Annotated in this window: 58 protein-coding genes and 1 pseudogene (1 of these 59 running past the window's edge); 49 read left to right on the forward strand and 10 right to left on the reverse strand. The window is 37.7% G+C overall.

From position 1 onward, the window contains the following. Window positions 1-2,568: Cna B-type domain-containing protein (locus ACQKNR_RS11795; protein ID WP_427318007.1), on the forward strand; the 2,568-nt coding region annotated here is incomplete at its 5' end. Window positions 2,569-2,760: 192 nt separating this feature from the next. On the opposite strand, the pseudogene ACQKNR_RS11800 reads toward ACQKNR_RS11795, so the two are convergent. From ACQKNR_RS11800 to map, 3 genes and pseudogenes are all read right to left on the reverse strand, one after another. Then, a pseudogene (locus ACQKNR_RS11800) lies at window positions 2,761-2,933 on the reverse strand (M24 family metallopeptidase); the annotation flags it as partial. Between the two features lie 312 nt (window positions 2,934-3,245). Continuing rightward, on the reverse strand, window positions 3,246-4,643 hold the full coding sequence (locus tag ACQKNR_RS11805) for a M28 family metallopeptidase (protein WP_427318009.1): 1,398 nt from the start codon (window positions 4,641-4,643) through the stop codon (window positions 3,246-3,248). A gap of 552 nt (window positions 4,644-5,195) precedes the next feature. Continuing rightward, window positions 5,196-5,990 carry a type I methionyl aminopeptidase gene (gene map / locus ACQKNR_RS11810; RefSeq protein WP_427318011.1) on the reverse strand — a complete coding sequence of 265 codons (795 nt, stop codon included), beginning with the start codon at window positions 5,988-5,990 and terminating at the stop codon, window positions 5,196-5,198. 157 nt (window positions 5,991-6,147) lie between these two features. Between map and ACQKNR_RS11815 the strand changes: the two genes are divergently transcribed. The 4 genes from ACQKNR_RS11815 to ACQKNR_RS11830 are packed head-to-tail and all read left to right on the forward strand — an operon-like array spanning window position 6,148 to window position 9,511. Further along, complete coding sequence (locus tag ACQKNR_RS11815; RefSeq protein WP_193412671.1) at window positions 6,148-7,050, forward strand: ABC transporter ATP-binding protein; 903 nt, start codon at window positions 6,148-6,150, stop codon at window positions 7,048-7,050. Further along, complete coding sequence (locus tag ACQKNR_RS11820) at window positions 7,047-7,781, forward strand: ABC transporter permease (RefSeq protein ID WP_427318013.1); 735 nt, start codon at window positions 7,047-7,049, stop codon at window positions 7,779-7,781. The genes ACQKNR_RS11815 and ACQKNR_RS11820 overlap by 4 nt, the downstream gene beginning before the upstream one ends. Beyond that, window positions 7,782-8,912 (forward strand): sensor histidine kinase, encoded by a 1,131-nt coding sequence (locus ACQKNR_RS11825; protein WP_427318015.1) that lies wholly within the window; start codon window positions 7,782-7,784, stop codon window positions 8,910-8,912. Further along, on the forward strand, window positions 8,909-9,511 hold the full coding sequence (locus tag ACQKNR_RS11830) for a response regulator transcription factor (protein WP_427318017.1): 603 nt from the start codon (window positions 8,909-8,911) through the stop codon (window positions 9,509-9,511). The genes ACQKNR_RS11825 and ACQKNR_RS11830 overlap by 4 nt, the downstream gene beginning before the upstream one ends. A gap of 38 nt (window positions 9,512-9,549) precedes the next feature. On the opposite strand, the gene ACQKNR_RS11835 is transcribed toward ACQKNR_RS11830, so the two are convergent. Beyond that, the gene (locus ACQKNR_RS11835; protein ID WP_427318018.1) at window positions 9,550-11,301 is read right to left on the reverse strand and encodes a M4 family metallopeptidase; all 1,752 of its coding nucleotides are present in this window, start codon (window positions 11,299-11,301) and stop codon (window positions 9,550-9,552) included. Between the two features lie 168 nt (window positions 11,302-11,469). Here ACQKNR_RS11835 and ACQKNR_RS11840 point away from each other — a divergent pair, with 168 nt between their 5' ends. Both ACQKNR_RS11840 and ACQKNR_RS11845 read left to right on the forward strand, forming a co-directional pair. Beyond that, window positions 11,470-12,333: a helix-turn-helix domain-containing protein gene (locus tag ACQKNR_RS11840; RefSeq protein WP_427318020.1), complete on the forward strand. Its 864-nt coding sequence runs from the start codon at window positions 11,470-11,472 to the stop codon at window positions 12,331-12,333. Between the two features lie 83 nt (window positions 12,334-12,416). After that, window positions 12,417-12,554, forward strand: coding sequence for a quorum-sensing peptide PapR (locus ACQKNR_RS11845; protein ID WP_427318022.1), 138 nt, complete (start codon window positions 12,417-12,419; stop codon window positions 12,552-12,554). A 16-nt stretch (window positions 12,555-12,570) separates the two neighbouring features. Here the strand turns inward: ACQKNR_RS11845 and ACQKNR_RS11850 are convergent, their stop codons facing one another. The 3 genes from ACQKNR_RS11850 to cls form a co-directional block, all read right to left on the reverse strand. Next, complete coding sequence (locus tag ACQKNR_RS11850; protein ID WP_427318024.1) at window positions 12,571-15,249, reverse strand: DUF4084 domain-containing protein; 2,679 nt, start codon at window positions 15,247-15,249, stop codon at window positions 12,571-12,573. Between the two features lie 124 nt (window positions 15,250-15,373). Next, complete coding sequence (uvsE, locus tag ACQKNR_RS11855; protein WP_427318026.1) at window positions 15,374-16,327, reverse strand: UV DNA damage repair endonuclease UvsE; 954 nt, start codon at window positions 16,325-16,327, stop codon at window positions 15,374-15,376. Window positions 16,328-16,359: 32 nt separating this feature from the next. Further along, complete coding sequence (cls, locus tag ACQKNR_RS11860) at window positions 16,360-17,553, reverse strand: cardiolipin synthase (protein WP_427318028.1); 1,194 nt, start codon at window positions 17,551-17,553, stop codon at window positions 16,360-16,362. A gap of 450 nt (window positions 17,554-18,003) precedes the next feature. Between cls and ACQKNR_RS11865 the strand changes: the two genes are divergently transcribed. The 8 genes from ACQKNR_RS11865 to pyrG all read left to right on the forward strand — a co-directional run bounded on the left by ACQKNR_RS11865 (window position 18,004) and on the right by pyrG (window position 27,935). After that, window positions 18,004-20,115, forward strand: coding sequence for a heterodisulfide reductase-related iron-sulfur binding cluster (locus ACQKNR_RS11865; protein WP_427318030.1), 2,112 nt, complete (start codon window positions 18,004-18,006; stop codon window positions 20,113-20,115). Window positions 20,116-20,153: 38 nt separating this feature from the next. After that, window positions 20,154-21,410, forward strand: a complete 1,257-nt coding sequence (locus ACQKNR_RS11870) for an acetyl-CoA C-acetyltransferase (RefSeq protein WP_427318431.1) — start codon at window positions 20,154-20,156, stop codon at window positions 21,408-21,410. A gap of 56 nt (window positions 21,411-21,466) precedes the next feature. Further along, window positions 21,467-22,318 (forward strand): 3-hydroxybutyryl-CoA dehydrogenase, encoded by an 852-nt coding sequence (locus ACQKNR_RS11875; RefSeq protein WP_098662943.1) that lies wholly within the window; start codon window positions 21,467-21,469, stop codon window positions 22,316-22,318. A gap of 72 nt (window positions 22,319-22,390) precedes the next feature. Further along, window positions 22,391-23,521, forward strand: coding sequence for an acyl-CoA dehydrogenase (locus tag ACQKNR_RS11880; RefSeq protein ID WP_427318032.1), 1,131 nt, complete (start codon window positions 22,391-22,393; stop codon window positions 23,519-23,521). A gap of 21 nt (window positions 23,522-23,542) precedes the next feature. Then, the gene (gene acdA / locus ACQKNR_RS11885) at window positions 23,543-24,682 is read left to right on the forward strand and encodes an acyl-CoA dehydrogenase AcdA (RefSeq protein ID WP_193412683.1); all 1,140 of its coding nucleotides are present in this window, start codon (window positions 23,543-23,545) and stop codon (window positions 24,680-24,682) included. Window positions 24,683-24,748: 66 nt separating this feature from the next. Further along, window positions 24,749-25,378: a TetR/AcrR family transcriptional regulator gene (locus ACQKNR_RS11890; protein ID WP_000238599.1), complete on the forward strand. Its 630-nt coding sequence runs from the start codon at window positions 24,749-24,751 to the stop codon at window positions 25,376-25,378. 155 nt (window positions 25,379-25,533) lie between these two features. Then, window positions 25,534-26,070, forward strand: a complete 537-nt coding sequence (rpoE, locus tag ACQKNR_RS11895; protein WP_427318035.1) for a DNA-directed RNA polymerase subunit delta — start codon at window positions 25,534-25,536, stop codon at window positions 26,068-26,070. A 257-nt stretch (window positions 26,071-26,327) separates the two neighbouring features. Next, window positions 26,328-27,935 (forward strand): CTP synthase, encoded by a 1,608-nt coding sequence (gene pyrG, locus ACQKNR_RS11900; RefSeq protein WP_427318037.1) that lies wholly within the window; start codon window positions 26,328-26,330, stop codon window positions 27,933-27,935. A gap of 30 nt (window positions 27,936-27,965) precedes the next feature. Here pyrG and ACQKNR_RS11905 read toward each other — a convergent pair whose 3' ends face one another. Further along, window positions 27,966-28,490, reverse strand: a complete 525-nt coding sequence (locus ACQKNR_RS11905) for a DUF2529 domain-containing protein (RefSeq protein WP_427318039.1) — start codon at window positions 28,488-28,490, stop codon at window positions 27,966-27,968. Between the two features lie 201 nt (window positions 28,491-28,691). Here ACQKNR_RS11905 and spo0F point away from each other — a divergent pair, with 201 nt between their 5' ends. The 15 genes from spo0F (at window position 28,692) to ACQKNR_RS11980 (ending at window position 41,850) form a co-directional block, all read left to right on the forward strand. Next, window positions 28,692-29,060 carry a sporulation initiation phosphotransferase Spo0F gene (gene spo0F, locus ACQKNR_RS11910; protein WP_000398594.1) on the forward strand — a complete coding sequence of 123 codons (369 nt, stop codon included), beginning with the start codon at window positions 28,692-28,694 and terminating at the stop codon, window positions 29,058-29,060. Window positions 29,061-29,270: 210 nt separating this feature from the next. Then, window positions 29,271-30,128 carry a class II fructose-bisphosphate aldolase gene (locus ACQKNR_RS11915; protein ID WP_001131850.1) on the forward strand — a complete coding sequence of 286 codons (858 nt, stop codon included), beginning with the start codon at window positions 29,271-29,273 and terminating at the stop codon, window positions 30,126-30,128. A 334-nt stretch (window positions 30,129-30,462) separates the two neighbouring features. Beyond that, entirely contained in the window at window positions 30,463-31,752 is a 1,290-nt protein-coding gene (gene murA / locus ACQKNR_RS11920) for a UDP-N-acetylglucosamine 1-carboxyvinyltransferase (protein WP_427318041.1), read from the forward strand. 116 nt (window positions 31,753-31,868) lie between these two features. Further along, window positions 31,869-32,834: a class II fructose-bisphosphatase gene (gene glpX / locus ACQKNR_RS11925; RefSeq protein WP_427318042.1), complete on the forward strand. Its 966-nt coding sequence runs from the start codon at window positions 31,869-31,871 to the stop codon at window positions 32,832-32,834. A 364-nt stretch (window positions 32,835-33,198) separates the two neighbouring features. After that, window positions 33,199-34,470 carry a transcription termination factor Rho gene (gene rho / locus ACQKNR_RS11930; protein WP_001053899.1) on the forward strand — a complete coding sequence of 424 codons (1,272 nt, stop codon included), beginning with the start codon at window positions 33,199-33,201 and terminating at the stop codon, window positions 34,468-34,470. A 401-nt stretch (window positions 34,471-34,871) separates the two neighbouring features. After that, on the forward strand, window positions 34,872-35,117 hold the full coding sequence (locus ACQKNR_RS11935; RefSeq protein WP_000643437.1) for a type B 50S ribosomal protein L31: 246 nt from the start codon (window positions 34,872-34,874) through the stop codon (window positions 35,115-35,117). 108 nt (window positions 35,118-35,225) lie between these two features. Continuing rightward, on the forward strand, window positions 35,226-35,813 hold the full coding sequence (locus ACQKNR_RS11940; RefSeq protein ID WP_193412691.1) for a thymidine kinase: 588 nt from the start codon (window positions 35,226-35,228) through the stop codon (window positions 35,811-35,813). A 349-nt stretch (window positions 35,814-36,162) separates the two neighbouring features. After that, complete coding sequence (gene prfA / locus ACQKNR_RS11945; RefSeq protein WP_427318432.1) at window positions 36,163-37,230, forward strand: peptide chain release factor 1; 1,068 nt, start codon at window positions 36,163-36,165, stop codon at window positions 37,228-37,230. Next, entirely contained in the window at window positions 37,230-38,081 is an 852-nt protein-coding gene (gene prmC, locus ACQKNR_RS11950; protein WP_427318045.1) for a peptide chain release factor N(5)-glutamine methyltransferase, read from the forward strand. Before prfA ends, prmC begins: the two co-directional genes overlap by 1 nt. Before the next feature lie 112 nt (window positions 38,082-38,193). Then, window positions 38,194-39,057, forward strand: a complete 864-nt coding sequence (gene spoIIR, locus ACQKNR_RS11955) for a stage II sporulation protein R (protein ID WP_427318047.1) — start codon at window positions 38,194-38,196, stop codon at window positions 39,055-39,057. A 49-nt stretch (window positions 39,058-39,106) separates the two neighbouring features. Further along, on the forward strand, window positions 39,107-39,565 hold the full coding sequence (locus tag ACQKNR_RS11960) for a mechanosensitive ion channel protein (protein ID WP_427318049.1): 459 nt from the start codon (window positions 39,107-39,109) through the stop codon (window positions 39,563-39,565). 108 nt (window positions 39,566-39,673) lie between these two features. After that, window positions 39,674-40,717 (forward strand): L-threonylcarbamoyladenylate synthase, encoded by a 1,044-nt coding sequence (locus tag ACQKNR_RS11965; RefSeq protein WP_427318051.1) that lies wholly within the window; start codon window positions 39,674-39,676, stop codon window positions 40,715-40,717. 74 nt (window positions 40,718-40,791) lie between these two features. Next, window positions 40,792-41,340: a manganese efflux pump MntP family protein gene (locus ACQKNR_RS11970; protein WP_427318053.1), complete on the forward strand. Its 549-nt coding sequence runs from the start codon at window positions 40,792-40,794 to the stop codon at window positions 41,338-41,340. 19 nt (window positions 41,341-41,359) lie between these two features. Then, window positions 41,360-41,491: a hypothetical protein gene (locus ACQKNR_RS11975; protein WP_427318055.1), complete on the forward strand. Its 132-nt coding sequence runs from the start codon at window positions 41,360-41,362 to the stop codon at window positions 41,489-41,491. Window positions 41,492-41,571: 80 nt separating this feature from the next. Next, window positions 41,572-41,850: a DUF3935 domain-containing protein gene (locus ACQKNR_RS11980; RefSeq protein WP_193412697.1), complete on the forward strand. Its 279-nt coding sequence runs from the start codon at window positions 41,572-41,574 to the stop codon at window positions 41,848-41,850. Window positions 41,851-42,124: 274 nt separating this feature from the next. Here the strand turns inward: ACQKNR_RS11980 and ACQKNR_RS11985 are convergent, their stop codons facing one another. Together ACQKNR_RS11985 and ACQKNR_RS11990 are read right to left on the reverse strand one after the other, a co-directional pair. After that, the gene (locus ACQKNR_RS11985; RefSeq protein WP_427318057.1) at window positions 42,125-42,736 is read right to left on the reverse strand and encodes a flavin reductase family protein; all 612 of its coding nucleotides are present in this window, start codon (window positions 42,734-42,736) and stop codon (window positions 42,125-42,127) included. Between the two features lie 158 nt (window positions 42,737-42,894). Beyond that, a complete protein-coding gene (locus ACQKNR_RS11990; protein WP_427318059.1) occupies window positions 42,895-43,281 on the reverse strand; it encodes a DoxX family protein in 387 nt (128 codons plus the stop codon). A 387-nt stretch (window positions 43,282-43,668) separates the two neighbouring features. Between ACQKNR_RS11990 and ACQKNR_RS11995 the strand changes: the two genes are divergently transcribed. The 19 genes from ACQKNR_RS11995 to ACQKNR_RS12085 form a co-directional block, all read left to right on the forward strand. Further along, window positions 43,669-44,166: a PTS sugar transporter subunit IIA gene (locus ACQKNR_RS11995; protein WP_000473664.1), complete on the forward strand. Its 498-nt coding sequence runs from the start codon at window positions 43,669-43,671 to the stop codon at window positions 44,164-44,166. Window positions 44,167-44,397: 231 nt separating this feature from the next. Beyond that, window positions 44,398-44,838: a low molecular weight protein arginine phosphatase gene (locus ACQKNR_RS12000; RefSeq protein WP_193412700.1), complete on the forward strand. Its 441-nt coding sequence runs from the start codon at window positions 44,398-44,400 to the stop codon at window positions 44,836-44,838. Window positions 44,839-44,935: 97 nt separating this feature from the next. After that, entirely contained in the window at window positions 44,936-45,379 is a 444-nt protein-coding gene (rpiB, locus tag ACQKNR_RS12005; protein WP_427318062.1) for a ribose 5-phosphate isomerase B, read from the forward strand. Window positions 45,380-45,427: 48 nt separating this feature from the next. Next, window positions 45,428-46,018, forward strand: coding sequence for a TIGR01440 family protein (locus tag ACQKNR_RS12010; RefSeq protein WP_427318064.1), 591 nt, complete (start codon window positions 45,428-45,430; stop codon window positions 46,016-46,018). A gap of 252 nt (window positions 46,019-46,270) precedes the next feature. Continuing rightward, the gene (gene glyA / locus ACQKNR_RS12015) at window positions 46,271-47,512 is read left to right on the forward strand and encodes a serine hydroxymethyltransferase (RefSeq protein WP_427318066.1); all 1,242 of its coding nucleotides are present in this window, start codon (window positions 46,271-46,273) and stop codon (window positions 47,510-47,512) included. Window positions 47,513-47,785: 273 nt separating this feature from the next. Beyond that, the gene (upp, locus tag ACQKNR_RS12020) at window positions 47,786-48,415 is read left to right on the forward strand and encodes a uracil phosphoribosyltransferase (RefSeq protein ID WP_000517536.1); all 630 of its coding nucleotides are present in this window, start codon (window positions 47,786-47,788) and stop codon (window positions 48,413-48,415) included. 371 nt (window positions 48,416-48,786) lie between these two features. Then, complete coding sequence (locus ACQKNR_RS12025; RefSeq protein WP_000232962.1) at window positions 48,787-48,900, forward strand: DUF4024 domain-containing protein; 114 nt, start codon at window positions 48,787-48,789, stop codon at window positions 48,898-48,900. A 26-nt stretch (window positions 48,901-48,926) separates the two neighbouring features. Continuing rightward, on the forward strand, window positions 48,927-49,151 hold the full coding sequence (locus ACQKNR_RS12030) for an AtpZ/AtpI family protein (RefSeq protein WP_001171223.1): 225 nt from the start codon (window positions 48,927-48,929) through the stop codon (window positions 49,149-49,151). Next, complete coding sequence (locus ACQKNR_RS12035) at window positions 49,151-49,543, forward strand: ATP synthase subunit I (protein WP_000567600.1); 393 nt, start codon at window positions 49,151-49,153, stop codon at window positions 49,541-49,543. Before ACQKNR_RS12030 ends, ACQKNR_RS12035 begins: the two co-directional genes overlap by 1 nt. Window positions 49,544-49,550: 7 nt before the next feature. After that, on the forward strand, window positions 49,551-50,270 hold the full coding sequence (gene atpB / locus ACQKNR_RS12040; protein WP_000399871.1) for a F0F1 ATP synthase subunit A: 720 nt from the start codon (window positions 49,551-49,553) through the stop codon (window positions 50,268-50,270). Between the two features lie 56 nt (window positions 50,271-50,326). Further along, complete coding sequence (atpE, locus tag ACQKNR_RS12045) at window positions 50,327-50,545, forward strand: F0F1 ATP synthase subunit C (protein WP_000052064.1); 219 nt, start codon at window positions 50,327-50,329, stop codon at window positions 50,543-50,545. A 129-nt stretch (window positions 50,546-50,674) separates the two neighbouring features. Beyond that, window positions 50,675-51,181 (forward strand): F0F1 ATP synthase subunit B, encoded by a 507-nt coding sequence (gene atpF, locus ACQKNR_RS12050; RefSeq protein ID WP_193412704.1) that lies wholly within the window; start codon window positions 50,675-50,677, stop codon window positions 51,179-51,181. Then, on the forward strand, window positions 51,178-51,720 hold the full coding sequence (gene atpH / locus ACQKNR_RS12055; protein ID WP_427318069.1) for a F0F1 ATP synthase subunit delta: 543 nt from the start codon (window positions 51,178-51,180) through the stop codon (window positions 51,718-51,720). The genes atpF and atpH overlap by 4 nt, the downstream gene beginning before the upstream one ends. 11 nt (window positions 51,721-51,731) lie before the next feature. Continuing rightward, the gene (gene atpA / locus ACQKNR_RS12060) at window positions 51,732-53,240 is read left to right on the forward strand and encodes a F0F1 ATP synthase subunit alpha (RefSeq protein WP_427318071.1); all 1,509 of its coding nucleotides are present in this window, start codon (window positions 51,732-51,734) and stop codon (window positions 53,238-53,240) included. Window positions 53,241-53,453: 213 nt separating this feature from the next. Beyond that, window positions 53,454-54,314, forward strand: a complete 861-nt coding sequence (atpG, locus tag ACQKNR_RS12065) for a F0F1 ATP synthase subunit gamma (protein WP_000157696.1) — start codon at window positions 53,454-53,456, stop codon at window positions 54,312-54,314. Between the two features lie 116 nt (window positions 54,315-54,430). Continuing rightward, on the forward strand, window positions 54,431-55,837 hold the full coding sequence (gene atpD / locus ACQKNR_RS12070; protein ID WP_006925737.1) for a F0F1 ATP synthase subunit beta: 1,407 nt from the start codon (window positions 54,431-54,433) through the stop codon (window positions 55,835-55,837). A 20-nt stretch (window positions 55,838-55,857) separates the two neighbouring features. Next, the gene (gene atpC, locus ACQKNR_RS12075) at window positions 55,858-56,259 is read left to right on the forward strand and encodes a F0F1 ATP synthase subunit epsilon (protein WP_048528049.1); all 402 of its coding nucleotides are present in this window, start codon (window positions 55,858-55,860) and stop codon (window positions 56,257-56,259) included. A gap of 137 nt (window positions 56,260-56,396) precedes the next feature. Beyond that, entirely contained in the window at window positions 56,397-57,182 is a 786-nt protein-coding gene (locus ACQKNR_RS12080; RefSeq protein WP_427318073.1) for a DUF975 family protein, read from the forward strand. A 49-nt stretch (window positions 57,183-57,231) separates the two neighbouring features. Next, window positions 57,232-57,671, forward strand: the 5' portion of a protein-coding gene (locus ACQKNR_RS12085; protein WP_427318075.1) for a DUF975 family protein. It continues 214 nt past the right edge of the window; only the first 440 of its 654 coding nucleotides appear in the window; its start codon is at window positions 57,232-57,234; its stop codon lies beyond the right edge, outside the window.

Here is a 57,671-nt window from a genome sequence, read left to right on the forward strand (position 1 = left end):
GCGGCAACAAACTGGAAATATGCATTTGCAGATGTAGAAGCATATGACGCAAATGGAGTAGCGTACAAGTATGAAGTGAAGGAACAGCCAGTAGCGGGATACCAATCTGACGTACACGGTTATGACATCACAAATACAAAAGTAGGCGAAACAAAAGTAGAAGGAACAAAGATTTGGAACGATAACAATGCAACAGATCGTCCAAGCACAATCAAAGTAGACTTACTACAAAACGGTAAAGTAGTAGATACAAAAGAAGTAACGGCAGAAACAAATTGGAAGTACACGTTTGAAAAACTCCAAGCATACGATGCAGAAGGTAAGGCATACAAGTATGAAGTGAAGGAACAAGCGGTAGCTGGATATGAATCCAAAGTAAATGGTACTGACATCACGAATACAAAAGTGGGCGAAACGAAAGTAGAAGGAACAAAGACGTGGAACGATAACAACGCAACAAATCGTCCAAGCACAATTAAAGTAGACTTACTACAAAACGGTAAAGTAGTAGATACAAAAGAAGTAACAGCGGCAACGAACTGGAAGTACGCGTTTGAAAAACTCCAAGCATACGATGCAAACGGAGTAGCGTACAAGTATGAAGTGAAAGAACAGTCAGTAGCTGGATATGAATCCAAAGTAAATGGTTATGACATCACAAATACAAAAGTAGGCAAAACAAAAGTAGAAGGAACGAAGACATGGAAAGACGATAACGCGAAAGATCGTCCGGAAATGATTAAAGTAGACCTTTTACAAAATGGTACAGTGATTGCGATGCAAGAAGCAAGCAAAGCAACAGGCTGGAAATATGAATTCAAAGATTTAGCAGCGTATGATGAAAATGGAGTAGCGTACAAGTATGAAGTGAAGGAACAACCGGTAGCTGGATATGAATCTAAAGTAAGTGGTACTGACATCACAAATACAAAAGTAGGCGAAACAAAAGTAGAAGGAACGAAAACATGGAAAGACGATAACGCAACAGATCGTCCGGAAATGATCAAAGTAGATCTTTTACAAAATGGTAAAGTAGTAGACACGAAAGAAGTAACAGCGGAAACAAACTGGAAGTACACGTTTGAAAAGCTCCAAGCATACGATGCAGAAGGTAAGGCATACAAGTATGAAGTGAAGGAACAGCCAGTAGTTGGATATGAATCCAAAGTAAGTGGTACTGACATCACAAATACAAAAGTAGGCGAAACAAAAGTAGAAGGAACGAAGACATGGAAAGACGAAAATGCGAAAGATCGTCCGGAAATGATCAAAATAGATCTTTTACAAAACGGTAAAGTAGTAGATACAAAAGAAGTAACAGCGGAAACAAACTGGAAGTACACGTTTGAAAAGCTCCAAGTTTACGATGCAGAAGGTAAGGCATACAAGTATGAAGTGAAGGAACAGCCAGTACCAGGATATGAATCCAAAGTAAAAGGTACTGACATCACAAATACAAAAGTAGGCAAAACAAAAGTAGAAGGAACGAAAACATGGAAAGACGATAACGCGAAAGATCGTCCGGAAATGATTAAAGTAGACCTTCTACAAAATGGTACAGTGATTGCGACGCAAGAAGTAAGCAAAGCAACAGACTGGAAATACGAATTCAAAGATTTAGCAGCATACGATGCAAACGGAGTAGCATACAAGTATGAAGTGAAAGAAAAGCCAGTACCAGGATATGAATCCAAAGTAAAAGGTACTGACATCACAAATACAAAAGTAGGCAAAACAAAAGTAGAAGGAACGAAAACATGGAAAGACGATAACGCGAAAGATCGTCCGGAAATGATTAAAGTAGACCTTCTACAAAATGGTACAGTGATTGCGACGCAAGAAGTAAGCAAAGCAACAGACTGGAAATATGAATTCAAAGATTTAGCAGCATACGATGCAAACGGAGTAGCATACAAGTATGAAGTGAAAGAACAGCCAGTACCAGGATATGAATCCAAAGTAAAAGGTACTGACATCACAAATACAAAAGTAGGCAAAACAAAAGTAGAAGGAACGAAAACATGGAAAGACGATAACGCGAAAGATCGTCCGGAAATGATCAAAGTAGACCTTCTACAAAATGGTACAGTGATTGCGACGCAAGAAGTAAGCAAAGCAACAGACTGGAAATACGAATTCAAAGATTTAGCAGCATACGATGCAAACGGAGTAGCATACAAGTATGAAGTGAAAGAACAACCGGTAGCTGGATATAAATCCGAAGTAAAAGGTTATGACATCACAAATACAAAAATCAAGGACGAACCAAATGTAGATCCGAAAGATCCAAAAGATCCAAGCACAGATCCGAAAGATCCAAGCACAGATCCGAAAGATCCAAGTACAGATCCAAAAGATCCAAGTACAGATCCAAAAGATCCAAGCACAGGTCCAAACACAAATGCAGACAAAAATAGCGATTCAAAAGTTCCACCTACTACAGAAAATGATAAGCCAACATTACTTCCTAACACAGGAGGAACATCAGCAGAAATGAGTTCAATTCTTGGAGGTATGGTATTGTTCCTTTTAGGTGGAATCCTACTCGCTCGTCAGCGAATAAAATAATAAAAAAGCTTTAGATTATTGATTACACTGTAATCTGAGTAGCTGACAAATTAAAAAATTACTATTGATATTGCTCCCTTTAGGTAAGTATTCAAAAACACTTCACGATAAAGTGAAGGGAAGAATGCAGCCTGAAGGGTTTTTTTTATAGAACAAAGAGAACAATTTCAGGGTGGACTCAATTAGCGGCCCAATAATATGATTTGCTTTCATAGAGATAAGCGGCTCTAAAGCGATAACAAAACCGTTTTTAAGAAGCCTATTATTCATTGGACCATAAGCTTAGAGCGTGGTATCTCATGTAATTTAAGGTCAATGCCATGTTCCATTAAGTTTTGGATGAATGCATAGCCATTTTTATGGCTAATTTAGAAATAGTATTTTGTAAGGCTTTGTTCTTGGGTAGCTGCTACAACGTTTATTTTAGGAATAAAGGCATTAGTGCCTGAACACAACTGCAGGAATAATTTTTTCATAATTGAAAAACCTACTTATTAGATGTAATCAATATTATTACAATTTTTATTTTACATAATAATGCTATGTAATAAATGTGTTTTTATTTATATATTACGATTTTAATTATACACCATAATACCATGTAATAAATATGCTTTTATGCATATTTATTTTTTCTCAATAAACAGCCACCGATTAATCGGTGGCTTGAAATAGTATTAAGCGGCTTTTTGTCCTGTTTTCACGGTAGATTGAAGGCTATTATAGACGCCTGTACCAATGACCTCTAATGCCATTTTCATACGTTCTAACGAAATATTTTCTAATACGTTATCTTGAGGTGTGTGATATACCTTTTCAATATGATAGATTAATGGATCCCAACTATCGACGCCCATCCAAATAAATAGTGCAGAAGGAATACCAACTTCAGCAAATGGTACGTGATCACTAGAGCCAAATCTTCCTTGAAGAACGAGATCATTATTTAATTGTTTACCTGCTTGTAATGCTGCATCTGTTACAAAGTTCGTGGAACCGTCAGGAGTCATGGCGTATAAATTCTTTGCTTTATCATAATTTGTTGCAACCATATCAGCGTTGAAGACACCTAAAATGCGATCACGTTCTTTTTGTGATAAGTTTTCTACGTAATATTCAGAACCGAGTAAACCAGTTTCTTCAGAACCAAAAGCGATAAAGCGGACTTCTTTATCAGTTTCTACATTTTGAAAAGCACGAGCTAGTTCTAATATTAATCCTGTACCAGAAGCGTTATCATTCGCTCCAGGTGCTCCAACGACACTATCATAGTGTGAACTTACAACGACAGCTTTTTCATTACCTGTACTATTTTTTGGTTTCTTTTTAGCAATAACATTTAGAGATGTTAAATTAGATTCATGTCTTGCTTTTAGGGAAAGAATTGTTGTCCCTTTTTTTGCGATTTCTTCTTTAAATGCATTTCCTTGAGCATAAGCAAGACCAAAGACAGGGACAGACTGTTTTTTAGTTAAGCGAGGATTGAATGTTTGTCCGTAGTTTCCACGACCTCCAATTAAACTGTATAAAAGAACACCTTTTGCTCCTTTGCTAACAGCATTTTCAACTTGCTTATTATAATCTGCTGCTGTTGCACCTCTTTCGAATAAAACAATTTTTCCGTTTACCTCATTTGGAATATCATCCAATTTTGTTCCACCTTGAACAAAGATAAGAGGAGCTGTAACAGCTTCTGTAGAAATTAGTGCATTGGGAGCAGCGCCAGCTTGCCAATTACGTTTTGTGGATAATGGTGATTCAATAAATCCAACGTATTGATCCGGTACTTGAAAGGGCTGATATTCTACTTCATATCCCATTGATTTAAGTTGCATACCAACGTAGCGAGAGGCCCACTCTTCTGATTTTGTACCGCCTGGGCGGGGACCAATTGTTTCGGATAAGAAACGGATATGCTCGATGGCGCGGCTTGCATCCACTTGTTTTGTGATAGGTGGGATCTGTGTAATTTCTGACGTGGAATTAGCTTTTGCTTGTCCGATTGGAGCTAAGCTAACGGCGAGTGATACAGCAAGCAAGGAGCTTACTATTTTTTGTTTCAGCGATTTTCTCATTTTTTCCTCTCCCATTCTTCTATTCTCTCTGACTGACAAAAGAAGACGGATAACGACTTTATTTTACTTTTAAATATCTGAAATTTCAATTTAATGATATTGAGAAATAAAATGAAACCTTTACTGCCCGCAAATAAGGACAAAAACACCATATGCATATTTGCATATTTTTAGTATATGTATATATGCTATCATTCTAAATGAAGGGTTGCTTTCTATTCTGAAGGCTCCTACATTGCATGAATCTAGTGTACCCAAACTTTAGATTATGTAGGGAAAAGGGATCTGTTACAGGGTTTCCTTTCTCATGTTTGAATCATGTGATGGTAACTATGTTTCCGCATTTCATAATTATCATCAGTGATATATGTAAGGCATCCATATGAAAATACGAGGCTGTTCAAAGGTTTTCCATACTTTTGGACAGCCTCACCCCGTTAAAAAGGTGATACTTTGATGCATCACCTTTTTATTTATATAAGCTTTTACATACCTAAAAATAATAAAAAACAGCCGCTTAGTAGAAGGAATCCACAAAACGGCTGTTTTTTATTATATTTCTGTTAAGATAATCGGTTCACCGCGTGTTACAACGATTGTATGTTCACATTGTGCAACAAGGCTTTTGTCTGGTGTAACGAATGTCCAGCCATCGTCACCGCGCTCAATAATATGATCAGCTTTCATAGAGATAAATGGCTCTACAGCGATAACAAGACCGTCTTTTAGAAGCGCACTATCCATTGGGTCATAATAGCTTAAAATGTGGTTTGGTGCTTCATGTAAGCTAAGACCAATACCGTGGCCAGTTAAGTTTTGAATAACATTGTATCCACTTTTATGTGCAAAGTTTGAAACAGCACGACCAATTTGATTTTGTTTTGAACCAGCTTTTACTTTTTTCATTGCTGCCCAAAATGCATCAACAGCTGCTTGGCAAAGCTTTTCTTTTTCTTCGTCTTCTCCAAGTACAAATGAAATACCTGTATCTGCATAATAACCATCAAGTGCAGCAGATACGTCGACGTTTACTAAGTCACCTTCTTTTAATACACGATCTCCTGGAATACCGTGAGCAACTTCTTCGTTTACACTAATGCAAGTTACACCTGGAAAATCATATTCTTTTTCAGGTGCAGAAATAGCACCATGCTCATCTAATACTTTTTTACCGATCAAATCAAGCTCTTTCGTTGTCATACCTGGCTTCGCTTGTTTTTTCATTTCTTCACGTGCAAGCGCAACGATGCGGCCGATTTTTCGTAAGCCTTCTAAATCTTGTTCATTACGAATAATCATGAAAACCACTGTCCTTCCTCGAATATATATCTTATCCGATTGTATCATGTTTATTTTCGTCCTGCTACTCGCTTGCGGTATGTGGGTTGATTCCTCTCACAAAGAATACATGACAATTGTCATATCGATGTCATGACGCATCATACTGTTTCCTAACTTTTCCAAGGAATACAATGTAAATATAAGAAACAGCGGGGGTGGAGAGATGGAAAAGATTATTGAAGTAAATGGTGTTTCTAAAACATTTAAACATAAAAACGCAGTAAATAACGTTTCATTTCACGTGAATAAAGGAGAAATAGTAGCATTGCTTGGACCGAATGGTGCAGGGAAGACAACGACGATTTCGATGATGCTCGGATTAAAGGATCCGACAGAAGGAAGCGTTTCTATATTTGGAAAGAGTCCAAAGCATAGAGATGTTCGTAACAGTCTCGGTGCGATGCTACAAGAAGTAAGTGTCATTGATAGCATTACAGTGGAAGAGGCAATTGAGTTATTCCGTAGTTATTATACGAATCCGGTAGCGAAAGAAACGTTACTGCAGTTATCAAATTTAGAATCAGAGCGAAAGCAAAGATGTGAAAAATTATCAGGTGGGCAAAAAAGAAGGTTAAATTTTGCGCTCGCACTTGCGGGAAATCCTGATTTGCTATTTTTAGATGAGCCGACAGTTGGGATGGATATTACGTCTCGAAGAACGTTTTGGGAAACGATTAGAAAATTAGCAGGTGAAGGGAAAACGATTATTTTAACGACACACTATTTAGAAGAAGCGGATGCGTTGGCGAATCGTATTTTATTGTTTGCGAATGGAAAGATTATCGCAAATGGTACACCGGACGAAATGAAAGCGACGATTTCGCGAAAAACAATCACGTTTTATTCGAAGGAAAGCATTCCTACAAGATTACTAAAGGAATTACCAAATGTAACAGAAGTACAGTCAAACGAAGGGCGCTTTACTTTAACAACTGAGGATACGGATGCAACTTTAAAAGCAATTTATCAAAAGAACTTACCTGTAACAGACGTTTCAGTTGAACGTGGAAGTCTAGATGAAGCATTTGAACAATTTGTCGCAAATCAGAAGGGGGAAATCGCATGAAAGCATTATGGATGCAATGCAAAATAGAGATTTTACGTACGTTCCGTAATAAATTATTTATCTTTTTCTCATTATTAATGCCAGTTATGTTTTACTACATTTTCACAAATGTTGTTCAAGTACCACAAAATGGAGATGCGTGGAAAGCACATTATTTAATTTCAATGGCGACTTTCAGTATTGTAGGGACTGCACTTTTTAGTTTCGGTGTGAGACTTTCTCAGGAAAAAGGGCAAGGGTGGACACATCTTTTAAAAATTACACCACTTCCAGAGGGTGCGTATATAACAGCTAAAATTATTGCTCAAACAGTAGTGAATGCTTTTTCAATCTTAGTTATTTTTATGGCAGGAATATTAATTAATAATGTGCAATTAACAGTAGGGCAATGGATTGGTGCTGGGTTATGGTTATTATTAGGCGTGACACCATTTTTAGCGCTCGGAACAGTAATAGGTTCAATTAAAAAGGCGGATGCAGCTGCTGGTTTAGCTAATATTTTAAATATGTGTTTAGCAATTCTTGGTGGCCTATGGATGCCAATTGAAATATTTCCAAAAATATTACGATCTATCGGTGAATGGACACCAACATATCATTTTGGAAGCGGTGCATGGGATATTGTCGCTGGAAAATCAGTTGGTTGGGAAAATATCGTGGTACTAGGAGGTTATTTCCTTATATTTGTTGTAGTATCAATATATATAAGAAAAAGACAGGAAGCGGTATAAATGATAGAGAAGAAGAGGTTTGAGGTTTTTCCGAAACATATGGGGTTCTTCCCATATATGTGGCTCGTATATTTGTTATTTCCACTTTATAATTTAACACAAGTATCAGGATGGAAGCTTGTAATAGGGGTCGGTATGTTGATAGTTTTCATTATCACATACCGTCAACTTTATTTTGTTCAGAAGACGTTCGTTTTGTGGGCGTGTATTCAAATGATACTAACCTTTTTATTTGCCGCATTTTATAATCCTTTCATGATATTTTTTGGCTTTTTCACGGCGAGTGCGATGGGATTTGCACCAAGTAAGAAAGTATTTCGGGTGCTATTATGTTTGTTAGTTGTAATGCTTGGAGCATCTGTATTTGTAAATATGAATCAACTAACACCGACAAGTTTAGTGAATATAGTTCCGATGTTTATTTTAATGCTGCTTACACCATTTGGAATGCGTAATTTTAATCAAAAAAAGATGTTAAAGAATCAACTAAATGAAGCAAACGAACAAATTAAGGATTTAGTAAAACGTGAAGAGCGGCAGCGAATTGCAAGGGATCTTCATGACACATTAGGGCATACGTTATCCCTCATTACTTTAAAAAGTCAGCTCGTTGAGAAGTTAATTGTGAAAAATCCGGAGCGTGCAAGTGTGGAAGCGAAGGAAATTACACAAACATCTCGTACAGCTTTAAAGCAGCTGAGGGAATTAATTTCTGATATGCGTATGATTACAGTGGAAGAAGAATTGGAGCAAATAAAGGCGATTTTACAAGCGGCTAATATTGAATTAGAAGTGAAGCAAGAAGCTAATTCTAGTTCGTTATCACCAATTGAACAAAATATTGTAGGAATGTGTTTACGGGAGGCAGTGACGAATGTTGTAAAACATAGTAAAGCGACGCGGTGTACAATCTCTGTATTAGAATCGCAAGGTGAGCTGATTTTGAAAGTAGAAGACAACGGTATCGGTTTAGCGGATCAAAACCATGATGGAAATGGTATCCGCGGTATGAAAGAGCGAATTGCTCTTATTGATGGATTCGTTGAACTAGATACGATAAATTCAGGGACATTGTTAACAGTGAAAGTTCCAATTGTAATTAGAACGGGAAAAGATGAGGTGAGGGCATGATTCGAATTATTATTGCAGAAGATCAACGGATGCTTCGTGGCGCATTAGGAGCCCTACTTGATCTAGAAGATGATATTGAAGTTGTTGGGCAAGCGGCGAACGGGGAAGAGGCGTTAAAATTAATCGAATCGCTAAAGCCTGATATAAGTATTATGGATATTGAAATGCCGATTCAAAGTGGTTTAGATGTTGCTGAAACGTTGAAGAAGGAGAAATCATCTTGTAAAGTAATGATTTTAACAACATTTGCGCGTCCCGGTTATTTTGAAAGAGCAATGAAAGCTGGTGTGCACGGATATTTGTTAAAGGATAGCCCGAGCGAAGATTTAGCTACAGCGATTCGTAATGTAATGAAGGGAAAACGAGAAGTCTCTCAAGATTTAATGTTCGGCTTATGGCAGGAGCAAAACCCGTTATCAGATCGTGAAAAAGAAGTATTGTTACTTGCGAAAGAAGGTAAGACGGCAAATGAAATTGCGAAGACACTTTATCTTTCACCCGGTACAGTACGTAATTACATTTCTGAAGTATTAACGAAGCTTGATGCAAAAAATAGGATTGAGGCAATTACAATTGCGGAAGAAAAGGGTTGGATATGAAAAAGAAGTTTACCTATAAGGGGTAAACTTCTTTTTTATTATTGTACTTCTATTACCTTATTTACTTTTTGTAATGGTTTGTAACCATGTGCTTCAAATGCTTTCGCAAATTCATTTGATACGGTTGTGCCATATAAATCTTTTGCAGCTTGTACGATGTGGGATTGAAGCGATTCAAAGTCTTCGGCTGAAGTTGCGTAGTTTTGCAATGCACGCATAACAACTTTACTTACCTTTTCATTACCTTGTTTTTGAACAGAGGCACCGTTATATGTTTTACCTTCAGCTAATTGATATAATACGTGACTAATAATACCAGAATTCACGTGAGACTCTTGATCATTGCCATCGTTATAGAAATCTTGTAAGTTTGTATATAATTTATGACCTCCGTCACCAATTTCTCCCGGAATGTCACGGATTGTTAGGCCACCTAACGTATCGCCCATAATCCAGTTTCCTTTATCTTTCTTTACGTAATATTCGATTTGTGTACCCCAGAAATCTGCTAACCCCTCGTTTAGCGCAGATGTCTCAGCACTTGGATATCTCACAATTTTATTTTTCGTTGTACCGCTAAATACAGCATGTCCAAATTCATGAGCTGTTACGTCAAGAGCGGATGTTAATTTTCCGTTTAATCCATCACCAAATACCATTTGGTTCCAAGCTGGATGCCAAAATGCATTTATATAGTCTTCTTTTACACCATCACTAACTTCAGTAGAATCAAAACCGTGTACACTAGCAACAACCTTTGAATCCTTATTATCGTAACTTTTTAGATTGTGTTTTTTCTTGAAGTAATCATAAATATCACTCATGTTTTTCATAACACCAGCAGCTTCTTTATCTGCAAAGTTAGGGGTACTGCTTGAAATAAGTGTCCCTGGATAACCTGCTTGACTATATCCGCCGAGAGAATCAGCGTAGTTTGCATTATAAATGTAAATACCATTTCCGCGTGATAGATCAGCTAAATAAAATTTTCCATCAGTACCTTTGGCGATATTGAAAGAGATGTTTTCCTGAAGTGCATTTTTCCCAGCTCCTTGCTCTTTTGCAGGGGATAGGCTAGGTGATGTTACTTGATTTATAGTTTTATTCTCTTTATTTTTAATGAATTTTTCTTGGAAAAGTACTTCGCCAGTTTTTAAATCAACGATTGCATTACCGTTTATAATTTGTTCATGGTTTTCGTAAGTAAATGTAATAACAGTTGCGAACGTGTAATAACCATCTTTTTTCTTATAAACAACGGTTTCGCTAGAGAATTCTGTTTCAGCCGCATCGTTTGGAATTTGAACTGTATCGCGTAATTTAGATTTCACTTCATTTTTCGACAAAAAATTTGTTATAGTAAGATTAGGTTGTTGGTCTAAATTTTGGACAACTTTACCACTAACAGTAGTAATCACTCCATTTTTATCTACTTTTACAATGAGATCTTGACCATATACTTTATAGTTTTTGTAAGTTTGTGCAAGGCGAACTTCGGTTTGATTTTCTTTTGTTTCTTTATTTGTAGGTTGAAAATTAACATTTTTTTCAGTTGTAACTTGCTCTTGTTGAGCTTTAGCCCCGTTTACCTCACCTTTTAAATATTTTTTAGCAATATTCTCTTTCGTATCATTTTGAGGTTCTGTTAATTTCCCGATTGTTAAACCAGGCTGAGCAATTTCAACTTTTATTTCACTTTTGTCTAATTCTTGAGCATGAATAGCTTCTGTTGATAAAGGACAAAGAAGACCGAATGTAACGAAAGCACTGGCAAGTTTTCTATAATTCATCTATAACACTCCTAATCTATTATTGTATGTGAGATGAATTGTATGAAAAATTTGCCGAATTTTATATATTTTATGCATTATTTCATATCAAAAATTGTCGAATGCACATTATTGTAGTGGTATGACAACTTAACAAATTAGATTGTTATAATGGGATGGTGAGTAAGTATGCACGCAGAAAAATTAGGAAGTGAAATTAAGAAAATTAGAGTAATGAGGGGGTTAACACAGAAACAGCTCTCTGATAATGTATGTCATCAGTCGGAAGTGAGCCGAATTGAATCGGGCGCGGTATACCCAAGTATGGATATATTGCAAGGTATTGCAGCAAAGTTACAAGTTCCCATTACTCATTTTTATGAGGTACTCCTTTATTCTGATATTGAGAGGAAAAAGCAGTTTAAAGATCGAATTCAAGTATTGAGCAAGAAGAAAAAATATGATGAAATTTATAAAATCGTTTCAAATGAGCTTAAAAAAGAAAAATTCCATCCAGAATTCAATCAGTTTCTTCTTTGGCACTATTACTTATCTGCATACGTTTTGAAGAAAATTGATTTTGAATATTGTATTTTAGAGTTAAAAAAAATTGTACATCAATCATATGGGGGGGTAGATGTATTTCAAAATTTATATATTGAAAATTCTATTGCAATCATCTATGCGGAAAATGATCAATTGGACAGAGCAATAACATTATTCCGGGATATTTTAGAACAATTAGAATCGTTACATAATAATCAAGCGTTTATAGTTAAAGTTCGATATAACTATGCAAAAGCTTTATATTTGAGTGATCAGTTTGAAGAGGCGCTATATCAAGTAAATGAAGCAATTGAGGCTTCTTGTCATATGGGAAGTATGGAGTTAATTGGGCATTTATATTACCAAAAGGGTGAGTGCCTGGAGAAATTAGATTATTCATCAAATGAAATTAAAGAAGTTTATGAGAAAGCTTCTTTATTCTTTGATTTATTAGATTTGCATTCATATAAAGGGGCTTTATTAAAGAAAAAGAAATATTTAAATTAAGATTGGCCAAAATATGCATATTTGCATATTTTACAAGTGTATTTTTGTGATATATTTACAAGAAAAAACATAGGGTGATAAATATGAAGAAATTTCTTGCTTGTAGTTTAGTAGCAGTTGCAATGTTGGCTGGTGTTGTCTTTGGAGTAAGTCAAGAGCAAGCGTTAACAAATCAACAAGAGCAGGTACAGTTAGCTTCAGATATACCGTTTGAACATTAAAAAACAACCGTCTTACTTAGACGGTTGTTTTTTTGTGGAGTAACATCCAAACGTCTTTACTAGAAACAGGTTTGCTAATAAAGAATCCTTGAATGTGGTCACAGTTTTGTTCATATAAAAACTTCCATTGTTCTTCTGTTTCTACACCTTCTGCAATAACTTCTAAATTTAGTTCTTTTGATAGTGTAATAATGGAAGAGATAATTGCTTCCTCTAAGGGGCTATTCGTGATTCCACAAACAAACTCGCGAGCAATTTTTAATGTATTGATTGGATATTTTGTTAAATAAGCTAAAGAGCTATAACCAGTTCCAAAGTCATCGATTGAAATTTGAATGCCAAGGTTTTGAAGCTGTTCTAGTTTGGATATGACAGATTGATTTTGATTAATTGCGATACTTTCTGTAATTTCAATATCCAGTGCTTCTGGTTTTAATTGTGTTTCTTCTAACACTTTTGAAATAGTCGGGATTAAATCTGCATGGTTAAATTGAACAACAGATAAATTCACACCAACCTTTAAGTGAGAAAACCCTTGGTTATGCCATTTTTTGGCTTCTAGGCAAGCGGTACGTAAAATCCAATTTCCAAGTTCAATAATAAAACCAGTTTCCTCTGCAAGGGGAATAAATTGGGCAGGAGATACGATGCCTAGTTTTGGATGCTTCCAACGGATTAACGCTTCAAAACCGATGATTTGTTTTGTTGTCGTGCTTACTTGTGGCTGGTATTCAAGGAAAAATTCATTTTGTTGTAATGCTTTTGAAAGCTCGCCTTCTAAGAACTGGATCTCATTTTGGGCAATACTTATTTCTTTTGAGAAGAAAACAAATCGATTTTTCCCATTTGCTTTCGCGCGATACATAGCGATATCAGCATTTTTCATTAATTCGGTTACATCGGTTCCATAATCAGGATACATTGCAATTCCGATACTTGGTGTAATAGATAGTTCTTCATCTTTAATGAAGAATGGTTTGTTTAAGATAGTTAAAATCTGTTCAGCTATAAAAGTAGCACTTTTTTCTGAGTACATATCTGGTAATAGAATTGTAAACTCATCGCCACCTTGCCGAGCAACGATATCTTTTGAACGCAAACATCCGCGTAATCTTTTAGCTACTTCAATTAACAATAAATCTCCAATATCATGACCGAGACGATCATTAATTTTTTTGAATCGATCTAAATCAAGGAACATGACGGCAATGTCATTTGCACTAGTTTGAGCTGTATTTAAAATAGCCTTTACATCTTTTTCAAACTTGCGGCGATTTGGTAATCCGGTAAGGGCATCGTGAAATGCCAAATGTTCTACTTGTTTTTGTTTTTCATATAAAGTTGTAATATCACGCGCTATACCGAACATCCCAACAACTTCTTTATTTATAAAAGTAGGGATGAGTGTAATGTGAAGGTAATAATAGTAGCCTTCTTTCTCTTTTGTACGAACCTCTAACGTTTGTGGTCTACCTTCTTTTGTTATTTGTAACGCTCTCTTTAGTAAATCGTGGTCTTTTGGATCAATGAAGTGTAGAAGGGAATAGCTTGCTACTTCACAATAATAGGCAGTAAATAAGCTTTCACAAGCCTTATTAGAATGTTGGAAAATACCATTCATATTTAAAGAGAAAACGGCATCAGGATGATCTTCGAATAAAGATTTATAGCGTTGTTCACTTTTTGATAATGCAAATGCACCTTCTTCAACTTCATCTTCTAGTTGTGTAGTCAACTGTTCATACGTATCGATTAATACTTGATTATCTTTCCACATGTAAAGTTGTTGTAGGAATAATAAGATAAGTGATAATACGAGACCAATTAACATGAACTTATCATCCCAAGGCTGAATGATAATAAAGGAAAAAGTAATGCTTATACTAAAATAAGGTAGTATAAAGCGTACATAATCGAATCGATAATATTTTGCTTTCGTTTCATGTTGCATTGGTTTATCCAAAATGTATAGTATGGACGATAAACTGATTAATAAAATCGAAGCCGTATGTATTAAGTAAGAGAGTTCAGAAGAAGTTTTCATTCCTGCGTTTAACTGGAACAGGTGTATATATCCGTACACAAGTATAATAGTAAAGCCGATAATTAATGAAATTCTACTTGAAGAATATTGCTCTCTTCTATATAGGCTAATAACGGCGTAAATTACTAATGATTGTGCAATAAAATATCCAATTAAAACCCACGTATCCTTTGTTAACATATGAAAGCTTGAAATGTTTAGAATAAAGGTTAAGGTAAAGTAAATATTCATAATAATAATAAAGATACTATCAAATGAAAACTGAGCAAGACCTCTAATGGAGTAATGCTTTATGAACTTTATAGCAAATCCAGCAAAAAGCAAAATATATTGTATGATGAAAAAGGGTAATGCTTTATATGAGAATATGACTTGATTATGTATAGAACGTGAATGAAGAAATAAGGTTATCTCCATAGCTAATCCGCATAGGCAAGTACATAGTAATAAAATCCAAAATAATTTATCACCGCGTTTCATTTTCTTAATTGCTTTAAATAAGCAATAACAAGAAAAGAGTGCAGCAAAACAAAATAAGAAAAGGATTCCCATTTCTTTTATGTTCCACTCCTTTGGAATAAGGAATATCCAAAGAGAAAATATACAAATATAAATGATGACAAATTGTACATACTTTTTTTGATTAATCATATTATGACTCCGTTTCAATAAAGTTGAATCGCAGGAGGAAAATGCTAATTTAAATAATAGCATATAAAATAGGAACTTTTTTACTATAAGAATTACTTTTTGAAAAAAAGCGCAACATTACAATTTACCATTGTAATGTTGCACCATTTTTTCTTTTTATTCCTTTTATAGAAGAAAGTTCACGTATTAATTGCAATAGCGCTAAATCCTTCTGCTTACTTTCAATCATAATATCGAAATTATGATTGATTTTTTTTGCGATGTGTAAAAAGGGCTTAATAAACTCTAAATCGATATACTCAGCGTGAGCCCTGAATTCTTTTTCTGATTTAGGAGAGGAAATGTGGACTTTAGGAGGAACATTTGTATGTAACCAAGTTTCAAAAATAGCAGGGAGTAACTCTTCTAGTGGTTCATCACAAAGATTAGCCATATGATGGTGGTAATCAAATACGAAAGGGATATTTTCTTTTTGACAAATAGATAACGTTTCAGAAGTTGTATACGTTTTATCATCGTTTTCAAGAGTCATTTGTTTTTTTATATGTGCGGGAAGTTTCTTTATGTTTTCATGGAAACGCTCAATTGCTGTTTCTTTATTTCCATATGCTCCACCTATATGGATGTTGATATAAGAAGAATCCGCAATTCCCATCGCATCTAATACTTTATAATGATAGGTCATATCTGTAATAGCGTTAGTTGTAATATGTGGTTTGTCACTTGTAAATAAAGTAAATTGATTTGGATGGAAGCTTATTCGTAGATTGTGCTCTTGAATTAATGCTCCTATTTTACGCCAAAGTGGTGCAAATACTTCAATATAATCAAACTCGACTTCAGGATGTGTTGCAAGTGGTACGATGGAAGAAGAAAGGCGATATAATGGGATCTCATGTGCTATATTGTAATGAAGGATACGTATTGTGTGCTCTAGATTTTGTCTTGTAACATGGTACAATTTATCTTCTCGCTCTTGTTTGTTGAGTTTTTTAAAGGTTGTAAATGTCATCGTTTTGGCAGGAGAACAGTCCCACAGTGCCATTGCATGTGAGACATATCCAAACCTCATAATCATATGTGATACACCTCTTTTACGCATTATCTTTCCTATAAGAAGAAAGCAAGTATTGTTCCTATCCATTCTTTCCCCCTATCAATAAGAGAACGTGGACTGACATCTTTAAAGGAAAGTAATGACGCGTTTTCTAGATCTTCATGAAATTTACTTTTTACTGTTTGTATGAAATGTTTATCATATAAAAGGCAGTTGATTTCATGGTTAATATATAAACTGCGCATATCAAAATTTGCAGTTCCGATATCACAAATATCATCATCTACTATAATAATTTTAGCGTGAAAAAACCCTTGTTGAAATGCATAAATGTCGCATCCAGCCTGTATTAATTTTCGGCAGTATGGGAATTTTGCTTCTCGAACAAGTGGGTGATCAGCCTTTTCTGGGACGAGAATCGTTATTTGAACCCCTCTTTCCCTTGCTTTTAATAGAGCGTTCATAATTTTTTTGCCAGGAATGAAATATGGTGTACCGATAAAGAGTTCTTTTTTCGCACTGTCAATTAAATGTAAAAAAGTATGTTGTAAATAGGCCCCATCAGTCGGAATAAATTGATGTGGGATGGTACCTTGTTTCTGTTTCGGAAAATAAAGAGAAGTACCCAATAAATTTTGGTTTGTATCATCAAACCAGTCATGTAAAAATTGCTTTTGTAAATCTTGAATCCCTTCTCCTGTAAGACGTAAATGATAGTCGCGCCATAGTCCTAATCGCTGATTATGTCCTAAGTACTCTTCGCCGATATTAAATCCCCCAATATAGCCAATTTGTCCATCAATGACTGTAATTTTTCTATGATTTCTTTGATTGGCAGAAAAGAAAGGAAAGGGGAATTTGACCTCATGACAAAATGAAAAAGAGACACCATGTTTTTGTAGGGAATGAATGGCTTCTTTTGATAAATGATGGCTACCAAATCGATCCAGCAAAAGTCGCACTTCAATGCCTTCCTGTGCTTTATCAATAAGTAACTTTAAAAACTCCCGACTAATCTTATCGTTTTTTACAATGAAGAATAAAATGTGCACATGGTGCTTCGCTTGTTTTATATCAGTAAATAAAGCATCATATAAATCCTTTCCATATGTATAAAGATGAAAATCACTTTGACGTAAAGGGAAAGTGCGAGAGCGCACACGTTTTAAATGAAGGAGTCTTCCATACGAAAGGTCAATTGTGATCCAAATAGTAACGCATATTAACAAGAGAGATAAGAAGAACATCAGTGAATCCCCTCCTTCGCATTCTTTTCACCTTCAGTTTGTTACAAATGATCCGGGTAGTAAGATTGCTATTATAAATTTCATCGGAAGATAGCGCGGTTTATTCATTAAAGTTTCACTTTATCCCGCATTAACTGGCAGTAAGACCCCCACCTCAAAATTCGGCACATGCGAGGAAGTTAGATGGGAGATTAACTGCCCGTAAAAGCCCGATTGGTTCAACTAATAATCAGAGGGCGATGGACAAAACCCCCTCTGATTAAAGTTTCACTTTATAGTTTCACCGAAATAAACAGCTTTATTAAAAAATATGTTGTTGTATAACAAAAAACTGTTGACTGAATGCTCACTCATTATATAATGAAGGTAGGGGATAAAATTCAGAAAATTATATGTTTTTGAAGATTCTAAAAAAGAAAGAAAGCTTACAAAGAGAGGGGTAGCATAAAAATGAATAGCTTATTGATCATTAATTGGCTGGCTGCCATTGCTGTTATTGCTTATGCGGGATATTTGTTTGTATATCTTATACGAACGAGAATGGCCTACATACAATTAGGAAAAAAAATTGAATTTGACCGTCGTTTTAAAGAGCGTTGGGATCTTCTTAAGGTCAATGTTTTCGGTCAGAAAAAGCTGCTGAAAGATAAAAAGAGCGGCATCATTCACGTTATGTTCTTTTACGGATTTATTCTTGTCCAATTTGGAGCAATCGACTTCGTTTGGAAAGGACTCGCACCAGGATCACATCTTCCACTTGGACCACTATACCCTGCATTTACATTCTTCCAGGAAATTGTCACACTCGTTATTTTAATTGCAGTCTTTTGGGCTTTTCATAGACGTTATGTTGAAAAGCTTGTTCGTTTAAAACGTAATTTCAAATCAGGCCTTGTCCTTATTTTTATCGGTGGTTTAATGCTTTCAGTGCTACTTGGTAACGGGATGGGGATTATATGGCACGGCGAGGAATTTTCATGGAGTGAACCAATCGCTTCTGTAATCGCTTACGTTTTCTCGGGAGTAAATGAAACCGTAGCTATTTCAGTGTTTTATTTCTCGTGGTGGGTGCATTTACTAATTTTGTTAACGTTTTTAGTTTATGTACCGCAATCAAAACATGCGCATTTAATTGCTGGACCAGTCAACGTATTTTTTGGACGTCTTTCAAATCCAGGGAAACTTGAAAAGATCGATTTTGAAGATGAAACACAAGAAACGTTCGGTGTTGGTAAAATTGAAGACTTTAGACAAAATCAGCTCGTTGATTTATATGCTTGTGTAGAGTGTGGCCGTTGTACAAATATGTGCCCGGCAACAGGAACAGGAAAAATGTTATCACCGATGGATTTAATTTTAAAACTTCGTGATCATTTAACTGATAAAGGGGCAGCGGTAACATCAAAGGCACCGTGGGTTCCAGTTGTTGCTTTTAATAATACACAAGGAAATCAGTTGGCGATGATGGCAGCTGGAAAAGGACAACAAGAATCAGCGGCTACAGCATTAGCTTACGATCCAAGTTTAATCGGAGACGTTATTACAGAAGAAGAGATTTGGGCATGTACAACGTGTCGTAACTGTGAGGACCAGTGCCCAGTTATGAATGAGCATGTTGACAAAATTATTGACTTACGCCGCTATCTCGTTTTAACAGAAGGAAAAATGGATGCAGAAGCACAACGTGCAATGACAAACATTGAACGTCAAGGAAATCCATGGGGTCTAAATCGTAAAGAGCGTGAAACATGGCGCCAAGGTGATGATGAGGTAACCGTTCCAACTGTGAAAGAGAAATCAAAAGCTGGTGAGGAATTCGAATATTTATTCTGGGTTGGTTCAATGGGATCATATGATAACCGCAGTCAGAAAATTGCGATATCATTTGCGAAGTTAATGAACGAGGCAGGCATCTCATTCGCGATTCTTGGTAATAAAGAAAAGAACTCTGGAGATACACCGCGCCGCCTTGGAAATGAATTCGTATTCCAAGAGATGGCGACAAAGAATATTGAAGAATTTGAAAAAGCAGGAGTGAAGAAAATCGTTACGATTGACCCTCATGCTTATAACACATTTAAAAATGAGTATCCGGACTTTGGTTTGCAAGCAGAAGTCTATCATCATACAGAATTGTTAGCTCAGTGGGTGAAAGAAGGGCGCTTAAAACCTGTTCACCCTATTGAAGAGACTGTTACGTACCATGATTCCTGTTACTTAGGAAGATACAACGAAGTATACGAAGCACCACGCGATATTTTGAAAGCGATTCCTGGTGTGAACCTTGTAGAAATGGCACGTAACCGTGAAACCGGAATGTGCTGTGGCGCAGGTGGTGGCTTAATGTGGATGGAGGAGACAACAGGTTCTCGTATTAACGTTGCTCGTACAGAACAAGCGCTTGCTGTGCAGCCATCCATTATCGGTACAGGGTGTCCATATTGCTTAACGATGATTAGTGATGGGACGAAAGCGAAAGAAGTAGAAGAAAAAGTTCAAACGCTTGATGTAACAGAGATTTTAGAACGCTCTGTTATCGGGCAGAAGAAAGAAGCAATGTAATTTGTAGGAATGCATACAACTTTAGAGAGAGAGGTGCAATAATTGCACCTCTTCTCAACGTAAGAATACCGAACGAGCGCTCAGCGCTAACAAATGAAATGGGGGAAATGGACATGAGTAAAACAGTTATTTTAAGTGCTGCAAGAACACCGGTTGGAAAATTTGGAGGAACTTTAAAAGACGTAAAAGCAACAGAACTTGGAGGAATCGCAATTAAGGCAGCGCTTGAAAGAGCAGATGTTGCCGCTAGCGATGTTGAAGAAGTTATATTCGGAACAGTTATCCAAGGAGGGCAAGGGCAAATTCCATCACGCCAAGCAGCGAGAGCAGCTGGAATCCCTTGGGAAGTGCAGACGGAAACAGTGAATAAAGTTTGTGCATCAGGGCTTCGCGCAGTTACTTTAGCAGATCAAATTATTCGTACTGGTGATCAATCGCTTATTGTAGCTGGTGGAATGGAATCGATGAGCAACAGTCCTTACATTTTACGAGGAGCAAGATGGGGATACAGAATGGGTCACAACGAAGTTATCGATTTAAACGTTGCGGATGGTTTAACATGCGCATTTTCAGGTATACACATGGGTGTTTATGGCGGAGAAGTTGCAAAAGAAGACGGAATCTCTCGCGAAGCACAAGATGAATGGGCATATCGTAGTCATCAACGTGCGGTGTCAGCACATAAGGAAGGTCGTTTTGAAGAGGAGATTGTACCAGTAACAATTCCGCAAAGAAAAGGCGATCCTATCGTCGTTGCTAAGGATGAAGCGCCACGTGAAGATACAACGATTGAAAAATTAGCGAAATTAAAACCAGTATTTGATAAGACGGCAACAGTAACAGCTGGTAATGCTCCAGGATTGAATGATGGCGGTGCTGCACTTGTATTAATGAGCGAGGACAGAGCGAAGCAAGAAGGAAGAAAGCCATTAGCGACAATTTTAGCGCATACGGCAATCGCGGTAGAATCGAAGGATTTCCCAAGAACGCCAGGTTATGCAATTAACGAATTGCTGAAAAAGACAGGTAAGACAATTGAAGAAATCGATTTATTTGAGATTAATGAAGCATTTGCAGCGGTAGCAATTGCGAGTACGGAAATTGCTGGGATTGATCCGGAAAAATTGAATGTAAATGGCGGTGCGGTAGCGATGGGGCACCCGATTGGAGCAAGTGGAGCACGTATTATCGTTACACTGATCCACGCACTGAAGCAGCGCGGCGGCGGAATTGGAATTGCTTCGATTTGTAGCGGTGGTGGTCAAGGTGATGCAGTGATGATTGAGGTTCATTAATTTACGTGTAGAAAACGATTCATTTATTAAAGATTTATATTAAGGGGGAAGAAAGAATGGGTGTACAAAAGATTGTTGTAATTGGTGCAGGACAAATGGGATCGGGAATCGCGCAAGTATGTGCAATGGCAGGATATGATGTGAAGGTACAAGATTTAAAACAAGAACAATTAGATAGAGGATTGGCTATTATTACGAAAAACTTAGCTCGTCAAGTAGAAAAAGGACGTATGAAGGAAGAAGAGAAAGAAGCAACGTTAAATCGTCTTACAGTAACGCTTGATTTAGATTGTGTGAAAGAAGCGGATCTTGTTATTGAAGCGGCTGTTGAGAAAATGGATATTAAAAAGAAAATTTTTGCGAATCTAGATGAAATAGCTCCAGATCATGCTATTTTAGCGACGAATACGTCATCTCTACCAATTACTGAAATTGCAGCGGTAACGAAACGCCCAGAAAAAGTAATCGGTATGCACTTTATGAATCCAGTTCCGGTTATGAAGCTTGTTGAAATTATTCGTGGTTTGGCTACAGATGATGCGGTATATGAAACGATTGAAGATATTACGAAAAAAATCGGGAAAGTGCCAGTTGAAGTAAATGATTTCCCAGGGTTTGTATCAAACCGTATTTTATTACCAATGATTAACGAAGCGATCTATACGTTATATGAAGGCGTAGCGACGAAAGAAGCGATTGATGAAGTAATGAAACTTGGTATGAATCATCCGATGGGGCCGCTTACGTTAGCTGATTTTATCGGTTTAGATACATGTTTATACATTATGGAAGTGTTACATGAAGGCTTAGGAGATAGTAAATATCGCCCATGTCCATTACTACGTAAGTACGTAAATGCAGGATGGTTAGGACGTAAAACAGGCCGTGGCTTCTACGTTTACGAATAAATTCCTCTTTGCTACAAAATAGTGGTCTTACCAAATTATTAAAAGGATATATAGCAAATGGAGGCGGAGTATATGAACTTTCGTTTTAATGAAGAGCAGCAAATGATGAGGAAAATGGTACGGGATTTTGCACAGAAGGAAATAGCTCCCTTTGTTCCTAGCATGGAACAAGGGGTGTTCCCGAAAGAGATTTTGCAAAAGATGGGTGAGCTTGGATTAATGGGTATTCCAGCGCCTGCAAAATACGGCGGCGCAGAAATGGATTTTATTTCTTACATTTTAGCAATTGAGGAAATCTCAAAGGTGAGTGCAACAGTTGGTGTAATTTTAGCTGTACATACGTCAGTTGGAATGAATCCGATTTTATATTTTGGAACAGAAGAACAGAAGCAGAAATATGTTTCTAAACTTGCGACAGGTGAATACTTAGGCGCATTTGCTTTAACAGAACCAAATGCAGGGTCAGATGCAGGGAGTTTGAAATCAAGAGCTGTTAAGAAAGATAATCATTACATTATTAATGGATCGAAAGTATTTATTACAAATGGTGGTGAAGCAAGTACATACATTGTATTTGCTTCTACAAATCCAGAGGCAGGAAAAAGTGGTATTTCTGCATTTATAGTAGAGAAAGATACGCCGGGCTTAATTATCGGAAAAGATGAACATAAGATGGGGCTTCTCGGTTCTCGTACAGTTCAACTTACGTTCGAAGATATGAAAGTGCCGGCTGAGAATTTGCTCGGTGAAGAAGGAGAAGGATTCAAGGTAGCGATGGCGAATTTAGATGTTGGACGAATTGGAATTGGGGCGCAGGCGTTAGGAATCGCTGAGGCAGCGCTTGCATGTGCGATTGATTATGCAAAAGAACGAGAGCAATTTGGGAAGCCAATTGCGGCGCAGCAAGGGATCGGCTTCAAACTTGCAGATATGGCAACAAGTGTGGAGGCAGCGCGCTTGCTTGTATATAGAGCTGCATCGCTTAGAGCGCAAGGATTACCATGCGGTAAAGAAGCGTCTATTGCGAAGTTATTTGCTTCTAAGACAGCTGTTGAAGTTGCAATTGAAGCGGTACAAGTATTTGGTGGTTACGGTTATACAAAAGACTATCCAGTAGAAAGATTTTTCCGTGATGCGAAGATCACGCAAATCTATGAAGGAACGAGTGAGATACAAAAACTTGTTATTAGCCGTTCTTTATAAAAAGATGAGGGAGAGACGGGGATGCATTTTAAACTATCAGAAGAACATGAAATGATAAGAAAAATGGTTCGAGATTTTGCTAAGAATGAAGTAGCACCAACAGCAGCTGAGCGTGATGAGGAAGAGAGATTTGATCGTGCGTTATTTGATCAAATGGCAGAGCTTGGTTTGACAGGTATCCCATGGCCTGAAGAGTATGGCGGGATTGGAAGCGATTACTTAGCGTACGTAATTGCTATTGAAGAGTTATCTCGCGTTTGTGCTTCTACAGGTGTAACGCTGTCCGCGCACACTTCACTTGCGGGATGGCCCATTTTTAAATTTGGAACGGAAGAGCAAAAGCAAAAGTTTCTGCGACCGATGGCTGAAGGAAAGAAAATTGGTGCATATGGTTTAACGGAGCCAGGGTCTGGATCGGATGCTGGTGGAATGAAGACAATCGCAAAAAGGGATGGAGACCATTACATATTAAATGGATCGAAAATCTTTATTACAAATGGTGGTATTGCTGATATTTATGTTGTTTTTGCATTAACAGACCCTGAATCGAAGCAGCGCGGCACGAGCGCATTTATTGTAGAGAGTGATACACCGGGATTTTCAGTTGGGAAGAAGGAAAGTAAGCTAGGGATTCGCTCTTCGCCAACGACTGAAATCATGTTCGAAGATTGCCGTATTCCTGTAGAAAATCTACTCGGGGAAGAAGGGCAAGGATTTAAGATTGCGATGCAAACATTAGATGGCGGTCGTAATGGTATTGCGGCGCAAGCAGTTGGTATTGCACAAGGAGCTTTAGATGCTTCTGTAGAATATGCGAGAGAGCGCCATCAGTTTGGGAAGCCAATTGCGGCGCAGCAAGGGATTGGCTTTAAACTTGCAGATATGGCAACAGATGTAGAGGCGGCGCGTCTTTTAACGTATCAAGCGGCTTGGCTTGAATCAGAAGGGCTTCCGTACGGAAAAGAATCAGCGATGTCAAAAGTATTTGCAGGTGATACAGCGATGAAGGTGACGACTGAAGCGGTGCAAGTATTTGGTGGTTACGGTTATACGAAAGATTATCCAGTAGAGCGTTATATGCGAGATGCAAAGATTACACAAATTTATGAAGGAACACAAGAAATTCAAAGGCTTGTAATTTCTCGTATGTTAACAAAATAGGAGCAAAAGCGTAGGTATTTTCCTACGCTTTTTCCTTCCAAAAAATAATAGAGAGAGGTGAGGGGAATGGTTAAACATAATGTACATGCATCCGTGAAAGATGAAAAATTAGTCGCGTTAAGGCGTGAACAGATGATTAAAGGTGCGGTGCAATTGTTTAAGCAAAAAGGATTTCCGCGTACAACAACGAGAGAGATTGCAAAAGCAGCTGGATTTAGTATCGGAACACTTTATGAGTACATTCGCACGAAAGATGATGTTTTGTATTTAGTTTGTGATAGTATTTATGAACATGTAAAGGAACGGTTAGAGGAAGTAGTATGTACTGAGAAGGGGAGTATAGAAAGTTTAAAAATAGCGATAACGAATTATTTTAAAGTCATGGATGAATTGCAAGAAGAAGTATTAATCATGTATCAAGAGGTACGTTTTTTACCGAAAGAATCACTTCCATATGTATTAGAAAAAGAGTTTCAAATGGTAGGGATGTTTGAAAATATTTTAGAACAGTGTACGGAAAACGGAACATTTACATTAAATAAAAAAGAAATACAGCTTCTGGCACATAATATTTTCATACAAGGACAAATGTGGGGATTTAGACGTTGGGCTTTACAAAAACTATATACGCTCGAAGAATATACAGAAATGCAAATTAGGTATGTGTTGCAAGGGGCCCATATGCTTCCGAAATAAGGAATGGACAAATTATAATTTTATTACCATATAAAAGTTTCCCGTTTTTTTTTGTAGCATATTTGTGCGACTTTTGTTTATAATGAATAGTATGGATTTTTTTAAGCAGACCGTTATATATAAGGTTATATTTGAAGAAAGGAAGTGCCGCATAAGTGGATTTTAAGCAATATTCACCAGAAGAGCTAAAAGAATGTTCAATGATTGAAGTTGTACATAGCGTTTTAGGGGATAAAAAACAAGCAACGACATTCAACGAGTTGGTTCAAGAAATCGCTCAAGTGCTGGGACTATCTCAAGAGCAAGTTAATGCGAAACTCGCACAATTTTATACAGACTTAAACATCGACGGACGTTTCATTAATTTAGGAGAAAATCGTTGGGGGCTACGTAGCTGGTACCCATATGAGCAAATTGATGAAGAAATCTTACCTCAGCCAAAACCGAAGAAGAAGCGTAAAGTTGAAGAGGACGGTTTTGACGACTACATCGATGAAGATGAAGATGAATTCGATGATGCAGACGGAAATGCAGACGAAGATGAAGACGATGTAGAAGATTTGGACAAGGTTCTTGAAGATGAAGACGGAGATGACGAAGATCTTGATGATTTAGATGAAGATGAAGATGACTTCGCTGAAGAAGAACTTGAGTATGATGAAACTGAAGAAGAAGAAGAGGAAGAACTGTAGTTCTTGACTTTTTATTATCGTCCATGTAGAATCATTTTTGGGCTCTTTAAAAAAGAACGATAATACTTTTTGAGTGTAAACATAAAAGAAAATTGCTCCCTACTTGTTACTTTATGTGATGAGGGGAGCAATTTTCTTTTTTGTTTTTTGTTTAGAAAATAAAAAGAGTCTAACAATAAGATGGATACAGTGTTATCTACATACGTTGCGCTTTGCAACGGTGATTATATAACAGCAAAGTAGAAGGGAGCTTTTTCATGACTAAGTATATTTTTGTAACAGGCGGTGTAGTATCGTCTTTAGGAAAAGGTATTACAGCAGCATCTCTTGGAAGACTTTTGAAAAATCGTGGTTTAAACGTAACGATTCAAAAGTTTGATCCATACATTAACGTAGACCCAGGGACTATGAGCCCATACCAACACGGTGAGGTATTCGTAACAGATGATGGCGCAGAAACTGACTTAGACCTTGGTCACTATGAGCGTTTCATCGACATTAACTTAAATAAATACAGCAACGTAACAACAGGTAAAATTTACTCTTCAGTTCTTCAAAAAGAGCGTCGTGGTGAATATTTAGGAGGAACAGTTCAAGTTATTCCTCACATTACTAACGAAATTAAAGAGCGCGTATACCGTTCTGGTCGCGAAACAAATGCGGATGTTGTTATTACAGAAATCGGTGGAACTGTTGGTGATATCGAGTCTCTACCATTCTTAGAAGCAATCCGTCAAATTAAGAGCGACATCGGTCGTGACAACGTAATGTACATTCACTGTACGTTAATCCCGTACTTAAAAGCAGCGGGTGAAATGAAAACAAAACCAACACAACATAGTGTTAAAGAACTTCGTAGCTTAGGTATTCAACCAAACATTATCGTTGTTCGTACAGAAATGCCTGTTTCTCAAGATATGAAAGACAAGCTTGCATTATTCTGTGACATCGATACAAAAGCAGTTATCGAAGCTCGCGATGCAGATACTTTATATGCGGTTCCATTATCTCTTCAAGAACAAAACATGGACCAAATCGTTTGCGATCACTTGAAATTAGACAATCCAGCTGCAGATATGACAGAGTGGACTGCGCTAGTTGATAAAGTACGTAACCTTTCTAAGAAAACGAAGATCGCTCTTGTTGGTAAATATGTAGAACTTCAAGATGCATACATTTCTGTTGTAGAAGCACTTCGTCATGCAGGTTACTCTTTCGATACAGATGTAGAAGTGAAATGGGTAAATGCTGAGCACGTAACAGCAGAAAATGTACAAGAATTAGTAGGAGACACAGATGGTATCCTTGTACCAGGTGGCTTCGGCGATCGTGGTGTAGAAGGTAAAATCGTTGCGATTCAATATGCTCGTGAAAACAAAGTTCCATTCTTAGGAATTTGCTTAGGTATGCAACTTGCATCAATCGAATTCGCACGTAACGTATTAGGATTAGAAGGAGCGAACTCTTCTGAAATTAATCCTGACACACCTTATGCAATCATCGACTTATTACCGGAACAAAAAGATGTAGAAGACTTAGGTGGTACACTTCGTCTTGGTCTATACCCATGTAAGCTTGCTGAAGAAACAAATGCTTACAATGCTTACAATGAGCCGGTTGTATATGAGCGTCATCGTCATCGTTATGAGTTCAACAACCAATTCCGTCCGGATATGGAAAAAGAAGGATTTGTATTCTCTGGTACAAGCCCAGACGGTCGCCTAGTTGAAATCATTGAATTAAAAGACCACCCTTGGTTCGTGGCAGCACAGTTCCATCCAGAACTTGTTTCTCGTCCAAACCGTCCACAACCATTGTTCCATGACTTCGTAAGAGCTTCTATTACGAATAAAGAGAGCAAGTAATAAAAAAGCGCCTGAAATAGGGCGCTTTTTTTAATACTCGTTTAGCATCTCATCAATTGTAAACTTCAATCCGTGATATGCAAATAAGGCTACTATTAAACTTGGGAATCCGTAGCGGTTGCCTTCATCGTCTGGAATAAGGCCTTTTAGCAGTTTTGTATCAATATGTACATCTGTATATTGTTCAAGTGATTCCGCACCTTCTTGAATAGCTGAGATTCCAACTATAGATTGCCCTTCATTTTGAAGTTTTTTCGCGATTTTTACAATTTCTTCATCTGTTGAAAAACGGCTAATAAGAAGTACACGATCTGCAGAAGTTACTTCTGCTTCTTTGCCATTTTCAAATAAGCGTTTTGCTTGCTTCATCGGTTCAGCACCGAATAGCGCTTCAGCAACAACGCCCTCCATTTCATTTGCACCATATAAATAAATGTAACCATCGCCAACTAGTGCTTGAGCAAGTAAACGAGCACCATCTTCTATATTCATTTCCTCTTTTTGAGAAACTCTGGAGAAATAACCACTTAACTGAGTTGAAAAAATTTTTAACATAATATAGCTCCTTTCGTACGTGTTTGCCGGCTTTCATTATAGTTTATTTTTTTAGAAAGGTGAAATCGTAGGGTAGCATAACAAAATAGGAAACGGTAAAATAAGAAAGAATAGGAAGGAATTTGGCAAAGAATAGCGAAAATAAATCGATAAGATATAAGAAGCTTTAAATCTTGTATTCACACAGAAAGGTTGGGAGTTATGGAAGGGAAAATTTTAATCGTTGATGATCAATATGGCATTCGTGTGTTATTACATGAAGTGTTCCAAAAAGAAGGTTATCAGACGTTCCAAGCAGCGAATGGATTTCAAGCTTTAGATATCGTGAAAAAAGATAATCCGGATTTAGTTGTGTTAGATATGAAAATTCCAGGTATGGATGGTATAGAGATTTTAAAGCATGTAAAAGAAATTGATGAGAGTATTAAAGTAATTTTAATGACTGCTTATGGAGAGCTTGATATGATCCAAGAAGCAAAAGATTTAGGAGCTTTAATGCATTTTGCTAAACCATTTGATATTGATGAAATTCGTCAAGCAGTGAGAAATGAGCTCGCTGTAGAGGCATAAAAATGAATTTTTTATAAAAAATATGGAAAAAAGCGTTTACATGGACTGTTGAGCAGGTGAATACAGTTGAGTTTTTGAGTACAAGTTGTTATCCTATTGAGTGTAGAAAAAAGTCCGGTATGTAGATATACATATTTTACCTTATTCTGGTCATACTACCAGCGATAAGAACTTATCGGATACAAAAAACGTTTTTTAGGAGGATTCACCATGCCTTTAGTTTCTATGAAAGAAATGCTAAACAAAGCACTAGAAGGAAAATACGCAGTTGGTCAATTCAACATGAACAACTTAGAGTGGACTCAAGCTATCTTAGCTGCTGCGGAAGAAGAAAAATCTCCTGTAATCCTAGGTGTATCTGAGGGTGCAGCTCGTCATATGACTGGTTTCAAAACAGTTGTAGCTATGGTTAAAGCTTTAATCGAAGAAATGAACATCACTGTTCCTGTAGCGATTCACCTTGACCATGGTTCAAGCTTCGAAAAATGTAAAGAAGCAATCGATGCAGGTTTCACATCTGTAATGATCGACGCTTCTCACCACCCATTCGAAGAAAACGTTGAAACTACTAAAAAAGTAGTAGAATACGCACACGCTCGTAACGTATCTGTTGAAGCTGAGCTTGGAACAGTTGGCGGACAAGAAGACGATGTAATCGCTGAAGGCGTAATTTACGCTGATCCTGCAGAGTGTAAACACCTTGTTGAAGCAACAGGTATCGATTGCCTAGCTCCAGCTTTAGGTTCTGTACACGGTCCTTACAAAGGTGAGCCTAACTTAGGATTCGCTGAAATGGAACAAGTTCGTGACTTCACTGGCGTACCTTTAGTACTACACGGTGGTACTGGTATCCCAACTGCTGATATCGAGAAAGCTATCTCTTTAGGTACTTCAAAAATTAACGTAAACACTGAGAACCAAATCGAGTTTACAAAAGCTGTTCGTGAAGTATTAAATAAAGACCAAGAAGTTTACGATCCTCGTAAATTTATCGGACCTGGCCGCGACGCTATCAAAGCAACTGTTATTGGTAAAATTCGCGAATTCGGTTCTAACGGTAAAGCGTAAGAATAAAATTCCGTTTTGGAAACCGTCTAGTCTTTTAGACGGTTTCCTTTCGTTGTATAATGAAAGCGTGAACAAGTCTAAAGATTTTATAAAGTAAATTTTTTAATCTTTAAATATAGAAAATAATGTGCATAGTCCTATTAATAAATGTGATAAGTATCTGAATTTAATTCGATGAATAGTTAACCTTCATCTATTTATGCTACAGGGGAACTGTAGGTGATGGTTTTCTACTTATTGAGCTTTTAGGGTGGAAAGAGTGATTGAGATTCTTAAGGGGGAGCTTTCTATAAATATATAGAAGGTAAATACATTCACAAGAAGGGAGCTCAATATGGAAAAATTGCTAATTGAAGGCGGAAGAGCTTTAAATGGAACAATTCGCGTGAGTGGTGCAAAGAACAGCGCTGTTGCACTAATTCCAGCGACAATTTTAGCAGATACTCCAGTAACTATTGGTGGTGTCCCTAATATTTCGGACGTGAAAATGTTAGGGGACTTACTAGAGGAAATTGGAGGGAGAGTAACTTATGGACAGGAGGAAGAGATGGTAGTCGATCCTTCTAACATGGTTGCAATGCCTTTGCCAAATGGAAAAGTGAAAAAATTGCGCGCTTCTTATTATTTAATGGGTGCGATGCTTGGCCGTTTTAAAAAAGCTGTTATTGGGCTTCCAGGTGGATGTCATTTAGGACCGAGACCGATTGATCAGCATATTAAAGGGTTTGAAGCGCTAGGGGCACATGTTACGAATGAACAGGGTGCTATCTATTTAAGAGCAGATGAACTACGTGGAGCGCGTATTTATTTAGATGTTGTTAGTGTAGGAGCAACGATTAATATTATGCTAGCAGCTGTACGAGCGAAAGGTAGAACTGTTATTGAAAATGCGGCGAAAGAGCCCGAGATTATTGATGTAGCTACACTGTTAACAAGTATGGGAGCACGTATTAAAGGTGCTGGTACAGATGTAATTCGAATAGATGGTGTGGACTCACTGCATGGTTGCCACCATACTATCATTCCAGATCGTATTGAAGCTGGTACGTATATGATTCTAGGAGCTGCATCAGGTGGAGAAGTAACGGTTGATAATGTTATTCCTCAGCATTTAGAGTCAGTTACTGCAAAGCTAAGAGAAGCGGGTGTCCAAGTTGAAACGAACGATGACCAAATTACAGTGAATGGTAATAGAAGGTTAAAGGTAGTTGATATAAAAACACTTGTATATCCAGGTTTCCCAACAGATTTACAGCAGCCGTTTACGACGCTTTTAACAAAGGCGCACGGGACAGGAGTTGTAACGGATACAATTTATGGTGCACGTTTTAAACATATTGATGAATTACGTCGTATGAACGCGCAAATTAAAGTGGAAGGACGTTCAGCAATTGTAACTGGTCCTGTTTTATTGCAAGGTGCAAAAGTGAAGGCGAGTGACTTACGAGCTGGTGCAGCCCTTGTTATTGCAGGATTAATGGCGGATGGCATTACAGAAGTAACCGGACTTGAGCATATTGATCGAGGTTATGAAAATATAGTAGACAAGCTTAAAGGGCTTGGTGCAAACATTTGGCGAGAACACATGACAAAGCAAGAAATTGAAGAGATGAAGAACGCATAAGTGATACTTCCGCAAGGGGGAAGCGAAGAATCACTACTTGCGGAAGTACACTTTATAGAAAAACACGGTTCACAAAATACGGCAGAAATATAAAGACTTAAAGGAGAGGGATTATCGTGGAAAGAAGTTTATCTATGGAGTTAGTACGTGTAACAGAGGCTGCAGCATTATCGTCAGCGCGTTGGATGGGACGCGGAAAAAAAGATGAAGCAGACGGTGCAGCAACATCAGCTATGCGTGATGTATTTGATACAGTTCCGATGAAAGGTACAGTTGTAATTGGCGAAGGTGAAATGGATGAAGCGCCAATGCTATATATCGGAGAGAAATTAGGTACCGGATATGGACCACGTGTAGACGTTGCAGTTGATCCTTTAGAAGGGACAAACATCGTAGCAGCGGGTGGGTGGAATGCTCTTGCTGTTATTGCAATTGCAGATCACGGTAATTTGTTACATGCTCCTGACATGTACATGGATAAAATCGCGGTTGGCCCAGAAGCGGTTGGAGCGGTTGATATTAATGCGCCTATTATCGATAACTTACGTGCAGTTGCGAAAGCAAAAAATAAAGATATCGAAGACGTTGTAGCGACAGTTTTAAATCGTCCGCGTCATCAAGCGATCATCGAAGAAATTCGTAAAGCTGGTGCTCGTATTAAATTAATCAACGATGGAGATGTAGCTGGAGCAATCAATACAGCATTTGACCGTACAGGTGTAGATATTTTATTTGGTTCAGGTGGAGCTCCTGAAGGTGTATTAGCTGCAGTTGCATTAAAATGTTTAGGTGGAGAGATTCAAGGAAAACTATTGCCACAAGATGAAGCTGAATTAGCACGTTGTAAAAAGATGGGCATAGACGACATCAATCGTATCCTTCGCATGGAGGATTTAGTAAAAGGTGACGATGCAATCTTTGCAGCAACAGGTGTAACAGATGGAGAACTATTACGAGGCGTTCAATTTAAAGGTAGCGTTGGAACAACACAATCCCTTGTTATGCGTGCGAAATCAGGCACAGTGCGCTTCGTAGATGGACGCCATAGCTTAAATAAAAAACCGAACTTGGTTATTAAATAAAAAGCGTAAGCAACTCGTTCAGAATGGGAGAGGGAAGAAGTGAAGCCACCGACCATTCTAGCTGTTGAAGCTGGATTAAGTAAAAAGTGGAAGAGGCTTGTTCAAAGGCGTAAAAAGCTTATTTATCCCCCTTTAAAATAGGATGAGTAGAAAAAAGTAAGAAATATAAAAAGCGAAGACAAATTTTCTTGTCTTCGCTTCTTGTATTTGTGTTTCAACGTATTGATTAAAACTAGATAAAAGGGTTACAATAGTGAATATTACCCTACTTGAACTTATTGCCTTTCATTATTAATTATTTGCCTTCCGTATTTTTTCCCTTTACCCATGTGAAAAGAGAATAACGTTAAAGTGTGGTGTCTGAATGAATTTGTCAATTGCAGCATTAGAAAACATGAAATTAAAAGAGTTATATGAGCTTGCGAAAGAATTTAAGATTTCGTATTATAGCAAGTTAACGAAAAAAGAGTTAATCTTTGCCATTTTAAAAGCTCGAGCAGAAAAAGAAGGTTTCTTTTTCATGGAAGGCGTATTAGAAATTATTCAATCAGAAGGATTTGGATTCCTACGTCCTATCAACTATTCTCCAAGCTCAGAAGATATTTATATCTCAGCTTCGCAAATTCGTCGTTTCGATTTACGTAATGGAGATAAGGTTTCTGGTAAAGTACGACCTCCGAAAGAAAATGAACGCTATTTTGGATTATTACAAGTTGAAGCTGTAAACGGAGATGATCCAGAATCAGCAAAAGAGCGTGTGCATTTCCCTGCATTAACACCATTATACCCAGATCGCCAAATGAAGTTGGAAACGGAACCGAAAAAGTTACCGACACGCATCATGGATTTAATCGCACCAGTTGGATTTGGACAACGTGGTTTAATTGTCGCGCCTCCAAAGGCTGGTAAAACAAGTCTATTAAAAGAAATCGCGCACAGTGTTACAACAAATCATCCGGAAGCAGAATTAATTGTACTTTTAATTGATGAGCGTCCAGAGGAAGTAACAGACATTGAACGTTCTGTTAAGGGAGATGTTGTAAGTTCTACTTTTGATGAAGTGCCAGAAAATCATATTAAAGTAGCTGAACTTGTGTTAGAACGTGCAATGCGTCTTGTAGAGCACAAAAAGGATGTTATTATTTTAATGGATAGTATTACCCGTTTAGCGCGAGCGTACAACCTTGTTATTCCGCCAAGTGGTAGAACACTATCGGGTGGTATCGACCCAGCTGCCTTCCATAGACCGAAGCGCTTCTTCGGAGCTGCGCGTAATATTGAAGAAGGCGGTAGCTTAACTATTTTAGCAACAGCCCTTGTTGATACAGGGTCTCGTATGGACGATGTCATTTACGAGGAGTTTAAAGGAACCGGAAATATGGAGCTTCATTTAGATCGCTCACTAGCTGAGCGTCGTATCTTCCCGGCGATTGATATTCGTCGTTCTGGTACACGTAAAGAAGACTTACTAATTCCGAAAGAACATTTAGACAAGCTGTGGGGTATTCGTAAAACAATGCGTGATACACCAGACTTTGTTGAAAGCTTCTTACGTAAACTTCGTCAAACGAAGACAAATGAAGAATTTTTACAAAACATTGTTGCAGACTCGAAAAGATATGTAACAACGAAGTAAAGGGAAAAGATTGGGACTCGCTTATTTTGTAGTAAGCGAGTTTTTTATACTGTTTAGGTGATGTTAAAGAGAGAAATAAGTGGAAGAACCTTAGCTGGTCAGAGCTGAACGAGCCAGCCTCCACGCTAAAGTAATATCCAGCTCCAGCGGCTAGAATCTCCGGTCATTTCGCTCTCTCGCCCGAAGCAAAAAGCGCTTCAAGGTCGAGAGCTTGAAGTGTCCTGGATTCTGGACGAGCCGCTTCTGCTTTTAAATTTAAAAAGACAAAAACAGGTAGTTGCAAAATGAAGTTAGCCTTGTTATAATTTCATCATATGTGTTTCATCAATATAGTTGTGTATGCAGCTGAAGATGAAAAACTCTGTTTCGAAAATGATTCAGGGCGGAAGGAGATGAAAAGAATGAAAGCAGGAATTCACCCAGATTACAAGAAAGTTGTATTCATGGACACAAACACAGGCTTCAAATTCTTAAGCGGATCTACTAGAGGATCTAACGAAACTGTTGAGTGGGAAGATGGTAACACTTATCCATTACTAAAAGTTGAGATCAGTTCTGATTCTCACCCATTCTACACTGGACGTCAGAAGTTTGCTACTGCAGACGGACGCGTTGACCGCTTCAATAAGAAATACGGTCTTAAGTAATAAAAACATAAAACAGGCAAGTGTATCTATTCGCTTGTCTGTTTTTTTTGCGAAAATATTATACCTTTACCCTACTTTTAAGTAAAAAGTAGATGAAAGGAGAGCTTCATGTACTTAATAAATCAAAACGGTTGGATTGAAGTAATTTGCGGTAGTATGTTTTCTGGCAAATCAGAGGAGCTTATCCGCCGTGTGCGCCGTACACAATTTGCGAAACAACATGCAATTGTATTTAAACCATGTATTGATAATCGCTATAGTGAAGAAGACGTTGTATCACATAACGGATTAAAGGTAAAAGCAGTTCCTGTTTCAGCTTCAAAAGATATATTTGAACATATCACAGAAGAGATGGATGTAATTGCAATCGATGAGGTGCAATTCTTTGATGGGGACATTGTGGAAGTGGTGCAAGTATTGGCAAATCGTGGCTATCGTGTCATTGTAGCTGGTTTAGACCAAGATTTCCGTGGTCTACCATTTGGACAAGTTCCTCAGCTGATGGCGATTGCTGAACATGTAACAAAACTACAAGCAGTATGTTCTGCATGTGGATCTCCAGCAAGTCGTACACAACGATTAATTAATGGAGAACCAGCGGCATTTGATGATCCGATTATTTTAGTTGGGGCTTCAGAATCGTATGAACCACGCTGTCGTCATTGTCATGCAGTTCCTACAAACAAAGATAAGTAAAACTCGCTGTGTAGGGCGGGTTTTTTTCAAAATAGAGGAAGAGCGGTGCGAGTCGCTCGCGCTTTTAAATATTATCTAGTTCCAGTGGCTAGCTCTTCGTATGTAAGAACCTTAGCTAGTCAGAGCTGGACAAGCCACCTACACTTTTAAAGATATTATCTAGCTCCAGCGACTAGACTCTCCGGTCATTTCGCTCTCTCGCTCGAAGCAAAAAACGCCTCAAGGTCGAGAGCTTGAAGTGCCCTGCGATTCTGAGTGAGCCGCTTGCGCTTTTAAATATAATTTGCGTTTTTTTGATTAAGTACCATATACTATTTGTATTAGATACTAGGATGTAGAGGTGAATGATGTGTTAGATCGTTTGCAAGCTGTAGAAAATCGTTATGAGAAGTTAAATGAATTGTTAAGCGACCCAGCGATTATTAGTGATTCAAATAAGCTTCGTGAATATTCAAAGGAACAATCTGATATACAAGAAACGGTAGAGGTGTACCGTGAGTACAAAGATGTTCGTGAGCAATTAAAAGATGCGAAAGCAATGTTAGAAGATAAGTTAGACGCAGAAATGCGTGAAATGGTAAAAGAAGAAGTTTCTGAGTTAGAATCACAAGAAAAAACATTATCAGAGCGTCTGAAAATTTTACTTGTTCCAAAAGACCCTAACGATGATAAGAACGTTATCGTTGAGGTTCGTGGGGCTGCTGGCGGTGATGAGGCAGCTTTATTCGCTGGTGATTTATACCGTATGTATAGCCGTTACGCTGAGGTACAAGGTTGGAAAACTGAAATTATTGAGGCGAGCTATACAGAATTAGGTGGATATAAAGAGATTATCTTTATGATTAATGGTAAAGGTGCTTTCGCGAAGTTGAAATTCGAGAATGGTGCTCACCGTGTTCAACGTGTTCCTGAAACGGAATCTGGCGGACGTATTCATACATCTACGGCAACTGTAGCTGTATTACCAGAAGCTGAAGAAGTTGAAATTGACATTCATGAAAAAGATGTTCGTGTTGATACGTTTGCTTCTAGTGGCCCTGGTGGACAAAGTGTTAATACAACAATGTCAGCAGTACGTTTAACGCATTTACCGACTGGTGTAGTTGTATCTTGTCAGGACGAGAAGTCACAAATTAAGAACAAAGAAAAAGCAATGAAAGTATTACGTGCACGTGTTTATGATAAATTTAGACAAGAAGCGCAAGCTGAATATGATCAAAACCGTAAGCAAGCTGTTGGTACAGGTGATCGTTCAGAGCGTATTCGTACGTATAATTTCCCGCAAAACCGTGTTACAGACCATCGAATCGGTTTAACGATTCAAAAGCTAGATCAAATCTTACAAGGTAAGTTAGATGATTTCATCAATGCCTTAGTGATGGAAGATCAGGCTCAAAAGATGGAGGCAGCTGAGTAATGCGTGTCTATGAAGCCCTGAAATGGGCTTCTTCTTTTTTACAGGAAAATGGACGAGATGAAAATGCGGGAGAAATTGTCCTTTGTCACGTATTAAAGATGAATAGAACAGGATTGCTCATGAATATGCGTGAAGAAATCACTGCGGAACAGGAGAGTAGTTTTGTAGAAGTTATCCAGAAGCACGTAGAAGGTATTCCAATTCAATATATGATTGGTTATGAAATGTTTTATGGGCGTTCGTTTTTTGTGAATGAAGAAGTCTTAATACCAAGACCGGAAACAGAGGAGCTTATAGTGGGTGTACTGGAGAGAATTGAGCGCCACTTCGATAATGAGAAACTGCATGTAGCAGATATCGGAACGGGTAGTGGAGCAATTTCTATTACGCTTGCTTTAGAAAATAAGGATCTTCATGTGTATACAGTAGATATTGCACAAGAATCGATTGACGTTGCGAAAGAAAATGCAAAAGCTTTAGGTGCAGAAGTAACATTCTATCATGGTGATTTATTATCGCCATTTTATAAATCTGGTCAAAAGTTAGATGTTGTTGTTTCCAATCCACCATATATACCAGAAGAAGACTGGCGAGGACTTTCTACTGTTGTAAAAGAACATGAACCGAAAAGAGCTCTTGTCGGTGGTGAAGATGGACTTGATTTCTATCGCCGTTTTATGGAAGAATTACCGAGCGTATTGCAGAAAAAAGCGATTGTGGCGTTTGAAATTGGAGTAGGACAAGGTGAAGATGTAAAGGCACTGCTACAACAAACTTTTCCGCATGCTAACGTTGAGGTTGTTCTTGATATTAATGGGAAAGATCGTATGGTATTTGCAGAGATGGAGTAAGGTTCGCACCTTACTCTATTTTTTTGTGAAAAAATTCATATAGATTTTGAATTTAATAGTTTAGAAAGGTAAAAGTCTGTCCACACTGTTTCTAGAAGGGACGGTGGAGGAAATGAAAAAACAAGTTATTGCTTATCTTCTTCTATTATTAATTGGTGCACAGTTACTTGTGCAGTTTGGATATATGAAAGCTGATGCGAAAGGACCTGCTGTTATTCCGAAAGAGGCCGTTCGATTACGAATTTTAGCTAATAGTGATTCAGATAAAGATCAGGCGTTAAAGCGTAAAGTGCGTGATGAAGTAAAAGCGCAAATTGATGGATGGGTAGCAGATTTAACGTCATTTGAAGAAGCGCAAAAAGTAATACAAAGTCACATTCCTGAAATTGAAAAAACAGTTGCAAATACATTGAAAAAAGAAGGAAGTAAAGAGTCATTTCAAGTGAAATTTAGTAAGAATGTAAAGTTTCCTACAAAGGTATATGGGAATTTTATTTATCCAGCGGGAGAATATGAAGCAGTACTTATTACGATTGGAAAAGGTGAAGGGGCGAACTGGTGGTGTGTGTTATTTCCACCGATGTGTTTCTTAGATTTTTCGAGTGGTACAGCTGTAAGAAAAGAAGAGCATGTTGTGAAGGCTGAATCTCCTGAAGAGGAGCAGGTGAAACAACCAGCTGAGGAAGTAGTAGATCCACAAGAAAAGAAAGAGGATAAGGTGAATGAAACGAAAGTTGTGAAACGAGAAGTAGCAAAAAAGGTAACAGCTTCTGAAAAGGAAGTAGTAAAAAATGAAACAAAAGTAGAAGAACAGTCTGTAAGTAAAGAAGAGACAAAAACTGTGGAAAAAGTGGAGAAACCTGTGGAGAAAAAACAGGGAAAACAAAATGAATATGTAAAAGTAGAAGAGGAAGAAGAAAAGCCAGAAGTTAAATTGTTTATTGTAGAAGCTTTTACATCTTTATTCTCTAAATAGTACTATTAATAAATCCCTCCTCATATATAAAAACGAGGAGGGATTTATTATGAAGAAGGTCTATTTTGCGACGAAAGCGGATGTGGAAAGATTACATTCTTTTTTCGGACAAGCTAATAAAAAAGATGATAAAATAAATGAGTTATACGCACAATTTATGATTTTGGAAGAGGCGGAAGAAATACGAGCTGTAATTGGTTATGAACAAAGTGGGGAAGATGTGCTTATTCGTTCTTGTTTATTCACACCAGGTGTGGATAAACAGACTTTCTTATATTTTTTTGAAATGTTTTTGCAGTATATGAAAGAAAAAAGTGTACAGCAATTGTACTTACTAACAAATCATCCACAATCTATGACGATCTTTCAGTTTTTTGGCTTTGCTACTATAGAAAAAGATGAGGTTCCAGAGGGGATTCAACAGTTAGAACATTTTTGTAAAAATATAAAAGAGCAGAATGCAATAATACTAAATTGTCAGCTATTCACAAAGTTATCCACGGATTAATTAGGTTTATCCACATTTTGTGGATAAACCTTGTTTGTCTTTTGGATAAATATCATAGTAAACTAAAAATAGACAAGTATTTCAGGGTAGAAAAGGACGTGGAAAAAAATGCATACAAATATGTGGGTTGTGGATAATGTTGTGGAAAGAAAAAAATATTATCCACAGTTACAAGAAGCAGCGAGATTATTAAGAGAAAATGAAGCGATTGCCTTCCCTACGGAAACGGTATATGGGCTAGGTGCGAACGCGATGAATGATGAAGCAATCGCGAAAATTTTTGAAGCAAAAGGGAGACCGAGTGATAATCCACTCATTGTCCACATAGGTACAAAATCGCAGTTAGATGGGATTGTAAAGGAAATTCCACCGGTTGCAGAGAAGTTAATGGAGCACTTTTGGCCAGGACCATTAACAATTATTTTGCCAAGAAAAGAAGGTATTTCAGAGAAGGTGACGGCAGGGCTTAATACGGTTGGAGTAAGAATGCCTGATCATCCAGTAGCACTTGCTCTTATTGAGGAAGCAAATGTACCTGTTGCAGCACCGAGTGCGAATCGTTCAGGGCGTCCAAGCCCAACGTTAGCTTCTCACGTATATGAAGATTTGAATGGGAAGATTGCAGGTATTGTTGATGGTGGTGCAACAGGAGTAGGTGTTGAATCAACTGTAATTGATTGTACGAGCACTGTTCCAACGATATTACGTCCAGGTGGGATTACGAAAGAACACTTGGAAGCGGTGATAGGTAATGTTTCTTTAGATCCAGCTTTAAAGGATGAGAAGGAAAAACCGAAATCACCTGGAATGAAATATACACATTATGCTCCGAAAGCGCCACTTAGTATTGTTGAAGGATCACGTGAGTTTATTCAGCGTATTGTGGATAAGAAAAAGGAAGAAGGATTCAAAGTAGGTGTATTAACGACAGAAGAGTACCAGCATATATATAGCGCGGATGTTGTATTATCTTGTGGTGTTCGAAGCGATTTAGCTAGTGTGGCGACTAAATTATATGATGTACTTAGAACATTTGATGCAAGTGACGTGGATGTTATTTTTAGTGAGTCATTCCCGAATGAAGGAATAGGGAATGCCATTATGAATCGATTAACAAAAGCGGCAGGACATCATATTATTACTGAACGATAAGGAACGATTAGCAAACAGAATATTTCTCCTCGGATAAGCATATTTTGAAGTAGCACGTCCGAGGAGGGACATGAATGACGTTTGAACAGCTAATACCTTTAATAATTATGGCATTCGCCTTAGGGATGGATGCGTTCTCGGTGAGTCTTGGTATGGGGATGGTGACCTTAAAGTTAAGACAAATCCTTTATATCGGTATGACGATAGGGATATTTCATATTATCATGCCATTTATAGGAATGGTATTGGGTCGTTTTTTATCAGAGAGGTATGGAGACATTGCACATTTTGCAGGTGCTATTTTATTAATTGGACTAGGATTTTATATTGTATATTCATCTATTTTGGAGAATGAAGAGGCTAGGACTGCACCTATTGGAATTAGTTTATTCGTATTTGCATTTGGCGTCAGTATAGATAGTTTCTCAGTAGGTCTTAGTCTTGGTATTTATGGGGCACAGACGATTATTGCGATATTACTTTTTGGATTTGTTAGCATGTTATTAGCATGGATTGGTTTATTAATTGGTAGACATGCGAAAGATATGCTTGGTACATATGGTGAGATAGTAGGTGGTGTCATTCTAGTTGGATTTGGATTACATCTCCTTTTTCCTATATAATTTTATGTAGGAGGGAATTATGGGTAAGTTACTGGAATGGTATGTTAAGTTTTTAACCTTCTTTCCTCGATGGCTAAGAAGACTTATTATTTGGGGTAGTATTTTACAAATTTCGATTTTAGGTTGGATTAAGTTAATTCGTAAATGGTAGGATAGTTCCTTTCTGTGCATGGCTTTGTTTGTACTATATTTATTGCACTAAAAATTACAGATATAGAAAGGATGAGATGAATGACGAGATTAAAGCAAGTTTTTGGTATTATTATTAGTTTTTTTGTTTTTTGGTTTAGCATGCTCGGTGTACAGATGTTTGCTGAGTTTTTAGATATTGAGTCATTGAAGTTTGTTGCCGGAAAAACGGAGGCAGCGCGTACTTTTTATTCTCCATACCCGTTTCTAATTGTTTTTCTTATTACATTGCTTTCCTTATACTTCTTAGTAATTAAGCTTGGGAAACCGAAAAAAGAGAAAATGCCTACTTTAGAGGAAAAGAAGGAAGCGTTACAATAATAAAATCCCCTGCTAAAAAGCAGGGGATTTTATGTTTAAGTGATGTAAGGAATCGGGCTGCCTTTGCGTTTAAATATATCTAGTTCCGGCGGCTAGAATGGTCGATGGCTTCACTTCTTCCTCCTCCCATTTGAACGAGCCGCTTCCGTCTTTAAATATATCCAGCTCCAGCGGCTAGAATCTCCGGTCATTTCGCTCTCTCGCTCGAAGCAAAAAGCGCTTCAAGGTCGAGAGCTTGAAGTGTCCTGCGATTCTGGACGAGCCACTTCCGTCTTTAAATAGGCCTTACTAGTTCAAATTGTTCTCCTAGTTTTGCGTAGTTGTGTCCTGCTAGACGGCTTACTGGTTTTAGTCCTTCGGCGTGAATGCGGCCATTTTCGTATAGGTGTTCTGCGACATGGAAACGAACGACGCGTCCAATTAATAGATCGCAAGCTGGTGAGTCTTCCGTTCCGCCAAGAGGAATCGCGCGTTCTAATACGCATTCCATTCGAATGTTTGCTTCTTTCACACCTGGAACGGAGATGACGTCACTTTCAATTGGTGTTAGTTTTGCTAATTCAATTTCACTCTCACTTGGTGGGAGATTAGCTGCTGTTTCGTTAATTGCCTCTACATATGATTCATCAGAAATATGTAAGACAAATTCCCCCTTTTCAATTGCATTTCGGGAAGTGTCCTTTCGTTTTCCTTCTTTTCGTTGTACGGAAACTGAAATAAGTGGTGGATTAGCGGCAACGATATTGAAATAACTATAGGGCGCTCCATTTAATACACCATCTTTTGTTACAGAAGTAACGAATGCTACGGGACGAGGGATGATACTCCCTGTAAGTAATTTGTAATTATCTTTTTCAGTTTGTTCGTTTGGATTAATGGATAACATGCTTGTAATCCCCTTTCTAAATATGAATACTTATTGTTTGTTTACAAGATACTAGTGGAAAACTCCTGCTGGAAATAATATTTTGTTACATAAAAAGAACTTACTTCAATCGAAATGAAGTAAGTTCCGTTCAAATAATCTCGAAATCGAGATAAAAATTAAAGTAAAACGTATGCACCAGGCCCGATTAAAGCGACACCAACAGCGACAGCGATTAACATTAAATTATATTCAAATCCGTTTTGTGTGATCCAGTAACCATTTTTTCCATGCACAGTGAAGATTGCCATTAACATTGTTCCTACGATAAATAAAGAACCAATTACAGTGAAAATACCTGATGCGAATAAGAAACCACCTAATAGTTCAGTTGCACCAGCCATAAATGCCATAAATACACCAGGGCGTAAACCGATTGATTCCATCCAGCCACCTGTTCCTTTTAAGCCATAACCACCGAACCAACCAAATAATTTTTGAGCACCATGACCCATGAATGTAATTCCTATAATAAGACGAATAATAAGAAGACCGATATCCATCATTTTAAAAAACCTCCTAAAAGTTATTAACTTATCTTATGTAAGTAATAATAAAATAGTTACTTACTTTAGTCAAGTGAATTTCAACAAAAATTTGAAATAAATTTTACAAATTAACAACAAAAAATAAAATGTAGTAAGGACCTCTAGACAAGTTTGGTGAAAAAAGAGAAAATATAAATAGAAGTTAACTTCTTATTGTTATTCAGACAATCAGAATTGACTGGAATTTTGTGAAGCGCTACAATAAGAGTCTATTAGTAATGACGTAATTTATTTCGAAAGCGTTTTTACAGTATAATATTCGAAGTATGAAGTCTTACATATATCCCGATCTTTACTAGGGATTGCCCTATAAACTTTTAGGTAAATTATAAGGAGGACTATCCTATGTTTAAAAAATTATTCGGTCTTGGTTCAAAAACAAATGAAGAAACAATCGTAGCTCCATTAACTGGAGCAGTGAAAAATATTGAAGAAGTACCAGATCCAGTATTCGCTGGTCGTATGATGGGTGACGGTGTTGCAATCGATCCTACTGAAGGTGTAGTTGTATCTCCAGTTGATGGTGAAATCGTACAATTATTCCACACAAAACATGCTATTGGAATTAAAGCGAAAAACGGTACAGAAATTTTAATCCACGTTGGATTAGAAACTGTAAAAATGGAAGGCGAAGGTTTCGAAGCTCACGTTTCTGAAGGCCAAGCTGTAAAAGCTGGAGATAAGTTAATCTCATTTGACTTAGAATTAATTCGTGAAAAAGCGAAAAGCACAATTACTCCAATCGTTATTACAAACACAGATGCAGCTGAGTCTATTAAGACAACTATAGGTGTAACAGCTACAAAAGGTTCAACAGAAGTAATGAAAGTTACAATGAAATAATTTTTAAAAAAGGAATTTGTTTCATATGAAATGGATTCCTTTTTTGTTTTGTGATCTACTCGTTATATATGTTAAAATATGCTAGGCACTTGGAAATAGGGTTTCACATATATGTGGATAGGCGCATTTTTCTTAGAGAAATGCGCCTTTTGTATATTCACATTTCTTTTGTTCTATCCTAATGTCAGCTATTATTAAAGGGAAAAGATACAATATAAGGGGTGGGTTTAGATGAAACGAGTGTTATTTGTTTGCACTGGAAATACATGTCGTAGTCCGATGGCTGAGGCATTACTTCGTCATCACGGAGAAGGTAAGTTTGAAGTGCAATCTGCTGGTGTTTTCGCCTATCCTGGAAGCGATGCGTCAGTTTATGCGAAAGAAGCACTCATTGAAAAAGGAATTTCAATCGATCATGCTTCAAAGCAGATAAATGAAGCGCTGCTTGATTGGGCTGATATTGTAGTAACGATGACAGAAAATCATAAGGAAATTGTACTTGGGCATTATCCTAATATTGAAAAGAAAGTGTATACACTTTATGGGTTAACTGAAGGTGTAAGTAAGGATATTTCCGATCCGTTTGGAGGTTCTCTTTCTATTTATAAGGAAACATTAAAAGAGATGGAAGGTCTTGTACAAACTTTATTGAAAAAACATTCAGAAGGCTGATGTTTCGTGTATAATACGATATTGGAGAGCATTTCGCACCAGTAAGATAGTGGAATGTATGATGAAGAGAATGGATTGAAACTTTGGAGGGGTAAAAATGAAAGTAGTAGTAGCATCTGATCACGGCGGTATGAATATCCGTAAAGAACTTGTAAGTTTATTAGAAGAGTTAAATATTGAATATATTGATTTAGGTTGTGAATGTGAAGCTGGTTCTGTTGATTACCCTGATTTTGCGTTTCCGGCAGCAGAAATGGTAGCGAATGGTGAAGTAGATCGTGGTATTTTAGTTTGTGGGACAGGCATTGGTATGTCAATCGCAGCAAACAAAGTAAATGGTATTCGTTGTGCATTAGTTCATGATACTTTCAGCGCGAAAGCAACGAGAGAGCATAATGACACTAACATGTTAGCAATGGGCGAGCGCGTAATTGGATCTGGACTGGCGCGTGATATCGCAAAAATTTGGTTAACAACTGACTATGAAGGTGGTCGTCACGAAAACCGCGTAGGAAAAATTAAAACGTACGAAGCGAAGTAATAGATTCTAACTAGAAGTAGTGTGAAATATAATTTGGTGAACCAACCTGTGAAAGGAAGAGGCGTAATGACAGAAATCGTAAAGGTAAGAGAACAGCTACAAATGTCGCTTTCTGATTTCCAAGAACAAGCTTCATTACAAAGTGGTCAAATTTTTGTAGTGGGATGTAGCACGAGCGAAGTGCTAGGAGAAAGAATTGGAACTTCAGGAACGATGGAAGTAGCGGAAGCGATTTTTTCTGAGTTAAAACAATTTCAAGAGCAAACAGGTATCGAATTGGCTTTTCAATGTTGTGAGCATTTAAATCGTGCTTTAGTTGTTGAGAGAAATGTAGCGATGAAGTATCAATTTGAAATTGTAACAGTTACGCCTGTTAGATCAGCAGGTGGTGCATTAGCAACGTATGCGTATCACAATTTTAAAGATCCGGTAGTAATTGAGTTTATTAAAGCAGACGCAGGAATGGATATTGGCGATACATTTATCGGTATGCATTTAAAGCATGTAGCTGTTCCGGTTCGTACAAGTGTGAAGGAAATTGGAAGTGCGCATGTAACGATGGCGAAAACACGTGGGAAACTAATTGGTGGAGCACGTGCTGTTTATGCGGCGAATGAAGAAACTGTCACTTGCCGTTAAAGATGAAAAATTAGGAAGTCATATAAAAGCTTTATATCTTAAGGGAAAGGTATGTAGTCTGACCTTATGATATAAGAAAGAAAAGACCGATTTTCGGTCTTTTTTTTCTTTAATGATATAGAAAGTCATGTTAGAATGTAGTTGAAAACATGAAGGTTCGAAAGAATTACAACCTGAATTTTCGTTTTTTCTGGATAAATAAGAAAAAACTATTGGGAATCGATGTAATTCGTTCAGAAAAGGGGGATTTTGGTGGATCATTTAAAACGTCAAGATGAAAAGGTATTTGCTGCAATTGAGGCAGAACTAGGAAGACAGCGTTCAAAGATTGAGTTAATTGCTTCAGAAAACTTCGTAAGTGAAGCAGTAATGGAAGCGCAAGGTTCTGTTTTAACGAATAAGTATGCTGAAGGATATCCTGGAAAACGTTACTATGGTGGTTGTGAACACGTAGACGTAGTAGAAGATATCGCACGTGATCGCGTAAAAGAAATTTTCGGCGCAGAACACGTAAATGTTCAACCGCATTCTGGTGCACAAGCGAACATGGCAGTATACTTCACAATTTTAGAGCAAGGCGATACAGTACTTGGTATGAATTTATCTCATGGTGGTCACTTAACACACGGAAGCCCTGTTAACTTCAGTGGAGTACAATATAATTTCGTAGAATATGGCGTGGATGCTGAATCTCACCGTATTAATTACGATGATGTATTAGCAAAAGCGAAAGAACATAAACCAAAATTAATCGTTGCAGGTGCAAGTGCATACCCTCGTGTTATCGATTTCAAACGGTTCCGTGAGATTGCAGATGAAGTGGGCGCATACTTAATGGTTGATATGGCACATATCGCTGGTTTAGTAGCAGCTGGTTTACATCCAAACCCAGTACCACATGCACATTTCGTTACAACAACAACACATAAAACATTACGTGGTCCACGTGGTGGTATGATTTTATGTGAAGAGCAATTTGCAAAACAAATTGATAAATCAATCTTCCCTGGTATTCAAGGTGGCCCACTTATGCACGTAATTGCTGCAAAAGCTGTTGCATTTGGTGAAGCACTACAAGACGAGTTTAAAACATATGCACAAAATATCATTAACAATGCGCACCGCTTAGCTGAAGGACTTCAAAAAGAAGGACTTACACTTGTTTCTGGTGGAACAGACAATCACTTAATCTTGATTGATGTTCGTAACTTAGAAATTACAGGTAAAGTAGCAGAGCATGTATTAGATGAAGTTGGTATTACAGTGAACAAAAATACAATTCCATTTGAAACAGCAAGCCCATTTGTAACAAGTGGTGTACGTATCGGTACAGCAGCTGTAACATCTCGTGGTTTCGGCTTAGAAGAAATGGATGAAATTGCTGCAATTATTGCTCATACATTAAAAAATCATGAGAACGAAGCTGCATTAGAAGAAGCACGTAAGCGTGTAGAAGCGTTAACGAGCAAGTTCCCAATGTATACAGATCTATAATAGATTGAGAAAGACTGCTGAGACGTAATTGTTTCAGTAGTCTTTTTTTGTGGACATATATTGTTTTTAAAGTATGTATACAAATAATGAATAAATTTTGGCGATATAATGAAGGATACGGCTCCCATAATTGGTAAAGATACTAGATAGATTCATTGTAAAATCATGATTTTGCCAAATTTGCCCTTGAATATTAGTAGCGTTTTCTTTACAATCGTAAATAGTGTAAAAAAGCGTGCAAACGCATGAATATCATCTAAAGGAGAGATTCACATGGGAAAACTGTATGTATTTGATCACCCGTTAATTCAACATAAGATTACATATATTCGCGATAAGAATACAGGTACGAAAGATTTTCGTGAATTAGTGGACGAAGTAGCAAGCTTAATGGCTTTCGAAATTACTCGCGACCTTCCACTTAAAGACATTGAAATTGAAACACCTGTAAGCAAAGCGACAACAAAAGTGATCGCTGGTAAAAAACTTGGTTTAATTCCGATTTTACGTGCAGGTTTAGGAATGGTTGATGGGATTCTGAAATTAATTCCAGCAGCAAAAGTAGGACACGTTGGTTTATACCGTGATCCAGAAACATTGCAACCGGTAGAATACTATGTGAAACTTCCAACGGATGTAGAAGAGCGTGACTTTATCGTACTAGATCCGATGCTAGCGACAGGTGGTTCTGCAGCTGAAGCAATTAACTCTCTGAAAAAGCGCGGTGCAAAACAAATTAAATTAATGTGTATCGTTGCAGCTCCAGAAGGGGTAAAAGTAGTACAAGAAGAACATCCTGATGTTGATATTTATGTAGCGGCATTAGATGAAAAATTAAATGACCACGGCTATGTAGTACCAGGTCTTGGTGATGCTGGCGACCGTTTATTCGGAACGAAGTAAGACAACTGACGAGAGGGGATTTCCCTCTCGTTTTTTTGTGCCTCGAGTAGGCAGGGGAGGGGGATAAATATACATCGTATATACAACATAAGTTACATACACATCACATATAATATAGAAGTCTTACGTCTAGGGAGCACTATATTATGGAAGGAAAGCGTTATATCGTAAAAATATAATAGTGACAAACTTGTGAACAATTTCTTCTATTATAAAGAGAAAACTGTTAGAAGTTGCATATTTCTAACCAGTATTTAGAAGGGGAACGTTTTCATTTTTGGGAGGAAATACCTAATACTCAAATTTTTTGATTTTTTACGATTTCTCGTTGACACTGTTAATACCCTATTGTATGCTAACAACGGGGATAGATGGTAGGGCTTTCAGTGACAAAATTACATCTATTCCGTGACGAAAATGTAAACTTTTTATTTTGTATAGGATTTATGCAAAAAAATGAGTTATTATTAACACATCGTGAATGAGGGTTACATATTGGAGGGATGAATCCTTGCAAAAAAACGATCGCAGCCATATAAAAGCTTATGCTTTAATGTCAGGAATTCTTGCTCAGTTAGTCGGTTCTATACTTGTTGGAATCTTTGGTGGGCAGTGGATTGATAATAAGGTTGGAACGTTTCCATTGTTTCTTATTATAGGGTTATTACTCGGTTTAGGAACAGGGGTATACGCAATGATTCGACTCATTCGACATTACTATTCGGGAGAGCAATGATGATAGACGTACATGGACTTGTCCAAAGACAAAAGAAATATATGTACTACTTGCTTGCGCTTCTAGTGCTAGGATGGGGCTTTACCTCTTACAAGGATGTATTTCTTGGGCTGATTATCGGAACGATTTTCAGTTTTCTTAGTTTGCGCATCATTGCACGTAGAACAGACAAGCTGTTAGATCGCGTAACAAATGGAGAAAACGTGAAGTTTAAGGCAACAGCGGTAAGTACATATTCAAGGTTCGCCACGATTGGGTTATTAATTTTATTTGCAGCCAAATATCAAGAGTTAATCGCGATGTGGGGCTTAGGTGTAGGATTGCTGACAGGATACCTTGTCATGATCATAGATTTTCTTTATTTAGAGTATAAGAGCAGGGAAGAGAGGTGAATTACTAGTGGAACACGGTAAATTAGTTGAATTTCTAGGTTTAACGTTCGATTTGTCATCAGTTATGATGGTTACTGTAGCAGCAGTTATTGTTTTCTTAATCGCTGTTATCGGAACTCGCAGCTTAGCTCTTCGCCCAACAGGAATGCAAAACTTCATGGAATGGGTGTTTGACTTCGTGAAAGGGATTATCAATAGTACGATGGACTGGAAAACAGGTGGACGTTTCTTAACGCTTGGCGTTACGCTTATCATGTTTATCATCGTATCGAACTTCCTTGGTTTACCATTCATGTATTCAGCAACTGAAGCTGGCGAACATATTGCATGGTGGAGATCACCAACGTCTGATCCAGCAGTTACATTAACATTAGCCGTGATGGTAGTTACCCTCACCCATTATTATGGAATTAAGATGAAGGGTACGAAAGAATACGTTAAAGGTTATTTCCAACCGATGAAATTCTTATTCCCATTAAAGGTTATTGAGGAGTTTGCTAACACATTAACGTTAGGTCTTCGTCTATTCGGTAACATTTACGCAGGTGAAATCCTGTTAGGATTACTTGCTAAGTTAGGCGGGGCATCAGTTCTTGGAGCATTAGGTGCGCTTGTACCAATGTTAGCATGGATGGGATTCAGTGTATTCGTTGGTTCAATCCAGGCATTTATTTTCGTAATGTTAACGATGGTTTATATGGCTCATAAAGTAAGCCATGACCATTAATATAATTTAAGTAAGAAAAAATTTATTTTTTTATAATACAAAGGAGGACAAATTAAATGAGTTTAGGTGTAATCGCAGCTGCAATTGCAATTGGTTTATCAGCATTAGGTGCAGGTATTGGTAACGGTCTTATCGTATCACGTACAATCGAAGGTGTTGCTCGTCAACCAGAATTAAAAGGCGCACTTCAAACAATTATGTTCATCGGGGTTGCTTTAGTTGAGGCACTTCCAATCATCGGTGTAGTTATTGCATTCATCGTAATGAACAAATAAGGGAGACTCCCCTTACATAGATGGCGAAGAGTGTTTTTCCGAACTTTCTTCGCCATTGCTTTATGAATGAAATGTATGTCTTTTTTTTTCATATAGTCAATTTAGAAATCTCGAAGGGAGTGAATCCTTGTGCCAACTTTATTATTAGGAGCTGCCATTCCGTTTGGAACGATTGCTTATACACTATTCGTGTTCCTAGTTTTATTAGTAATGCTACGCAAATTTGCGTGGGGTCCTTTAATGGGCATTATGAAAGAACGTGAAGAGCATGTTACTAATGAAATCGACGCTGCTGAAAGAAGTAATGCAGAAGCGAAAAAATTAGTAGAAGAACAACGTGAAATGTTAAAACAGTCACGTGTTGAAGCACAAGAGTTAATCGAAAGAGCGAAAAAGCAAGCTGTAGATCAAAAAGATGGTATTGTTGCTGCTGCGAAAGAAGAAGCAGAATCAATTAAAGCATCTGCTGTACAAGAAATTCAACGCGAAAAAGAGCAAGCAATTGCTGCTTTACAAGAACAAGTCGCTTCTTTATCTGTTCAAATTGCTTCTAAAGTAATTGAAAAAGAATTAAAAGAAGAAGATCAAGTGAAGTTAATTCGCGATTATATTAAAGAAGTAGGAGAAGCGCGATGAGCAATGGGATTGTAGCAAAACGTTATGCTGTCGCTCTTTTTAAAATTGCAAAAGAAAAACACGTATTAGAAATGTTTGAAGAGGAATTACGCCTTGTACAAAACGTTTATGAAAAAAACGGAGAACTACATAGCTTTTTAACACAACCGAACATTTCAAAAGAGCAGAAGAAAACGTTTCTTGCAAACGTATTCGGATCTGTTTCTGAATCTATTTTAAATACGTTATATATTTTAATTGATAACAAGCGTATTGATATCCTACCTGAAATTGCAAATGAATATGTTGTTCTTGCTAATGAAGAACGTAACGTAGCAGATGCAACTGTATATTCTATTCGTCTTCTTTCAGAAGAAGAAAAGCTTAACATCGCAGAAGCATTTGCAAAGAAAACAGGAAAAGATGCCATTCGCGTGAAAAATGTTGTAGATGAAGATTTACTAGGCGGCATTAAAGTACGTATTGGAAATCGCATTTATGACGGAAGTTTACAAGGAAAATTAGCACGTATTCAGCGTGAACTAATGAAGAATAGATAGGGGTGAAGCACATGAGCATCAGAGCTGAAGAAATTAGCGCACTGATAAAGCAACAAATCGAGAACTATCAGTCTGAAATCGAAGTTAGCGATGTTGGTACAGTTATCCAAGTTGGTGACGGTATCGCGCGTGCTCATGGTCTTGATAACGTTATGGCTGGTGAACTTGTAGAGTTCTCTAACGGCGTTATGGGACTAGCACAAAACTTAGAGGAAAACAACGTAGGTATTATTATTTTAGGACCTTACACAGAAATCCGTGAGGGTGACGAAGTTCGTCGTACTGGTCGCATCATGCAAGTACCAGTAGGAAAAGAACTAATCGGTCGTGTTGTAAACCCATTAGGTCAACCAGTTGATGGTTTAGGCCCAATCAATACAACAAACACTCGTCCAATCGAAAGTCCAGCACCAGGTGTAATGGATCGTAAATCTGTTCATGAGCCACTTCAAACAGGTATTAAAGCGATCGATGCTCTTGTACCAATTGGCCGTGGTCAACGTGAGTTAATCATCGGTGACCGTCAAACAGGTAAAACAGCAGTTGCACTTGATACAATTATCAACCAAAAAGATGAAGATATGATCTGTATCTATGTAGCTATCGGACAAAAAGAATCAACTGTACGTAACGTAGTAGAAACACTACGTAAGCACGGTGCATTAGAGTACACAATCGTTGTAACTGCATCAGCTTCTCAACCAGCTCCATTATTATACTTAGCTCCTTATGCTGGTGTAACAATGGGTGAAGAGTTCATGTACAATGGTAAACACGTATTAGTAGTATATGATGACCTATCAAAACAAGCAGCGGCTTACCGTGAGCTTTCATTACTATTACGTCGTCCTCCAGGTCGTGAAGCATATCCAGGGGATGTATTCTACTTACATTCTCGTTTATTAGAGCGTGCAGCAAAATTAAGTGATGCAAGAGGCGGCGGTTCTTTAACTGCACTACCTTTCATCGAAACACAAGCAGGGGACGTATCAGCTTACATCCCAACAAACGTAATCTCTATTACGGATGGACAAATCTTCTTACAATCTGACCTATTCTTCTCTGGCGTACGCCCAGCGATCGATGCGGGTACTTCTGTATCTCGTGTAGGTGGATCTGCTCAGATTAAAGCGATGAGTAAAGTATCAGGTACACTTCGTCTTGACCTTGCATCTTACCGTGAGTTAGAAGCGTTCGCTCAGTTCGGTTCTGACCTTGATAAAGCAACACAAGCGAAATTAAACCGTGGTGCTCGTACAGTTGAAGTATTAAAACAAGGATTACACAAACCGTTACGTGTAGAGAAACAAGTTATCATTCTTTACGCTTTAACACGTGGATTCCTAGATGATATCCCAGTAGGAGATATCACTCGTTTCGAAGAAGAATTCCATGCTTGGTTAGATTCGAATGCGACTGACTTATTAGAAGAAATCCGCACAACTAAGAAACTTGCGGATGACGACAAATTTGCAGCAGCAATTAACGGATTTAAAAAAGTATTCGTAGCTTCTGAATAATAAATAAAAGCTTCAGTGGCTCGTTCAGGCCGCTGGAGCTAGATTATATAAAAGGCATCTCAAGTTCTGAGATTGCTGGCGGTTATGTAAAGGAAAAGAGTAGGTGCACCTATTCTTTTCCTTCAATCATGAGCAAGAATATCTTGCAACGTAGATTAGAAAGAGGATTCTTACTAATCGTGCCAACTTCCGGAAAAAAGGTGGTGAAAACCTGTGGCATCTTTACGCGATATAAAAGCGAAGATTAACTCGACAAAGAAAACGAGTCAAATTACGAAAGCGATGGAGATGGTATCTGCATCTAAGTTAAACCGTGCAGAGCAAAATGCTAAATCTTTCGTTCCGTATATGGAAAAGATTCAAGAAGTAGTAGCGAGCATTGCGCAAGGAAGTAAAGGGATTAATCATCCAATGCTAAATGCGCGCCCTGTAAAGCGTACAGGATACATCGTTATTACATCTGATCGCGGACTAGCAGGTGGTTATAACAGTAACGTATTACGTACAGTAAGTAACGTAATTCGTGAACGTCATAATATGGATTCAAACCAATATTCAATTATTGTGCTTGGACGACTAGGACGTGATTATTTAAAACGTCGCGGCTTTAACATCATTGATGAAGTAGTTGGATTATCTGATCACCCATCATTTACTGATATTAAAGATCTTGCTTCTCGAGCAATTGCGATGTTCGCAGATGGTGCTTATGATGAGCTGTATATTTACTACAATCATTATGTAAGTAAAATTTCACAAGAAGTAACGGAAAATAAAATTTTACCGCTTACTGATGTGGCGTCTGACAAACCGACGACAGCTTATGAATTCGAACCTTCTGAAGAAGAAATTTTAAAAGTATTATTGCCGCAATACGCAGAAAGCTTAGTGTACGGTGCATTACTAGACGGTAAAGCAAGTGAGCACGCAGCGCGTATGACAGCAATGAAGAGTGCTACAGACAACGCAATGGAAGTTATCGATTCACTTACACTTTCATTTAACCGTGCGCGTCAAGCAGCGATTACGCAAGAGATTACGGAAATCGTTGGTGGAGCAGCAGCGTTAGAATAGTATTAAAAAGCGTAGGCGGCTCTTTCAGGAGAGTCGCGTAAGCTAAACTAATAAAAAATAAAAGCTGACTTCTTTTAGAAAGCTGGCTAATTAAAAGAAAGCTAGGAGGGAACCCGATGAATAAAGGGCGCGTTACGCAAATCATGGGTCCGGTTGTAGACGTTAAGTTTGATGGCGGAAAGCTACCAGAAATCTACAACGCCCTTACGGTAAAACAAAGCAACGAAAACGGAAGCATGAACTTAACATTTGAAGTTGCACTTCATTTAGGTGATGACACAGTTCGTACAGTTGCGATGTCTTCCACAGATGGACTTGTTCGTGGCACAGAAGTAGAAGATACTGGTAAACCAATTTCAGTTCCAGTTGGTGATGTAACACTTGGTCGTGTATTTAACGTATTAGGTGATGCAATTGACTTAGATGGTGAAGTTCCTGCGGATGTACACCGTGATCCAATTCACCGTCAAGCACCTGCATTCGAAGAATTATCTACTAAAGTAGAAATTCTTGAAACTGGTATTAAAGTAGTAGACTTACTTGCTCCTTACATTAAGGGTGGTAAGATCGGTCTATTCGGTGGTGCCGGCGTAGGTAAAACGGTATTAATTCAAGAATTAATTAACAACATCGCACAAGAACACGGTGGTATCTCTGTATTCGCTGGTGTAGGTGAGCGTACTCGTGAAGGTAACGACTTATACCACGAAATGAGCGATTCTGGCGTAATTAAGAAAACTGCGATGGTATTCGGACAAATGAACGAGCCACCTGGAGCACGTCAACGTGTTGCATTAACAGGTTTAACAATGGCTGAGCATTTCCGTGATGAGCAAGGACAAGACGTACTTCTGTTCATCGATAACATCTTCCGTTTCACGCAAGCAGGTTCTGAAGTATCTGCCCTTCTTGGTCGTATGCCATCTGCGGTAGGTTACCAACCAACACTTGCAACAGAAATGGGTCAATTACAAGAGCGTATTACATCTACAAATAAAGGGTCTATCACGTCTATCCAAGCGGTATATGTACCAGCCGATGACTATACTGACCCAGCACCAGCTACAACGTTCGCTCACTTAGATGCAACAACAAACTTAGAGCGTCGTTTAACACAAATGGGTATTTACCCAGCGGTAGATCCATTAGCATCTACATCTCGTGCACTTTCTCCAGAAATCGTAGGAGAAGAGCATTATGAAGTAGCTCGTCAAGTACAGCAAACTTTACAACGTTATAAAGAGCTTCAAGATATCATCGCTATCTTAGGTATGGATGAGTTATCTGAAGAAGATAAGTTAGTTGTACATCGTGCTCGTCGTATTCAATTCTTCTTATCTCAAAACTTCCACGTAGCTGAGCAGTTTACAGGTCAAAAAGGTTCTTACGTACCTGTAAAAAATACAGTTAGTGGTTTCAAAGAAATTCTAGAAGGAAAATATGATGACCTTCCAGAAGATGCATTCCGTCTTGTAGGTGGCATTGAAGAAGTTATTGAAAACGCGAAGAAAATGATGGCGTAAGGCCTTAGGAGGGACGAAGTATGAAGACATTTCCAGTCAGTATTGTAACTCCTGATGGACCGGTTTACGAAAAAGAAGTAGAAATGGTAAGCGTAAAAGCAGAGAGTGGGGAAATGGGGATCTTACCGGGTCACATTCCAACTGTTGCACCATTAAAAATTAGTGCAGTTCGTCTGAAAAATGGTGGACACACTGATTATGTAGCAGTAAGCGGTGGCTTTATCGAAGTTCGTCCAGATAAAGTGACTGTATTATCATCATCTGCTGAAGAAGCAAGCCATATCGATATCCATCGTGCAAATGAAGCGAAGCGTCGCGCTGAGCAACGTATGCAAGATAAACAAGCACATGTTGACTTTAAACGTGCAGAAATGGCACTACAACGTGCTGTGAACCGTTTAAACGTTTCCGATATGAAATAAAAAATCCGTAAAGGCTTTGCCTTTACGGATTTTTTTGTGTAGTTTATGGATAATTTTACAAAAATGGTATAATTATATTGGTGTTTGTATAAGTAGAAAGTGTACAACAATTTATATTTCATAAAGGGGATGAATCAATGATCGGTGAAATGAAAAGAGAAGCATTGCACTCTTTAAAGGGAAAATGGGGACTAGGTGTCGGATCAACGATTTTATATTTTATTTTAAGTTATGTTGTTTCAATGGCTGCAATGCTCATACTTTTAATTCCAGGACTAATTATATTTTTCTTAATTGTTAGCTTAACCGGGTCAATTGAAGAGGAAACGATGTCAATTGGAGCAGGGATTACGTTTGGAATTTTTTATTGCATCATGTTAATTTTGAGTAACGCATCGTATGGTATTACATCATACGGTTATACAAATGTATTTTTACAGATAAGTAAACGAGAAGGTGCTAAAGTAGATCACCTATTCGAAGGATTCCGTGGCTTTAAAAGAATGATGAAAACAATGTGGGCAATGCTTGCAATTTTGTTATATACAGGTACTTGGATTCCAATGTTGTTATTAGGTTTATTCGCATTTTTCGGTGAAGAAGGAAATGCGTCGTTTGCCATTGCTTTCTTCGTACTATTAGCTATTTCAATCGTTGGCATGATTGTGATGTATTTTTCTTATGCGATGACGTATTATGTGATGATTGAAAATCCGGAATATAGTGTGTCACAGGCAATGAAGGAAAGTAAGCATCTTATGAAAGGACATAAGTTAGATTTGTTTCTTTTATGGCTTAGCTTCATAGGATGGGGTATTTTAGCGATTCTTACCTTTGGAATAGGGTTTCTTTGGCTCAGTCCGTATATGAGTACAACGACAGCGCACTTTTATCGCTACATTTCAAAAGGTGAATTGCAGTAAGAACGTGCTATACTAATAGAATTATTGTATATAGGAGGCTAGGCAAAGTATGATTAGTGATTTAAAAGGAGAAGCACTAGATTCATTAGAAGGGAAATGGGGATTAGCTGTCGGGGCTACACTACTCATTTCAGTTCTTATCATGACTTTTAGTTTTAGTGTGGAGTGGGGATTTTCTTCAATTTTCGGTTGGCAAGAAACAAATCGTTCACTTTCAATAAATATTCTTACATTTTTCGTTACTGGACCGTTAACTTTAGGTGGGTATTATCTTGCTTTAAATATCCTTCGTGAAAAGCAAGATGGTATTGGTAATATATTTATTTGGTTTACAGAGGGAAAAAGATTTCTAAAATCGTTTTTATTATATTTATTAGTGAATCTTTATCTTTTCTTATGGACGTTACTATTTATTATTCCGGGCATTATTAAATCATTTTCTTATGCGATGACGTATTTTATTATAAACGATCATCCTGAGTATTCACT

It is taken from the genome of Bacillus sp. NPDC094077, from assembly GCF_050279465.1.
Taxonomy (GTDB): domain Bacteria; phylum Bacillota; class Bacilli; order Bacillales; family Bacillaceae_G; genus Bacillus_A.

Excerpts from the sequence above, each read along its gene's own strand:
- ACQKNR_RS11805 (WP_427318009.1), bottom strand. The coding sequence starts at position 4,643 with ATGAGAAAATCGCTGAAACAAAAAATAGTAAGCTCCTTGCTTGCTGTA.
- map (WP_427318011.1), bottom strand. The coding sequence starts at position 5,990 with ATGATACAATCGGATAAGATATATATTCGAGGAAGGACAGTGGTTTTC.
- ACQKNR_RS11815 (WP_193412671.1), top strand. The coding sequence starts at position 6,148 with ATGGAAAAGATTATTGAAGTAAATGGTGTTTCTAAAACATTTAAACAT.
- ACQKNR_RS11820 (WP_427318013.1), top strand. The coding sequence starts at position 7,047 with ATGAAAGCATTATGGATGCAATGCAAAATAGAGATTTTACGTACGTTC.
- ACQKNR_RS11825 (WP_427318015.1), top strand. The coding sequence starts at position 7,782 with ATGATAGAGAAGAAGAGGTTTGAGGTTTTTCCGAAACATATGGGGTTC.
- ACQKNR_RS11830 (WP_427318017.1), top strand. The coding sequence starts at position 8,909 with ATGATTCGAATTATTATTGCAGAAGATCAACGGATGCTTCGTGGCGCA.
- ACQKNR_RS11835 (WP_427318018.1), bottom strand. The coding sequence starts at position 11,301 with ATGAATTATAGAAAACTTGCCAGTGCTTTCGTTACATTCGGTCTTCTT.
- ACQKNR_RS11840 (WP_427318020.1), top strand. The coding sequence starts at position 11,470 with ATGCACGCAGAAAAATTAGGAAGTGAAATTAAGAAAATTAGAGTAATG.
- ACQKNR_RS11845 (WP_427318022.1), top strand. The coding sequence starts at position 12,417 with ATGAAGAAATTTCTTGCTTGTAGTTTAGTAGCAGTTGCAATGTTGGCT.
- ACQKNR_RS11850 (WP_427318024.1), bottom strand. The coding sequence starts at position 15,249 with ATGATTAATCAAAAAAAGTATGTACAATTTGTCATCATTTATATTTGT.
- uvsE (WP_427318026.1), bottom strand. The coding sequence starts at position 16,327 with ATGATTATGAGGTTTGGATATGTCTCACATGCAATGGCACTGTGGGAC.
- cls (WP_427318028.1), bottom strand. The coding sequence starts at position 17,553 with ATGTTCTTCTTATCTCTCTTGTTAATATGCGTTACTATTTGGATCACA.
- ACQKNR_RS11865 (WP_427318030.1), top strand. The coding sequence starts at position 18,004 with ATGAATAGCTTATTGATCATTAATTGGCTGGCTGCCATTGCTGTTATT.
- ACQKNR_RS11875 (WP_098662943.1), top strand. The coding sequence starts at position 21,467 with ATGGGTGTACAAAAGATTGTTGTAATTGGTGCAGGACAAATGGGATCG.
- ACQKNR_RS11880 (WP_427318032.1), top strand. The coding sequence starts at position 22,391 with ATGAACTTTCGTTTTAATGAAGAGCAGCAAATGATGAGGAAAATGGTA.
- acdA (WP_193412683.1), top strand. The coding sequence starts at position 23,543 with ATGCATTTTAAACTATCAGAAGAACATGAAATGATAAGAAAAATGGTT.
- ACQKNR_RS11890 (WP_000238599.1), top strand. The coding sequence starts at position 24,749 with ATGGTTAAACATAATGTACATGCATCCGTGAAAGATGAAAAATTAGTC.
- pyrG (WP_427318037.1), top strand. The coding sequence starts at position 26,328 with ATGACTAAGTATATTTTTGTAACAGGCGGTGTAGTATCGTCTTTAGGA.
- ACQKNR_RS11905 (WP_427318039.1), bottom strand. The coding sequence starts at position 28,490 with ATGTTAAAAATTTTTTCAACTCAGTTAAGTGGTTATTTCTCCAGAGTT.
- spo0F (WP_000398594.1), top strand. The coding sequence starts at position 28,692 with ATGGAAGGGAAAATTTTAATCGTTGATGATCAATATGGCATTCGTGTG.
- ACQKNR_RS11915 (WP_001131850.1), top strand. The coding sequence starts at position 29,271 with ATGCCTTTAGTTTCTATGAAAGAAATGCTAAACAAAGCACTAGAAGGA.
- murA (WP_427318041.1), top strand. The coding sequence starts at position 30,463 with ATGGAAAAATTGCTAATTGAAGGCGGAAGAGCTTTAAATGGAACAATT.
- rho (WP_001053899.1), top strand. The coding sequence starts at position 33,199 with ATGAATTTGTCAATTGCAGCATTAGAAAACATGAAATTAAAAGAGTTA.
- ACQKNR_RS11935 (WP_000643437.1), top strand. The coding sequence starts at position 34,872 with ATGAAAGCAGGAATTCACCCAGATTACAAGAAAGTTGTATTCATGGAC.
- ACQKNR_RS11940 (WP_193412691.1), top strand. The coding sequence starts at position 35,226 with ATGTACTTAATAAATCAAAACGGTTGGATTGAAGTAATTTGCGGTAGT.
- prmC (WP_427318045.1), top strand. The coding sequence starts at position 37,230 with ATGCGTGTCTATGAAGCCCTGAAATGGGCTTCTTCTTTTTTACAGGAA.
- spoIIR (WP_427318047.1), top strand. The coding sequence starts at position 38,194 with ATGAAAAAACAAGTTATTGCTTATCTTCTTCTATTATTAATTGGTGCA.
- ACQKNR_RS11960 (WP_427318049.1), top strand. The coding sequence starts at position 39,107 with ATGAAGAAGGTCTATTTTGCGACGAAAGCGGATGTGGAAAGATTACAT.
- ACQKNR_RS11965 (WP_427318051.1), top strand. The coding sequence starts at position 39,674 with ATGCATACAAATATGTGGGTTGTGGATAATGTTGTGGAAAGAAAAAAA.
- ACQKNR_RS11970 (WP_427318053.1), top strand. The coding sequence starts at position 40,792 with ATGACGTTTGAACAGCTAATACCTTTAATAATTATGGCATTCGCCTTA.
- ACQKNR_RS11975 (WP_427318055.1), top strand. The coding sequence starts at position 41,360 with ATGGGTAAGTTACTGGAATGGTATGTTAAGTTTTTAACCTTCTTTCCT.
- ACQKNR_RS11980 (WP_193412697.1), top strand. The coding sequence starts at position 41,572 with ATGACGAGATTAAAGCAAGTTTTTGGTATTATTATTAGTTTTTTTGTT.
- ACQKNR_RS11985 (WP_427318057.1), bottom strand. The coding sequence starts at position 42,736 with ATGTTATCCATTAATCCAAACGAACAAACTGAAAAAGATAATTACAAA.
- ACQKNR_RS11990 (WP_427318059.1), bottom strand. The coding sequence starts at position 43,281 with ATGATGGATATCGGTCTTCTTATTATTCGTCTTATTATAGGAATTACA.
- ACQKNR_RS11995 (WP_000473664.1), top strand. The coding sequence starts at position 43,669 with ATGTTTAAAAAATTATTCGGTCTTGGTTCAAAAACAAATGAAGAAACA.
- ACQKNR_RS12000 (WP_193412700.1), top strand. The coding sequence starts at position 44,398 with ATGAAACGAGTGTTATTTGTTTGCACTGGAAATACATGTCGTAGTCCG.
- rpiB (WP_427318062.1), top strand. The coding sequence starts at position 44,936 with ATGAAAGTAGTAGTAGCATCTGATCACGGCGGTATGAATATCCGTAAA.
- upp (WP_000517536.1), top strand. The coding sequence starts at position 47,786 with ATGGGAAAACTGTATGTATTTGATCACCCGTTAATTCAACATAAGATT.
- ACQKNR_RS12025 (WP_000232962.1), top strand. The coding sequence starts at position 48,787 with ATGGTAGGGCTTTCAGTGACAAAATTACATCTATTCCGTGACGAAAAT.
- ACQKNR_RS12035 (WP_000567600.1), top strand. The coding sequence starts at position 49,151 with ATGATAGACGTACATGGACTTGTCCAAAGACAAAAGAAATATATGTAC.
- atpE (WP_000052064.1), top strand. The coding sequence starts at position 50,327 with ATGAGTTTAGGTGTAATCGCAGCTGCAATTGCAATTGGTTTATCAGCA.
- atpH (WP_427318069.1), top strand. The coding sequence starts at position 51,178 with ATGAGCAATGGGATTGTAGCAAAACGTTATGCTGTCGCTCTTTTTAAA.
- atpA (WP_427318071.1), top strand. The coding sequence starts at position 51,732 with ATGAGCATCAGAGCTGAAGAAATTAGCGCACTGATAAAGCAACAAATC.
- atpD (WP_006925737.1), top strand. The coding sequence starts at position 54,431 with ATGAATAAAGGGCGCGTTACGCAAATCATGGGTCCGGTTGTAGACGTT.
- atpC (WP_048528049.1), top strand. The coding sequence starts at position 55,858 with ATGAAGACATTTCCAGTCAGTATTGTAACTCCTGATGGACCGGTTTAC.
- ACQKNR_RS12080 (WP_427318073.1), top strand. The coding sequence starts at position 56,397 with ATGATCGGTGAAATGAAAAGAGAAGCATTGCACTCTTTAAAGGGAAAA.